General features: G+C 68.0%; 44 protein-coding genes (1 of these 44 running past the window's edge). 27 read left to right on the forward strand and 17 right to left on the reverse strand.

The window, feature by feature from the left end; genetic code table 11:
- Nucleotides 1–29: the end of a hypothetical protein gene (locus tag AC1RAD_RS28320; RefSeq protein WP_095744474.1), read on the forward strand. The gene continues 502 nt to the left of window position 1, outside the view; only the last 29 of its 531 coding nucleotides appear in the window; its start codon lies off the left edge, out of view; the stop codon is at nucleotides 27–29.
- Between the two features lie 27 nt (nucleotides 30–56).
- On the opposite strand, the gene ntrC is transcribed toward AC1RAD_RS28320, so the two are convergent.
- From ntrC to AC1RAD_RS28380, 12 genes are all read right to left on the reverse strand, one after another.
- Complete coding sequence (gene ntrC / locus AC1RAD_RS28325; protein WP_354347834.1) at nucleotides 57–1,577, reverse strand: nitrogen regulation protein NR(I); 1,521 nt, start codon at nucleotides 1,575–1,577, stop codon at nucleotides 57–59.
- A 26-nt stretch (nucleotides 1,578–1,603) separates the two neighbouring features.
- Nucleotides 1,604–2,683: a nitrogen regulation protein NR(II) gene (glnL, locus tag AC1RAD_RS28330; RefSeq protein ID WP_062470910.1), complete on the reverse strand. Its 1,080-nt coding sequence runs from the start codon at nucleotides 2,681–2,683 to the stop codon at nucleotides 1,604–1,606.
- A 14-nt stretch (nucleotides 2,684–2,697) separates the two neighbouring features.
- Nucleotides 2,698–3,222: a hypothetical protein gene (locus AC1RAD_RS28335; protein ID WP_159275120.1), complete on the reverse strand. Its 525-nt coding sequence runs from the start codon at nucleotides 3,220–3,222 to the stop codon at nucleotides 2,698–2,700.
- 146 nt (nucleotides 3,223–3,368) lie between these two features.
- Nucleotides 3,369–4,784, reverse strand: a complete 1,416-nt coding sequence (glnA, locus tag AC1RAD_RS28340; RefSeq protein WP_062470904.1) for a type I glutamate--ammonia ligase — start codon at nucleotides 4,782–4,784, stop codon at nucleotides 3,369–3,371.
- A gap of 147 nt (nucleotides 4,785–4,931) precedes the next feature.
- A complete protein-coding gene (locus AC1RAD_RS28345; protein ID WP_167394999.1) occupies nucleotides 4,932–5,732 on the reverse strand; it encodes a competence/damage-inducible protein A in 801 nt (266 codons plus the stop codon).
- Nucleotides 5,729–6,631, reverse strand: coding sequence for an EI24 domain-containing protein (locus tag AC1RAD_RS28350; protein ID WP_492738413.1), 903 nt, complete (start codon nucleotides 6,629–6,631; stop codon nucleotides 5,729–5,731). The genes AC1RAD_RS28345 and AC1RAD_RS28350 overlap by 4 nt, the downstream gene beginning before the upstream one ends.
- A gap of 56 nt (nucleotides 6,632–6,687) precedes the next feature.
- Entirely contained in the window at nucleotides 6,688–7,662 is a 975-nt protein-coding gene (locus AC1RAD_RS28355) for a sterol desaturase family protein (RefSeq protein ID WP_139703607.1), read from the reverse strand.
- A gap of 16 nt (nucleotides 7,663–7,678) precedes the next feature.
- Nucleotides 7,679–8,509 carry a polysaccharide deacetylase family protein gene (locus tag AC1RAD_RS28360; protein ID WP_492738415.1) on the reverse strand — a complete coding sequence of 277 codons (831 nt, stop codon included), beginning with the start codon at nucleotides 8,507–8,509 and terminating at the stop codon, nucleotides 7,679–7,681.
- A complete protein-coding gene (locus AC1RAD_RS28365; RefSeq protein WP_062470897.1) occupies nucleotides 8,493–9,506 on the reverse strand; it encodes a YncE family protein in 1,014 nt (337 codons plus the stop codon). The genes AC1RAD_RS28360 and AC1RAD_RS28365 overlap by 17 nt, the downstream gene beginning before the upstream one ends.
- A gap of 105 nt (nucleotides 9,507–9,611) precedes the next feature.
- A complete protein-coding gene (locus tag AC1RAD_RS28370; protein ID WP_307694364.1) occupies nucleotides 9,612–10,352 on the reverse strand; it encodes a pseudouridine synthase in 741 nt (246 codons plus the stop codon).
- A gap of 61 nt (nucleotides 10,353–10,413) precedes the next feature.
- Nucleotides 10,414–12,150, reverse strand: coding sequence for a gamma-glutamyltransferase (ggt, locus tag AC1RAD_RS28375; RefSeq protein ID WP_070059809.1), 1,737 nt, complete (start codon nucleotides 12,148–12,150; stop codon nucleotides 10,414–10,416).
- Between the two features lie 59 nt (nucleotides 12,151–12,209).
- Complete coding sequence (locus tag AC1RAD_RS28380) at nucleotides 12,210–13,805, reverse strand: class I SAM-dependent methyltransferase (RefSeq protein ID WP_492738418.1); 1,596 nt, start codon at nucleotides 13,803–13,805, stop codon at nucleotides 12,210–12,212.
- Nucleotides 13,806–13,950: 145 nt separating this feature from the next.
- Between AC1RAD_RS28380 and AC1RAD_RS28385 the strand changes: the two genes are divergently transcribed.
- Nucleotides 13,951–14,157, forward strand: coding sequence for a hypothetical protein (locus tag AC1RAD_RS28385; RefSeq protein WP_062470893.1), 207 nt, complete (start codon nucleotides 13,951–13,953; stop codon nucleotides 14,155–14,157).
- Between the two features lie 150 nt (nucleotides 14,158–14,307).
- On the opposite strand, the gene AC1RAD_RS28390 is transcribed toward AC1RAD_RS28385, so the two are convergent.
- Both AC1RAD_RS28390 and AC1RAD_RS28395 read right to left on the reverse strand, forming a co-directional pair.
- Complete coding sequence (locus tag AC1RAD_RS28390) at nucleotides 14,308–14,664, reverse strand: hypothetical protein (RefSeq protein WP_492738420.1); 357 nt, start codon at nucleotides 14,662–14,664, stop codon at nucleotides 14,308–14,310.
- Nucleotides 14,665–14,804: 140 nt separating this feature from the next.
- The gene (locus AC1RAD_RS28395) at nucleotides 14,805–15,362 is read right to left on the reverse strand and encodes an ureidoglycolate lyase (protein ID WP_070059812.1); all 558 of its coding nucleotides are present in this window, start codon (nucleotides 15,360–15,362) and stop codon (nucleotides 14,805–14,807) included.
- A gap of 185 nt (nucleotides 15,363–15,547) precedes the next feature.
- On the opposite strand from AC1RAD_RS28395, the gene AC1RAD_RS28400 reads away from it, so the two are divergent.
- Nucleotides 15,548–16,873 (forward strand): MFS transporter, encoded by a 1,326-nt coding sequence (locus AC1RAD_RS28400; protein ID WP_492738422.1) that lies wholly within the window; start codon nucleotides 15,548–15,550, stop codon nucleotides 16,871–16,873.
- A gap of 74 nt (nucleotides 16,874–16,947) precedes the next feature.
- Nucleotides 16,948–17,667: a FadR/GntR family transcriptional regulator gene (locus tag AC1RAD_RS28405; RefSeq protein WP_492738424.1), complete on the forward strand. Its 720-nt coding sequence runs from the start codon at nucleotides 16,948–16,950 to the stop codon at nucleotides 17,665–17,667.
- 4 nt (nucleotides 17,668–17,671) lie between these two features.
- Here AC1RAD_RS28405 and AC1RAD_RS28410 read toward each other — a convergent pair whose 3' ends face one another.
- Both AC1RAD_RS28410 and AC1RAD_RS28415 read right to left on the reverse strand, forming a co-directional pair.
- Nucleotides 17,672–17,989 (reverse strand): hypothetical protein, encoded by a 318-nt coding sequence (locus AC1RAD_RS28410; protein ID WP_492738426.1) that lies wholly within the window; start codon nucleotides 17,987–17,989, stop codon nucleotides 17,672–17,674.
- Nucleotides 17,986–18,939, reverse strand: a complete 954-nt coding sequence (locus AC1RAD_RS28415) for an alpha/beta fold hydrolase (protein WP_492738427.1) — start codon at nucleotides 18,937–18,939, stop codon at nucleotides 17,986–17,988. Before AC1RAD_RS28415 ends, AC1RAD_RS28410 begins: the two co-directional genes overlap by 4 nt.
- 354 nt (nucleotides 18,940–19,293) lie before the next feature.
- On the opposite strand from AC1RAD_RS28415, the gene AC1RAD_RS28420 reads away from it, so the two are divergent.
- From AC1RAD_RS28420 to AC1RAD_RS28495, 16 genes are all read left to right on the forward strand, one after another.
- The gene (locus AC1RAD_RS28420) at nucleotides 19,294–20,127 is read left to right on the forward strand and encodes a DUF6502 family protein (RefSeq protein WP_095950009.1); all 834 of its coding nucleotides are present in this window, start codon (nucleotides 19,294–19,296) and stop codon (nucleotides 20,125–20,127) included.
- Complete coding sequence (locus tag AC1RAD_RS28425) at nucleotides 20,124–21,470, forward strand: DUF5666 domain-containing protein (RefSeq protein WP_492738428.1); 1,347 nt, start codon at nucleotides 20,124–20,126, stop codon at nucleotides 21,468–21,470. The genes AC1RAD_RS28420 and AC1RAD_RS28425 overlap by 4 nt, the downstream gene beginning before the upstream one ends.
- Before the next feature lie 378 nt (nucleotides 21,471–21,848).
- Entirely contained in the window at nucleotides 21,849–22,319 is a 471-nt protein-coding gene (locus AC1RAD_RS28430) for a hypothetical protein (RefSeq protein WP_492738430.1), read from the forward strand.
- A gap of 377 nt (nucleotides 22,320–22,696) precedes the next feature.
- Nucleotides 22,697–24,379, forward strand: coding sequence for a sensor histidine kinase (locus tag AC1RAD_RS28435; protein WP_159275112.1), 1,683 nt, complete (start codon nucleotides 22,697–22,699; stop codon nucleotides 24,377–24,379).
- A 37-nt stretch (nucleotides 24,380–24,416) separates the two neighbouring features.
- Entirely contained in the window at nucleotides 24,417–25,103 is a 687-nt protein-coding gene (locus AC1RAD_RS28440) for a response regulator (protein ID WP_095950012.1), read from the forward strand.
- Between the two features lie 858 nt (nucleotides 25,104–25,961).
- The gene (locus AC1RAD_RS28445; protein WP_095744458.1) at nucleotides 25,962–26,735 is read left to right on the forward strand and encodes a LuxR C-terminal-related transcriptional regulator; all 774 of its coding nucleotides are present in this window, start codon (nucleotides 25,962–25,964) and stop codon (nucleotides 26,733–26,735) included.
- A 14-nt stretch (nucleotides 26,736–26,749) separates the two neighbouring features.
- Nucleotides 26,750–27,202: a hypothetical protein gene (locus AC1RAD_RS28450; RefSeq protein ID WP_492738431.1), complete on the forward strand. Its 453-nt coding sequence runs from the start codon at nucleotides 26,750–26,752 to the stop codon at nucleotides 27,200–27,202.
- A gap of 496 nt (nucleotides 27,203–27,698) precedes the next feature.
- On the forward strand, nucleotides 27,699–38,693 hold the full coding sequence (locus tag AC1RAD_RS28455; RefSeq protein WP_492738432.1) for a peroxidase family protein: 10,995 nt from the start codon (nucleotides 27,699–27,701) through the stop codon (nucleotides 38,691–38,693).
- A gap of 41 nt (nucleotides 38,694–38,734) precedes the next feature.
- Nucleotides 38,735–39,004, forward strand: coding sequence for a hypothetical protein (locus AC1RAD_RS28460; protein ID WP_143599160.1), 270 nt, complete (start codon nucleotides 38,735–38,737; stop codon nucleotides 39,002–39,004).
- Between the two features lie 31 nt (nucleotides 39,005–39,035).
- A complete protein-coding gene (locus tag AC1RAD_RS28465; RefSeq protein ID WP_095950015.1) occupies nucleotides 39,036–40,718 on the forward strand; it encodes a type I secretion system permease/ATPase in 1,683 nt (560 codons plus the stop codon).
- Between the two features lie 36 nt (nucleotides 40,719–40,754).
- Nucleotides 40,755–42,092, forward strand: a complete 1,338-nt coding sequence (locus AC1RAD_RS28470) for an HlyD family type I secretion periplasmic adaptor subunit (protein WP_070059823.1) — start codon at nucleotides 40,755–40,757, stop codon at nucleotides 42,090–42,092.
- 34 nt (nucleotides 42,093–42,126) lie between these two features.
- Nucleotides 42,127–43,911: a multicopper oxidase domain-containing protein gene (locus AC1RAD_RS28475; RefSeq protein WP_492738434.1), complete on the forward strand. Its 1,785-nt coding sequence runs from the start codon at nucleotides 42,127–42,129 to the stop codon at nucleotides 43,909–43,911.
- Between the two features lie 29 nt (nucleotides 43,912–43,940).
- Nucleotides 43,941–44,594 (forward strand): SCO family protein, encoded by a 654-nt coding sequence (locus AC1RAD_RS28480; RefSeq protein ID WP_492738436.1) that lies wholly within the window; start codon nucleotides 43,941–43,943, stop codon nucleotides 44,592–44,594.
- A gap of 86 nt (nucleotides 44,595–44,680) precedes the next feature.
- Entirely contained in the window at nucleotides 44,681–46,042 is a 1,362-nt protein-coding gene (locus AC1RAD_RS28485; RefSeq protein WP_095950017.1) for a TolC family outer membrane protein, read from the forward strand.
- 78 nt (nucleotides 46,043–46,120) lie between these two features.
- Nucleotides 46,121–46,777: a winged helix-turn-helix domain-containing protein gene (locus AC1RAD_RS28490; RefSeq protein ID WP_369632028.1), complete on the forward strand. Its 657-nt coding sequence runs from the start codon at nucleotides 46,121–46,123 to the stop codon at nucleotides 46,775–46,777.
- Nucleotides 46,778–46,954: 177 nt separating this feature from the next.
- Nucleotides 46,955–49,705 (forward strand): FAD-dependent oxidoreductase, encoded by a 2,751-nt coding sequence (locus AC1RAD_RS28495; protein WP_492738438.1) that lies wholly within the window; start codon nucleotides 46,955–46,957, stop codon nucleotides 49,703–49,705.
- A 103-nt stretch (nucleotides 49,706–49,808) separates the two neighbouring features.
- Here the strand turns inward: AC1RAD_RS28495 and AC1RAD_RS28500 are convergent, their stop codons facing one another.
- Nucleotides 49,809–50,819, reverse strand: coding sequence for an AraC family transcriptional regulator (locus tag AC1RAD_RS28500; RefSeq protein WP_492738440.1), 1,011 nt, complete (start codon nucleotides 50,817–50,819; stop codon nucleotides 49,809–49,811).
- A gap of 224 nt (nucleotides 50,820–51,043) precedes the next feature.
- Between AC1RAD_RS28500 and AC1RAD_RS28505 the strand changes: the two genes are divergently transcribed.
- From AC1RAD_RS28505 to AC1RAD_RS28535, 7 genes are read left to right on the forward strand one after another with little or no spacing between them, the layout of a single operon-like run.
- On the forward strand, nucleotides 51,044–52,615 hold the full coding sequence (locus AC1RAD_RS28505; RefSeq protein ID WP_492738442.1) for a long-chain-fatty-acid--CoA ligase: 1,572 nt from the start codon (nucleotides 51,044–51,046) through the stop codon (nucleotides 52,613–52,615).
- Between the two features lie 43 nt (nucleotides 52,616–52,658).
- On the forward strand, nucleotides 52,659–53,843 hold the full coding sequence (locus AC1RAD_RS28510) for a lipid-transfer protein (RefSeq protein ID WP_492738444.1): 1,185 nt from the start codon (nucleotides 52,659–52,661) through the stop codon (nucleotides 53,841–53,843).
- 29 nt (nucleotides 53,844–53,872) lie between these two features.
- Nucleotides 53,873–54,313, forward strand: a complete 441-nt coding sequence (locus AC1RAD_RS28515; protein ID WP_095744448.1) for a MaoC family dehydratase N-terminal domain-containing protein — start codon at nucleotides 53,873–53,875, stop codon at nucleotides 54,311–54,313.
- Nucleotides 54,314–54,324: 11 nt separating this feature from the next.
- Nucleotides 54,325–54,744, forward strand: a complete 420-nt coding sequence (locus AC1RAD_RS28520) for a MaoC family dehydratase (protein ID WP_492738446.1) — start codon at nucleotides 54,325–54,327, stop codon at nucleotides 54,742–54,744.
- Between the two features lie 26 nt (nucleotides 54,745–54,770).
- Nucleotides 54,771–55,601 (forward strand): SDR family NAD(P)-dependent oxidoreductase, encoded by an 831-nt coding sequence (locus AC1RAD_RS28525; protein ID WP_492694887.1) that lies wholly within the window; start codon nucleotides 54,771–54,773, stop codon nucleotides 55,599–55,601.
- 3 nt (nucleotides 55,602–55,604) lie between these two features.
- Complete coding sequence (locus tag AC1RAD_RS28530) at nucleotides 55,605–56,408, forward strand: enoyl-CoA hydratase-related protein (protein WP_492738448.1); 804 nt, start codon at nucleotides 55,605–55,607, stop codon at nucleotides 56,406–56,408.
- A gap of 22 nt (nucleotides 56,409–56,430) precedes the next feature.
- The gene (locus AC1RAD_RS28535) at nucleotides 56,431–57,582 is read left to right on the forward strand and encodes an acyl-CoA dehydrogenase family protein (RefSeq protein WP_492738450.1); all 1,152 of its coding nucleotides are present in this window, start codon (nucleotides 56,431–56,433) and stop codon (nucleotides 57,580–57,582) included.
- The last annotated feature ends 89 nt before the right edge of the window (nucleotides 57,583–57,671 follow it).

Consider the following 57,671-nt stretch of genomic DNA (forward strand, 5'->3'; position numbering starts at 1 on the left):
CCCTCACGCTCGGCCAGCGCAGCCGGTAATAAAAAAAAGGCCCTGGGAGGGCCTTTTCATTCGATACCGAGTTCCTGGATTTTCCGGGTGATGGTGTTGCGCCCGATGCCCAGCTTCTGGGCCGCCTCGATGCGCCGGCCGCGCGTGTTGGCCAGGGCGGTGAGGATGAGCCGCGATTCGAAGCGGCGCGTGAGCACGTCCCACACGTCGGTGCGGCCTGCGGCCAGCAGCGCCTGAGCCTCGGCTTCGAGGCCGCTTTCCCAGGCGCTGGGGCCGGCGGGGGCGCCTGGCACCGCCTCGGGGGCCGCGACCACCGGTGCGGACGCATCGCGCTCGACGGCCAACGGCGCTGCAGCCTGCACGGGCGCCGCCACCTCGGCCACCGCCACATGCACGTCCGCCCCGCTGCCCGCCATCACTTCGGGCGGCAGGTCTTTCGACTCGATCAGCTGCGCGGGCGCCATCACCGTGAGCCAGTGGCAGATGTTCTCGAGCTGGCGCACGTTGCCCGGGAAGTTGAAGGCCGCGAGCCTGGCCAGCGCCGCGTCGGAGATGCGCTTGGGCTCGACGCCCAGCTGGCGCGCGCTCTGCTGCAGGAAGTGGCGCGTGAGCGCGGGCACGTCTTCGCCGCGTTCGCGCAGCGCCGGCAGGCGCAGGCGGATCACGTTGAGGCGGTGGAACAGGTCTTCGCGGAAGCCGCCGAGCTTCACGCGCTGCTCGAGGTCCTGGTGGGTCGCGGCGATGACGCGCACATTAGCCTTGACCGAGTTGTGGCCGCCCACGCGGTAGAAGTGGCCGTCGCTGAGCACGCGCAAGAGGCGCGTCTGCAGGTCGAAGGGCATGTCGCCGATTTCGTCGAGGAACAGCGTGCCGCCCTCGGCCTGCTCGAAGCGGCCGCGGCGCATGGTCTGCGCGCCGGTGAAGGCGCCGCGCTCGTGGCCGAAGAGTTCGCTCTCGAGCAGGTCTTTCGGAATGGCGGCGGTGTTGATCGCCACGAAGGGGCCGTTGGCGCGCGGCGAGTGCTTGTGCAGCGCGCGCGCCACCAGCTCCTTGCCCGAGCCCGATTCGCCGGTGATGAGCACCGTGACGTTGCTTTGCGACAGCCGGCCGATGGCACGGAACACGTCCTGCATCGCGGGCGCCTGGCCGAGCATCTCGGGGGCGGCGACCATGCGCTCTTCGGACACTTCTTCGCGCTGGCTTTCGTCGACGGCGCGGCGGATGAGTTCGACGGCGCGCGGCAGGTCGAAGGGCTTGGGCAGGTACTCGAAGGCGCCGCCCTGGAAGGCCGAGACCGCGCTGTCCAGGTCGGAGAAGGCGGTCATGATGATGACCGGCAGGCCGGGGTGCTTGGCCTTGATCTTGTCGAGCAGGTCGAGCCCCGAGCCGCCCGGCATGCGGATGTCGCTCACCAGGACCTGCGGGCCCTGCTGCTCGTCGCCTTCGGCCTGTTCGAGCGCGGCCAGCACTTCGCGTGTGTTCGTGAAGCTGCGCGTGGGCAGGTCTTCGCGCAGCAGCGCCTTCTCGAGCACGAAGCGTATCGATTGGTCGTCATCAACTATCCAGATCGGCTTCATGCATCTCCTCTGTTGCCGGGGCTGCGCTAGGGCAGCGGAATCAATATCTTGAAATCGGTTCGGCCCGGGACGCTGTCGCACTCGATCACGCCGTGATGCTGTTGCACAAAAGTTTGCGCAAGCGTCAGTCCCAGCCCGGTCCCACCTTCCCTGCCCGAAACGAGCGGATAGAAGATGCGGTCCTTGATCGTGTCCGGCACACCCGGTCCATTGTCGATGACATGCAATTCCAGTGCCAATCGATACCACTGCTTGTTGAAGATCACCTGGCGGGCCACGCGGGTCTTGAAAGTGATCTGCGCGTCGCCCGCCGCGCGGCGCTCGGCCAGGGCCTGCGCCGCGTTGTGCGCGATGTTGAGCGTGGCCTGGATGAGCTGCTCGCGGTCGCCGCGGAACTCGGGAATGGAGACGTCGAAGTCGCGTTCGATGTGCAGGTCGCGCGGAAACTCCGCCAAGATCACCGAGCGCACGCGCTCGCAGACCTCGTGGATGTTCACGTCGCCCACCACGTGCGGGCGCCGGTGCGGCGCCAGCAGCCGGTCGACCAGCGTCTGCAGCCGGTCGGCCTCGTGGATGATGACCTGGGTGTATTCGATGAGGTCGCGCGACTCGACCTCCATCTGCAGCAGTTGCGCCGCGCCGCGGATGCCGCCCAGCGGGTTCTTGATCTCGTGCGCGAGGTTGCGGATGAGCTCCTTGTTGGCCTGCGCCTGGTCGATCAGGCGCTCCTCGCGGTCCTGGCGCACCTGCTGCTCCAGCGGCGACATCTCGATGATGAGCTCGCCCTTCTTGTCGCCGTGCGCGAGCGTGACCTGCACCGGCATCAGTTCGTGGTTCACGCGCCGCAGGAAGGCCTCGTAGCGCAGCGTGGCGAAGTCGTTGCTGCTGGCGCCGTCGAGCGCGGTGCGCAGCACCTGCGGCTCATGGAAACAGGCGCCGAACTGCGAGCCCTCGAGCGTGCGCCGCGAGGTACCCAGCGCGTCTTCGAGGCCTGCGTTGGCGAACAGCACCGAGCCGTCGCTGTTGACCACCGCGATCAGCGTGGACAAGAGGTCGAAGGCGCGAAAGCGCGGATTGGCGCCAGTCGCCTTCTTGCCGAACACCATGGACTGCGCGCCGCTTACTGCGCTTGCGGCTTGCCGGGCAGGCGGCCGATTTCGCGGCGGATGCCGGCGATGTCGCTCTCGTTGCGCGCGAGTTCGGCCTTCATCTCGGCCACGCGGTCCAGGTACTTCTGGTAGTTGCGGCCTTCGCTGCCCTGCTTCTCGGGCTCGCCGTTGTTGTATTCCTTCTTGAGCTCGGTCTGGCGGGCCTCGGCCTTGCGCAGCTCGGCCTCGAGCACCGAGCGTGCCTCGCCGTCGCGGGCGCGCTGGTCGACGCCTTCGACGCGCGGGCTGCCCGCCGGGGCGCGCGCGGCGGATGAACCGCCCGACGACGCCGCGCTGCCACCACCGCCGCCCGAAGGCTTCGTGCCCTGCACGACGGTGACGTTGCCGCCTTCCATGATCTTGCAGCCCTTTTGCTGGGCCACGGTCGCGTTGTTGGTGTACTCGTTGCCGCAGCGCCAGACGCGCTCTTGCGCGAGCGCCGCCGTGGCGGTGGCGAACGAGGCGGCGGCCAGGAAAATCAGGGAGGCAGTCTTCATTTGGATCCGGAGAGGGCGCGACAAACGCGCATTTTGATGCAATTCGGGCCCGCTCACGACAGGGTGTTCCGCACCAAGGAAAAAGGACGGCCGGGGCCGTCCTTTTGTCTTACTTGCCCGCCGGGGCGGGCTCGTTGTGGCGCTTTTTACAGCGAGTAGTACATGTCGAACTCGACGGGGTGCGTCGCCATGCGGAAGCGCGTGACTTCCTGCATCTTGAGGTCGATGTACGCGTCGATGTACGAGTCGGTGAACACGCCGCCCTTGGTCAGGAACGCACGGTCCTTGTCCAGGTGCTCCAGAGCCTGGTCCAGGCTGTGGCAGACGGTCGGGATCAGCGCGTCTTCTTCCGGCGGCAGGTGGTACAGGTCCTTGCTGGCGGCTTCGCCCGGATGGATCTTGTTTTCCACGCCGTCCAGGCCGGCCATCAGCAGCGCGGCAAAGCCCAGGTACGGGTTCATCAGCGGATCGGGGAAGCGCGCTTCGACGCGGCGGCCCTTCGGGTTGGCCACGAACGGGATGCGGATCGAGGCCGAACGGTTCTTGGCCGAGTAGGCCAGCTTCACCGGGGCTTCGAAGCCGGGCACCAGGCGCTTGTAGCTGTTGGTGCCGGGGTTCGTGATGGCGTTCAGGGCACGGGCGTGCTTGATGATGCCGCCGATGTAGTGCAGCGCGAAGTCCGACAGACCTGCGTAGCCGTCGCCGGCGAACAGGTTCTTGCCGTCCTTCCAGACCGACTGGTGCACGTGCATGCCCGAGCCGTTGTCGCCGACGATGGGCTTGGGCATGAAGGTGGCGGTCTTGCCGTAGGCGTGGGCCACGTTGTGGATCACGTACTTCTGCAGCTGGACCCAGTCGGCGCGCTGCACCAGCGTGCTGAAGCGGGTGCCGATTTCGAGCTGGCCGGCGTTGGCCACTTCATGGTGATGCACTTCGACCGGGATGCCCAGCGATTCGAGCACCAGGCTCATTTCCGAGCGCATGTCCTGGAAGCTGTCGACCGGAGGCACCGGGAAGTAGCCGCCCTTGACTGCGGGACGGTGGCCGCTGTTGCCGTGCTCGAACTCCTTGTCGGTGTTCCACGAGGCTTCTTCGGACTCGATCTTCACGAAGCAGCCCGACATGTCGTTCTTCCAGCGCACGCCGTCGAACACGAAGAATTCGGGTTCCGGTCCGAAGTAGGCGGTGTCGCCCAGGCCGGAAGCCTTCATGTACGCCTCGGCGCGCTTGGCGAGCGAGCGCGGGTCGCGCTCGTAGGCCTTGCCGTCGGCCGGGTCGATCACGTCGCAGGTCAGGATCAGCGTCGTTTCTTCGAAGAACGGGTCGATGTTGGCGGTGTTCGGGTCGGGCATGAGCTGCATGTCCGAGGCTTCGATGCCCTTCCAACCGGCGATGGACGAACCGTCGAACGCGTGGCCCGAGGTGAATTTGTCTTCATCGAAGTGCGACACGGGCACGGTCACGTGCTGCTCTTTGCCGCGGGTGTCGGTGAAGCGCAAGTCGACGAACTTGACCTCGTTTTCCTTGACGAGCTTGAGTACATCGGCGACGGTCTTTGCCATCAGTTTCTCCTGAGTTGGATGGTGGTTAGGAATACAGGGACGGGAGGATGCAGTTTCTGTGCCATTGTCACCCCGCCGGATGAGGCCCGGGTGACGGCCCAGGGGCTGCCGGAAAAGGAAAAAATCACCAAATTGGTGCAATGCAAATTAACGCACCAATTCGGGGCCAAGCTTCGCATCGAAAGTGTGCAGGCCTTCGATGAGCTGGCCATAGGCGGCATCGAGCTTCGCGGGGTCGCCCTTGACGCCCAGCTCGATGTGGCGCCCGTACTGCGGGTGATCCACGCTGGGCAGGCTGAACACCTTGATGCCGGCGTGGGCCTGCTCGATGGCCTGCATCAGCGGCGTGAGGGTGGCTTCCATCGCACCGAAAACGATCACGGACTTCTCGGCGATGGCGTTGCGGGTGAACAGATCGGCATAGCGGCTGTCGAGCACCGACTCGATCATCGGCCAGGCCATGACCGGAAAGCCCGGCACGAAATGCACGTGCTCGACGCTGAACCCCGGGATCTTGTTGTACGGGTTGCGGATGATCGACGCGCCCTGCGGAAACACGCCCATGTTCAGGCGGTGGATGTTGTCGGGCCGGTCGGGTTCGTAGGGCACGCCCTGCTCCAGGGCCGTGTCCTGCATGCGCTCGCGGATCAGCGCCTCGGCCTCGGGGTGCAGCGCCAGCGGCACGCGCAGGGCCTGGGCGGCGCACTGGCGGGTGTGGTCGTCGGGCGTGGCGCCGATGCCGCCGGTCGAGAACACGATGTCGCCCGAGGCGAAGGCGCGCATGAGGGCCGCGGTGATCCGCGTGGGCTCGTCGCCCACGTACTCGGCCCAGCCCAGCTGCAGGCCGCGCGCGGCCAGCAGCTCGATGACCTTGGCCATGTGCTTGTCGGCCCGCTTGCCGGAAAGGATCTCGTCGCCGACGACGATGAGACCGAATGCGCGTGTCATGGAGAACTCCATTGAGAAAGAGCGGCCTTGTTGGCCTCGGTGGCTTGCGCCGCCTCGAGCGTCTGCTGTGCGTCGCCGCTGCCGGCCGCGGGCTGCTGCGCCGCGCGTTGGGCGCGCAGCTGGGTCAGGGCGTCGAGGCAGTAGTGCGCGAACCAGAGCGCGGAGAAAGCAAAGACCAGCGTGTAGATCCAGATGGCGATCGGCACCAGCACGAAGAAGGCGGCGGCGAACAGCAGGCCAGAGGCCCACACGATGCTCGGCGCGGCGCCCAGGTAGCCGCACAGCACGCCGATGCACAGCAGCGGCAGCCGGTGGGCGCGCAGCAGCGCGGCGCGTTCCTCGGGGCTGGCGTGCTCGGCCAGCGCGTCGAAGCTCATCACCCGGTAGGTGAGCCAGCCCCAGATCAGCGGCGGCAGGATCAGCACCAGCGGCGGAATGAGCCACAGCGGCATCGACACCACCAGGGCGATCAACGCCAGCACGGTGGCGCCGAGCGAGCGCAGCACGCTGCCGAAGAAGGAGGCGCCCTTCTTCTGTTCGAGCGTGGGAAAGCGCCGTTCGGCCACGAGCTTGGTGAGCGCCGGCGCCATGAAGCCGGCCACGATCAGCAGCGACAGCACCACGATGAGCGGCGTGACGCCGAACACCACCACCAGTGGCGCCAGCGCGGCCGTGACGTCGCTCGAGAAGAGGCGCCCGATCCAGGCCCAGAAGCTGGACAGCAGCGGCCAGGCGTCGAGGGCCTCGCGCGTCCAAGCGACGGCCGCGTCCCAGTAGAAGTAACCGAGCCCCGCGGCCAGCAGCACCATGAGCGCCAATGGCAGGAGCGACAGCACGATCACGCGCGGGAGCATGCAATAGGCCACCGCGCGCCAGAAGGAGTCGAGGAGCAGGCGCATGAGGTTCGAGGATAGCGCAAGGCCCCGGCCCGCCAGCCGCCGGGCCTGCGGGCGGATCAGGCGCGGCCGAACAGCCGCTTCAGCCCCAGCCACTGCTGCGACCAGAAGCCCTGGCCGTAGTCGCGCGGGCGGCCGTCGGCGCCGGGCTCGACCTGGTCGCGGATGCCGGTCGGGTCGTAGCGATTCTCGAAGTTGGCGGTGCGAAAGAGCATGTCCCACCAGGGCAGCAGCACGCCGAAGTTGTGGCCGCCCAGCGTGCTCCGACCGTGCGACTCATGCCCCAGCCCAATGCTGTGGTGCAGCCGGTGAAAGCGCGGGCTGACCCACAGCCGCTCGCCGATGGCCCCGAAACTCAGCCGCAGGTTGGCGTGCTGCAGGCTCTCGCTGAGCTGGGTGAAGGCCACGACGGCGATGAACTGGCCCGGCGCCACGCCGATCAGCTGCGCCACGATGACGATGAGCGTGTCGTGGATGACGTCGTCCAGCAGGTGGTTGCGGTCGTCGCTCCACATCGTCATCTGGCGCTGCGAGTGGTGCAGCGAATGCAGGCTCCACCACCAGTTGAACTGGTGCTGGCCGCGGTGGATCCAGTAACCCACGAAGTCGAGCACCACGAGGTAGATGGCAAAGGCCACCCACGGCACGTCGGTCACGCCGGGCCAGGCCTCGTCCAGGTGGAAGGTGCCCCACCCCGCCATGCGCAGGCTGCCGAGCAGGTCGTCGAACAGGGGCTGCAGCGTGAAGAACAGCGCCAGCCGGAACAGGCCCAGCCGGTGGATCAGCGTGTAGAGCACGTCGATGCGGATGGCACGGCGATCGGTCACGGCCTCGACCGCGCGCCAGCGCTGCAACGGGCCGATGACGGCCAGCAGCACGAGGATCTGGATCACCCCGACCAGCAGCCAGCCGGTGGCGTCGAAGGCGTCCTCGGCCCAGCCGCCCAGGCCGATGGCGTACACCAGCGGCTGCACGGCGGTCTCGAAGAGCCAGCCCTGCATGGCGGAAAAAACGTCGGTCAACCAGTCGATCACGGCGAAAACTCAGGATTCAAGGGTGGGAGGCGATCCAGGCGCGGTAGTCCGGGTGCTGGCGCAGCGTGCGAAAGCAGAAGCCCTTGGCCTTCAGCCCGACGATCAGCGGCTCCAGGTTGGCGGGCGCCCACGGGTCCTTGCGCGACCAGATGCCCAGGTGCGCCAGCAGGATGTCGCCGGGGCGGATGCCCGCGAGCGCCTGGGCCAGCAGTTTCTGGTTGCTGAACGCCTCGCTGGGCAGCTCGTCGCCCAGGAAGCCGGCGGGCGACCAGCCCACGTGCGCATAACCGCAGTCCCTGGCGGCCGCCAATAAAGCGGGCGAGGTCTTGCCGCCCGGCGCGCGGTACAGCGGCAGCGGCTTCTTGCCGGTGATGGCGGCCAGCCGGTCGGACGACTTGCGGATGTCGGCGCAGTACTGGGCCGCGCTCCAGACCGACTCCTTGCCGGTCTGCGGGCCGGCCGACGGCTTGATGCGAAAGCTCGGCGGCGTGCCTTTGACGTCGCCGCGCCAGTAGGCGTGGTCGTAGGTGTGCGAGCCGAACTCGTGGCCTTCGGCCGCCCTCGCCTTCCACCACGGCGCCCAGTGGTCGTCCAGGCTGTCGCCGTCGGTCTGGGTGCGCTCGGCGGCGGCGAAGAAGGTGACGCGCACGTCCTGGCGCTTGAGCACGTCGGCCACCAGCGGGGCGATGCCCATGTGGCCCGTGTCCAGCGTCAGGTAGACCGGCTTGTCGCAGGCGGCGGCTTCCTGGGCACCGGCCGCCGGCACGGTGGCGCAGGCCAGCGCCGCGACGGCGAAGGCCACGCCGGCGGTGCGAAAACTGCGCACGCGCTCAGATGCGCTTGGCATGGTCGAGGGTCCAGACGCCGTGCGGCGAGCGGCCGACGTTGATCTGCCGCACGACCTTCTGGCTCGCGAGATCGACCACCGTGAGCTTCTTGGCCCAGCGCGAGGTCACGTACAGCGTCTTGCCATCGGCCGACACGTCCATGCAGTCGGGGCCGCCGGGCACGTTGTAGGTGGCGACGACCTTCAGCGTGGTCAGGTCGATGCGGCTGATGGTGTTGGCGACCCGGTTGCTCACGAACACGGTCTTGCCGTCGCCGGCCGAGCGGAAGGCGTGGGCGCCCTTGCCGGTGGGGATCTTGCCGACCAGCTTGGGCTGGGCGCCGGCCACGTCGAACACCTGCACGCCGTCACTGCCGGTGAGTCCCACGAGCAGCGTCTTGTCGTTGTGGGCGCCGAAGATGTCGGCCGGCATGGCGCCGGTGGCCATGCGCCAGCGGATGGTCTGGGTCGGCAGGTCGACCGCGATCAGCTCGTCGCTGTCCTGCATGGTGACGTAGGCCACGGTGCTGGTGTTGTCGATCCAGATGTGGCTGGGCGTCTTGCCGGTGGCGATGCGCTTGACCAGCTTCAGGTCCTTGCCGTCCCAGCGGTACACGTCGACGTGGTTCAGGCGGTTGGCCGCCGTGACGAACCACTTCATGTCGCGCGAGAACTGCAGCTGGTACGGATCGATGATGCCGTACACCACGCGCTGCACCTCGGCCGTGCGCGGGTCCAGGAAGGTGAGCGAATCGCCCGCCGAATTGGCCACGATGACCGACTTTTCGTCGGGCGTCATGTAGATGTGATGCGGCTCCTTGCCGGTCGGGATGCGCTGCTTCTCGGTCCAGTCGACCGGGTTGATCACGCTCACGCTGGCGTCCAGCGAATTGAGCACAAAAACCGGTGGAGGGGCCGGCGGCGCCGCCGCGGCGGGGAGGGTCACCAGGGCTGTCAGGCACAGGCAGGACAGCAGGAAGGCCGCGATGCGGCCGTTCGGGCGGGCAGGGAGTCGCAAGGGAAGGTTCCGGGAGAGGGTTAACAATCTTAACGGTCGAACCCGACAAACAGCTGACCGCCGGCGCCCCCTCACCCGCTGTTGCGCGCGGCGCCTTGACCTATGTCAAGCGGCCCGGGGCACCGGCGCGCGCAGCTGGGCCACCTGTTCGGCCGTGAGCCAGCGCCATTGCCCCGGCGCCAGGTCGTCCGGCAGCGCCAGGCCGCCGATGCGCGAGCGGTGCAGCCCCTCGACCCGGTTGCCGACCGCGGCCAGCATGCGCTTGACCTGGTGGTACTTGCCTTCGGTGAGCGTGAGCCGCAGGTGCAGCGGGCTGTCCGATTCGCAGGCGGCCGCGCGCACGGGCTTCGGGTCGTCGTCGAGCACCACGCCGGCCAGCAGCTTGGCGATCTGCGCCTCGTCGATCGGGTGCTTGGCCGTCACCTCGTAGACCTTGGGCACGTGGTGCTTGGGCGAACCCATCTTGTGGATGAACTGGCCGTCGTCGGTCAGCAGCAGCAGGCCGGTCGTGTCCTGGTCGAGCCGGCCGATGGCCTGCACGCCCTGCACCGCGCCCTTGTTGGGCCGCAGCCGCAGCGGCGACGGCAGCAGCGTGTAGATGCTCGGGTAGGTCGAGGGCTTCTGCGAGCACTCGGTGCCGGCCGGCTTGTGCAGCATCAGGTAGGCCTTCTCGTGGCAGGCCCACTCGGTGCCCTGCACGGTGAACAGCAGGCCTTCGGGGTCGAGGTCGGCGAAGGGGTCGGTCACGGCCGCGCCGGCGATGCTCACGTGGCCTTGCTGGACCAGGCCCGCGCACACGCGGCGGGTGCCGAAGCCCTGGGTATAGAGGATGTCTTGCAGGTGCATGAAAAATGAAAAAAGCGGCCGTGCCGACAGGGGCACGACCGCCTTCAAGTGTGCCGCAGGTTCAGTAGCCTGCCGCCAGGCCCGTGTTGCGGCGCGGGTCGTTGGCGCCGTAGAAGCGGTTCGCGCCCACCGGCTTGCCGCCCAGCGAGGGCGCGCCGACGATGATCGCCGCCAGGTGGTTGGCCGGCTGCGGCACACCCAGGTTGTGGCCCATGTCGGTCAGGATCTTGCGGGTGTCGGGGCTGATCGCGAAGGTCTCGACGTTGGTCACATCGGGCAGCCACTGCTGGTGGAAGCGCGGCGCATCGACGGCTTCCTGCACGTTCATGCCGTAGTCGACCACGTTCAGGATGGTGTGCAGCACGGCCGTGATGATGCGGCTGCCGCCCGGCGTGCCGACCACGAACACCGGCTTGCCGTCTTTCGACACGATGGTCGGGCTCATCGAGCTCAGCGGGCGCTTGCCCGGGGCGATCGCGTTGGCCTCGCCCTGCACCAGGCCGTACATGTTGGGCACGCCGATCTTGGAGGTGAAGTCGTCCATCTCGTTGTTCAGCAGCACGCCCGTCTTGTCGGCCGTGACCTTGGCGCCGAACCAGTCGTTCAGCGTGTAGGTGACCGAAACGGCATTGCCCCACTTGTCGGTGATCGAGTAGTGGGTGGTGTTGCTGCCTTCATGCGGCGCGACGCCGGGCTTGATGTCCTTGGACACGCCGGCCTTCTTGGGGTCGATGGCGGCGCGGATCTTGGCGGCGTAGCCCTTGTCGAGCAGGCGGTCGAGCGGGTTCTTCACGAAGTCGGGGTCGCCCAGGTAGCTGTTGCGGTCCACGTAGGCGTGGCGCATGGCTTCGATCTGGTAGTGCACCGACTCCGCCGAACGGAAGCCCAGGTCCTTCAGCGGATAGCCCTCCAGGATGTTGAGCATCTCGCAGATGATCACGCCACCCGAACTCGGAGGCGGCGCCGACACCACGCGGTAGCCGCGGTAGTCGCACTCGACCGGCGCGAGTTCGCGCGTCTTGTACTGGTCGAGGTCGGCCTGCGTGATGATGCCCTTGCCGGCCTGGCTCGACGCCACGATGGCCTTGCCGACCCAGCCCTTGTAGAAGCCGTCGGTGCCCTTGGCGCTGATTTCCTTCAGCGTCTTGGCCAGGTCTTTCTGCACCAGCTTCTGGCCGACCGCGAAGGGCTCGCCCTTGTTCAGGAAGATGGCGCCGGAGACCGGGTCTTTCTTGAAGTCGTTGGTGGCGGTGAGCAGCATGTCGATGTCGCCCTGCTCCAGCGCAAAGCCCTTGTCGGCCAGCTGGACCGAGGGGGCGATGAGGTCGGCGCGCTTCATGGTGCCGTACTTCTCGCGCGCGTACTCCATGCCCGAGACCGAGCCCGGCACGCCCACGGCGAGGTGGCCGTGGGTGCTCAGGCCCTTGACGACGTTGCCGTCCTTGTCGAGGTACATGTTGGCCGTGGCGGCCAGCGGTGCCTTCTCGCGGAAGTCCAGGAAGGTCTTGCGGCCGTCGGCCAGCTGCACGGTCATGAAGCCGCCGCCGCCGAGGTTGCCGGCGGCCGGGTACACCACCGCCAGCGCATAGCCCACGGCCACGGCCGCATCGACCGCGTTGCCGCCGCGCTTGAGCACATCGACGCCAACCTTGCTGGCCAGGTGCTGCGCGCTCACGACCATGCCGTGTTCGGCCGCCACCGGCGCCTGCGACGCGGCCTGCGCGCCGCCGGCCGCCGCCAGAGTGAGCGCGGCCGCGACGGCGGCGCGCAGGGTGGGGGTCCACTTGAAGTGCTGCATGGAAAAGTCTCCTCTGTGCGTTGGATGAAGAATGAGGGAGGGGTGAATGGTGTGGGCCTTCAGGCCGTGAGCAGCGCCTTGCGCCGCAGGCTTTGCAGCGCCTGCGCGACCTGCTCCTGCGCGAAGGCGTGCAGCGCCGACGGGTCGGTCAGCGGCTGGTCGTCCTTGAGGAAGCGCAGGCGTTCGGCGCGCACCTCGTCGAGCAGGAAGGCGGCCAGCGCCTCGTGCGTGTGCGCGCCGTCGAGCAGCGGCAGCAGGCTGCGTTCGAGCACCGTGAGCGACACCGGTTCGTGCCACTGGTTGCAGAGCACGGCCGCCGCCTGCGACGCGGGCATGCCGGCCAGCGCGCGGCGCACCGGGGCCAGCACCTGCGGCAGCTCGGAGACGGCAGAAGCCGCCGGCACCGGCGTGCGGCGGATGCGCAGCGCGCCCAGAATCAGCAGCTCCTCGAGCATGGCCAGCACGATGGGCTCGACGGCCGCGCGCGGCTCGCCAGTGAGCGTCACCACCGCGGCCAGCAGGGCCTCGGTCGACATCGAACACGGATAGCTCGCGTCGAGCGCCTGCGCCACCGCCTTGTGCGCCGGCAGCCGCAACGTGACCTTCAGCTCGCGCAGCGCGGTGCAGGGCTGCTCGCGGGCGTCGATGGTGAGCGCCTCGCCGCCATCAACGCGGAAGACGCCGGCGAACTCCAGCGCGCGCAGGCGGGGCACCTCGAGGCGGTAGCGGATGTTTGCGGCGTTGCCTTGCTTCACCAGCAGCGTCTGGCGGAAGGTGCGGTTGACGAGGAAGTCGAGGTACTGCTCCATCATCACCTGGCTGCCGCCGCACTCGCGCAGCAGCGGGTCGCGCACCTTCTCGCCGTAGTTCTGCACGAACATGGTCGAGGGCTCGGCGTCGCACAGGTAGGCCAGCCCGCGCGCTTCGGCACGCGCGACGAACTCCTTGAAATAGCAGGGTTCGTTGCAGGGCTCGAGGAACTCGTGCAGCAGGTAGTAGTTGCCGGAGTTGCGCACGATCGGCATCGTCTCTTCGAGCGTCTTGCGCAGCACGCTGTCGGGTCGGGCCGACTGCTCGAGGAACTCGAGCATGCCGCGCGCGTAGGAGAGCTTTTCTTCGGGCGTGTCGCGCGGGCCGCCGCGCAGGATCATCGCGTCGCGCACGATCTCGCGCGCCTTCCAGCCCGGGTACACGTTGTAGCTCACGTACACCACGCCGCCCGGCGCCAGGTTCTCGGCGCACACGCGCAGGATCGCGTCCTGCACCGGCCCCGGCACCCAGCTGTACACGCCGTGGCAGACGATGTAGTCGAACAGGCCGAACGAGGCGTCGATGTCGGCGATGTTGAAGGCCTTGAGCTCGATGTTCGACAGCCCCGCCTGATCGAGCGCCGCGGCGCCCTGCGCCACCTGCACGCGCGACAGGTCGACCCCTACCGCTTGGGCTTGCGGGTGACGCGCCGCGAACGGAATCAGGTTGCCGCCGGCGGCGCAGCCCAGCTCGAGCACGCGCGCCTTGTGCGGCGGCGGCGCCTCGAGCCCGAACAGGAAGGCCAGGGCTTCCAGGTGCTCCACGGCGGACTGGGGAAACGGGTGCGAGTCGTAGGGCACCGCATCGTAGTAACTGGTGAGCGTGGAAGTCAGAGAGTCCGGCACGAACGTCCTTTGGGGATCGGAAGGGGCTGCAGCAGTGCTCGCAGACTATAGCCCCGTGCCCTCGCAAAAAGAAGCCGGCGCGGGCCGACCCGCCCTGCCCTGGCCGCGGGCTCATGCGCTTGCACGACCTCTTTAGAATGGCCCGATGAACTGGCGCATCACACTGTTTCCCCTGGCTTTGGTCATTGCCGGCTGCTCGACGCCGCCCAACCAGATCGTTCCCTTCCGCGACGGTGTGCTGCGTGCCATGACCTACACCCAGGCTTCGGACTACTGCAGCGCCAAGAGCCAGGAGCCGAAGTGGCTCGGCAAGGCGCCCGCCGAATCCGGCGTGCTGTTCCAGTGCCAGTAAGCCACCTCATCACGCGGGGCTGACGCCCGGCCGCACCGCTCAGGCGTCGATGTCGATGAGCGCCAACCCGCTCTCGCGGTCGCAGGTCTTGCGCAGGTAGCCCGGCGACTCGACCATTTCATGGCGAGACGTGTTCTTCCGTTCAAGGCGTCATCGGGGGGAGTTCTGCCTGCAGTCCTCGGCGGTGCCCCGGCAGTCGTCCTGGCGCGAGGGCGCACCGGGGTCGTCCACGCGGGGCTTGTCCTCGCCGGCCCGCTTCGCGTCCGCCGGTGGCTTTTTCACCATGCCGGGGTCGCGGTCGGGCGGTGCGGGCTTCACCAGCCGCGGATGGCCATGGGGCGGCGGCTTCACGAGGAGTTCGGGATCGGGCCCGGGTTGCGCTTGCGGCTTGACCGGCGGTGGCTTGTCGGCCGGCTGCGCGGCAGCCGGCCCGGCGAGGAGCGCCGCAACGCCCAAGACCCCGACAGCGAGGCTTCCGGCAAACATCGATTTCGTTGGATTGCGCATGGCGTTCACCCATGGCCCGAAGGTTTCACCGGGGCGCTCCCGGCGGTGTAGGCCTCTTTCGCCAATGGCCGCAAGTCGGCGTCGCGGTGCCTGCGACGCTGGCGCAGCCGCCGGGCGATGGCCGCAGGGATGGCGCGCGCTCAGCCCGCCAGGCTGACGCGCACCACGCACGCCGGCGGCACCAGAATCTCGTCGCAGTTCGGCCCGGCCCCGCCGCGGTCGATCACCACGAAGCTGGCCGGCTGCTGCGTGACCACCAGCGGGTGGTGCCAGACGCCGCGCGCGTAGTTCACGCCCTGCCGCCCGTCGGTGACGAAGGCGCGGATGTCTTCCACGCGCACCGTGTCGCCCGCCGGCGCCACCACCACGAGAAAGCGGCTGCCGTCCATCGGCACGAAGGCCTGGCTGCCCAGCGGGTGGCGCTCCAGCATGCCCACCTGCAGCGGCATCGCATAAGGCTGCGTCTCGAAGATGTTCACCAGCACGCGGCTGTCGCCGGGGCCCGGGTCCACGCGCGCCAGGTCGTGAAAGCGCGTGGTCATGCCCGCGTTGATCGGCATCGACCGGGCGTGCGCGCTCTCGATGACGTCGCCGAACGCGGCGAATGCCTCGCGTGTCAGCGGCTGCGCAACGAGCGCGAGCGCCGCGGGCGTGCCCGGCGCCGGGGGCAGGAAAGTGGGGCTGGCAATCGTCAACAGAAACTCCTCGGCTTTTTGGTCCAACTGGTATTACCAGTATCCTTGCGATACATCCACTCAGTCAATCTCCCGGCGTCAGGGAAATCGCTAGTGTCCAATGGCGCATGAGGCCTTAAGGTCTCGGTCGCGTTAAATCATACCGGTAATACCAGTTAATCCACCCATCGACGCCTTCGAGGACCGCCATGTCAACCACCACCCTTCATGCGCCGCTGCAGCCGGCCACCACCTCTGCTGCAGCGGAGAACGCGCTCTACAAGAAAGTGGCATGGCGACTCATGCCGTTCCTGATGCTCTGCTACGTGGCCGCCTACCTGGACCGCGTCAACGTCGGCTTCGCCAAGCTGAACATGCTCAGCGACCTGCAGTTCAGCGAGGCGATGTACGGGCTGGGCGCGGGCCTGTTCTTCATCGGCTACTTCTTCTTCGAGGTGCCGAGCAACCTGCTGATGCACCGCATCGGCGCCAAGGCCACCATCTCGCGCATCATGATCACGTGGAGCCTGATCTCGGCCGCGATGATGTTCGTGACCACGCCCACGCAGTTCTACGTGCTGCGCTTCCTGCTCGGAGCGGCCGAGGCCGGCTTCTACCCGGGAATGATCCTGTACCTCACCTACTGGTTTCCCTCGCACCGCCGCGCCAAGATGGTGGCGGTGTTCATGTGCGCGATTCCGGTGTCGGGCGTGCTGGGCGGACCGCTGTCGGGCCTGATCATGGAGGCCATGCACGGCATGGGCGGCCTGCGCGGCTGGCAGTGGCTGTTCCTCATCGAGGCGCTGCCTTCGCTGGTGATCGGCCTGCTGGTCATCGTGTACCTCGACAACAGCATCCAGGCCGCACGCTGGCTCACCGCCGAAGAAAAGGCCGTGCTCGCACGCAACATCGCCGCCGAGAACGCCACCAAGGGCGGCACCAGCCACATGACGCTGCGCGCGCTGTTTGCCGACCGCCGCATCGTGAAGATGGCGCTGATCTGCTTTTGCACGGTGATGGGCCAGTACGGCCTGACCTTCTGGCTGCCCACGCTGGTGCGCCAGTCGGGCGTGTCGGGCGCGCTGAACATCGGGCTGCTCACGGCCATTCCCTTCGCCGTGGCCATCGTCTCGATGCTGCTGGTGAGCCGCAGCTCCGATCGCATGCGCGAGCGCCGCTGGCACCTGATCGTGCCCTTCTGCTGCGGCGCGCTGGGCCTCACGCTGAGCGCGATCTTCAGCAACAACGTGTACCTCTCCCTGGCCGCATTGGCCCTGGCCGCGGGCGGCAGCCTGGCGACGTCGCCGCTGTTCTGGAGCCTGCCGACGGCCATCCTGTCGAGCGCGGGCGCGGCGGCGGGCATTGCGCTCATCAACTCCTTCGCCAACCTGGCGGGCTTCGTGAGCCCCTACATGATCGGCCTGATCAAGGACGCCACGAAGAGCACCGACATCGCGTTGTTCGTGCTGGCCGGCGTGCTGCTGTTCGGCGCCTTCCTCACCTGGACGGTGCCGGCCAAGCTGGTCAACAAGTAGGGAAGGCCCCAGGGTGCGGCCACAGTAAGATTTCCAGCTCCCGCCACTGCCGCACTTCGCACCGAAAACCGCCCATGCTCGCCTCCCCCGCCGTCGCCGCCACCGCCGCCCGCCTGATCCAGCAGCGGATCGCGGACGGCACCTACGCGGCCGGCGGGCTGCTGCCTTCGCAGCGCGACCTGGCCGAGCAGCTCGGCATCAGCCGCACCTCGCTGCGCGAGGCGCTGTCGACGCTGCAGGGCACGGGCCTCGTCATTCCGCGCCCCGGCAAGGGCATGTACGTGGCCGAAGACGGCGGACAACAGGCGCCGGCCGCCTCCCCGGCCTGGAAGTTCGCCACCTCGCATTCGCTGCAGGACGTGTACCAGCTGCGCTTCGCGGTCGAGAACTTCACCGCGCGGCTGGCCTGCCTGGTCATCGAGGCGGACGACCTGGCCGCGCTGCGCGCCAATGCACAGGCCATGCGCGCATGCATCGACGCCGGCGACTTCACGCAGGCCACGCAGCTCGACTTCGATTTCCACATGCAGATCATCGGCATCGCCGGCAACCAGGCCATCGCCGAGATCCTGCGCAACAGCGCCGAGGTGATGCAGGAGAGCCAGCGCCTGCCCTTCTACAAGCGCGGCGCGCGCCATGCCACCTACGACGAGCACATGGCGATCATCGAGGCGCTCGCGCAAGGCAAGCCGGCGCTGGCGCAGCAGGCGATGACGCAGCACATCGTGCAGGCCGCGCAGCGCGCGGGCGTGCACTTTCCGACGGGGCTCGAGGCGGCTTCGGCAGCGACCTGAACCTTCAGGTCCACGTGTCGACGACGATGCGCAGCACCTCGACACGCTCGGGCAGTTCGATCAGGAACTCCGCATCGCGCGGCAGGTGGTGCACTCCATTCGGGTCGCCACCGGTGAACGCGCTCATCGCGGCCACGTCGGGCCAGTAGGAGGTCGTGACGAACTCGGTCTCGGTGGCGCGGTCTTCCCGGAACAGCTGCACCGCGAGCGCCGTCTTGCGCAACGGCGGAATGCCTTCAGCCAGCAGGTAGCGTTCGTAGGCCTCCGCGCGGCCCCGCGTGACGCGGCCGCGCCAGATGCGTGCAATGGTGGCGACGCTCATACCGGCACGCCTTCGATCGTCCGGGTGGATGCAGACGCCGGCACCGGCAGGTGCCGCCCCAGGAAATCGCGCAGCGGCGGCAGCACCTCCGCCAGGTGCGTCTCGAGCAGCCAGTGGCCCCCGTCGTCGAACGCGTGGAACTGGGCGTCGGGCAGGTCCCGCAGGTAGGCACGGCCGGCCTCGATCGGCATGTAGCTGTCCTGCGGTCCCCACAGGATCAGCGTGGGCGGGCGGTACGTGCGCAGGTAGTCCTGGTAGCGCGGGAACCACCGCAGGTTCTCCTTCAACCCCTTCATGAGACCGAGCGCAATGCCGCGCCGCGCGGGCGTGTCCATCAACGGCCAGTGAAGGCGCCAGAGATCGGGCGCGAGCCGCGGGGCCACGCGCGACGACACGTCGCCGATGAACTCGTCGCGAAAGCCTTCTTCGCTCACGGCGCGCTCCAGCACCGCGAGATGGGCCTCGCTCGGGTCGTTCCAGTACGCCCGGATCGCCGCGTACTTCGGCCCCAGCGTGTCTTCGTAGATGTCGCCGTTCTGGACGATCAGCGCCGTCACCCGCCCCGCCCGCCGCATCGCATGGCGCAGGCCGATCTGCGAACCGTAGTCGTGCAGGTACAGCGCGTAGCGGCGCAGCGCGAGCGCGGCGGTGAAGCGGTCGAGGAAGTGCGCGTAGCCATCGAAATCGAACACGAAGTTCTCCTCGGGCGTGCCGCTGTAGCCGAAGCCCGGGAAATCGGGCGCCACCACGCGCCAGCGGTCCGCCAGCGCCGGCATCAGCGCGCGGTACTGGAACGAAGAACACGGATAGCCGTGCAGCAACAACAGCACCGGGGCCCCCACCGGACCGGCCGCGCGATAGAAGACCTCGACGCCATCGATCTGCACCGTGCGGTGCGTGACGGCGGTCGTGCCGGCCGCGTCGTTCTTTCGGGGGTTCGCATTGGCCATCTCGGCTCCTTGAGACATGCAAAGAAACAGAGGTGTCTTTGTCGCCTCCGGCGCGGGGCCCGCATGTGGGAAAGGGCCGACCCTGGGTGTCGTCCAGGCCGCGCGCGTCCTACGGCGGGCACGCTGCAGGGCGACATAGGCAACCTAGCCATCCCGTCGGCCGATCGGCCTTGGCAGCACCGGCCGGACGGTCGCCCCGCGCCTGAACATGAAACTTTGGCTCACTGGCCGTCAAACCGCAGTCCAAAGCTTTCACTGCAGCGCGGTGCGCAGGACAATGGGGCGTTGATGGTGGTCGGGGCGCCGCCTCCGATCCTGTCGGCATCGCACTTTCAGGACTACACACGTCGCGTCATGGAACAACGGCTGGAATGGGCCCTCGCGGCCTGCTCACGCATCCTTCGACCCGTGGTGAAGCTCGCCCTCGCGATGGGGGTCAAGCACCCCCACCTGGAGGAGTTGCTGCGTGACCTGCTGATCGAGGAGGCGCAGCACTCCTGGCGCAGCCAGGGCGTTCCCAAGCCCAACCTGAGCCAGCTGTCCGTCACCACCGGCCTGAACCGCAAGGCCGTGACCGCCAAGGTCCGCTCCACAGTCGACCCCTTGCCCCACACCGAACTCTCGGCCGCGGCCAAGACGTTCACGCTGTGGCTGCAGATGCTGACCGAAGATGCTTCGTTCCGGCGCCTGCCCGTCACCTCGGGCCACACGGCGCCCTCGTTCGAGGCGGTCGCCCGCCTGAGCAGCCGCGGCAACGTGCACCACCGCACCATCCTCGACGAGCTGATCCGGCTGAACATGGTGACCGAGAACGAGGGCATGGCCGAACTCACCGCCGACGGTTTCGTGCCCGTGCAGGACCTGCAATCGATGCTGGCCTTCCTGGGCGACAACGGCCGGGACCACCTGCTGGCGGCCGTCGCCAACACGCTGGGCGAACAGCCCCGCATGCTCGAACGCGCGGTGTACGCGCGCGGGCTGTCGCTGAACGATTGCGAACAGATCCACCGCCTGGTGCGCGACCGCTGGTCCGCCCTGCACCACGAGCTCGCGCAGGAAATGGCACAGGCGGTCAGCCGCGCGCCGGCCCGCGCCGAAGGACGAATCCGTGTCGGCATCTACACGTACTACGAGGACGAAGGCACGCCGCCCCCGCCCGCGTCCTCTGAAAGCGAGCGCCCCTCATGAGCACGATCCAAACACCCCGCCGCCTCCTGCTGGGCCTGTTCTGCGCCGGCCTCATGGCCCTGTTGATGTCCTGCGGAGGCGGCGGTGGTGCCTCGACCGGGAACCTGGGCCTGGGCACCGGCACCGCGATCGGCGGTGACAGCCCGGGCGGCGCGGGCACGGGCACCGGCGGGGATGGGACCGGGTCCGGCTCGGGCAACGCCGGCACGGGCGGCTCCGGCGACACCGCCAGCAACGGCAACACCGACGGCTCCGGTGTCGGCTCGGGCGGCACCGGCGTGACTGCGGACGCCGCCGGCATCGGCGCCGCGGACGGCCTGGGCAGCATCATCCTGAACGGCCTGCGCTACACCACGGACACGGCCACCATCACCGTCGAGGACGCCACCGAACTCCAGATCGGCATGAGCGCGCGGGTCGCCGGCAAGGTCGACCCCGACTTCACCCGCGGCATCGCGACGCAGGTCGTGTCGGGGGCCGAACTGCGCGGCGCCGTCTCGCGCATCGATGTGGGCGCCGGCAGCTTCGTCGTCATGGGCATCAACGTGACCATCGATGCGGCCACGGTCTGGGCCGACGCGAACGGGCTTGCCAACGTGGCCGATGGCAGCCTCGTCCAGGTGTGGGGCCTGCCCGGCGCGCCGGGCACGCTGCGCGCCACCCGCGTGCAGACCGCGCCCACGCTGACCGCCCCGCTGGTGACGGGCGCCATCCAGGGCCTCAACACGACGAACCAGACCTTCACGCTCGGCCAGCTGACGGTCAGCTATGGCGGCGCCGCCTTCGCGGGCATCGACGCCTCGTCGCTGGCCAACGGCGTCATCGTGCGCGCCCGCGGCACGACCGCGCCGGTCGGCAACGCGTTCACGGCGACCCAGGTGGAGGGCTGGTACGCGATACCGACGAGCAACGGCATCGCACTGCAACTGGCGGGGGACATCACCGACTTCGTCTCGCGCGGCGCCTTCAAGGTGCTGGGCACGCCGGTGGACGCCACCAATGCGCAGATCACGGGTGGCCCCGTCGGTTCGCTCGGCAACGGCGTGAAGGTCGAGGTCGACGGCTTCATGTCCGGCGGGGTGCTGGTCGTCAAGAAGCTGCGCATCCGCCATGTGCCGGGCACGGGCGGGCCGGCCTCGTTCACGCTCATCGGCGCCATCGGCGGCTACCAGTCCCCTGCCAATTTCAGGGTGCAGGGCCAGCCGGTGGACGCCAGCGGACCGGGTACCACCTTCGAGAACGGTACCGCCGCGAACCTGGCCAACGGCCAGCGCGTGACCGTCGTGGGAGACCGGGTCGTCGACGGCGTTCTCATCGCCCAGCGGGTGACATTCAACCCCTGACCTGAAGCGGCGGCGCAGCGCCCCGCCGTCCGGTCGCATCGCCCGCCCCTTCTGGCGGCAGGCGAAGCCGGGCTTTCGCACACATCCAGCTCGATATCGCCGCATCGCGGCGGGCCTGCGCGCACGCGGGCCGGATAGCACCTTCGGCCATCTATCTCCAAACCCGTGGCGAAAGTACGAAAAAGGGACTAAAGTGAAAAAATCACATTTCTTACATTGGTGGCTTCCGTGTCTGTTCCCGCGAGTTCAGTGCGACCGTTGCTCCCCGTTGGCATCGCAGGCCCACGCCTGACGGATGCCTCCCTGTGCGGGGCTGCGCATCGGGTGCCTGTTCGTCGCCGGGCCAGCCGGCACCGCTGACATTGCGAGGAGTACCGCATGCCGCTCGTCCTTCTTCTTCGGCTCATGAACAAGCGTTTTCCGGTCATGCTCACGGCGGACGCGGACATCCGGCATGCCTCGGTGCTGGTCGCCACCGGACTCATCGAAGCCGAGTTCCATGTCGACAACTTCGGCTACCAGCGGTACGAAAGCGCCCAGGTCTTCGCCATCACGGACGAGGGGCACGCGGAGATCGCCACGCTCTGCGGCAACGGCACTTCGGTGCATGAAGAACGCCCCCAATGGAGCGTCATGCCGCTCGATTACCTGCGCAGGATCGGCAACTCGACCTTTCCCCTGCACACCGAGGACCCGTCGGAGATCAACTCCGTGGCGGTCCTCGAAGCCGCCGGCATGGTGGAGGCCACCCTCCCCCCGATCTGCCGCGCACGGCAGAAGCTGCGCCAGGCCACCGTCCTGCGGGTCACGCCGCTGGGACGGACGGCGCTGGTGCCACGGCGGGGCTGAATCCGGGTTCGGGTCGAACGCCCGGCGTGCCAGCCCTGGCGCGCCGGGATGGGTGCGTCCGGCACGCACGAACACCGCCCCTCGCGTTCCCCTTGCCCCACACCTCCATGAATCGGGTACCCGTTTGCCCTGCGGCAGCCCCCGGCCGAGGGGAAGCGCCTCGTACGGCGATGAAAAAAGCCTGCCCACGACACAATTGAAACCAAGCGCAACAGACGTCACAGATCGCCCACAAGGTTCCTTTCGAGTACCAAAGAAGTAATGTGAAACCTTCACATACACCGCGTTATTGGCACGAAGAAATGAACGCCAGGCTGTTACCACCGAACGTCGGCCCCTGCCGTGCATGAAACAGTTCATGCGAAGGATGTCTTGCCATGCGCGCCCCCGTCTCCGCCCCGAGCCTCGACAGCAGCCTGTCGACGGACGCGCTCATGGCCGCCCGCATGCGGCTGGTGCTGTCGATCTCGGCGGTGCTGGCCATGGCGGTCGATGCGGGGCCCGCCCGGCAACCGGTGGCCAGCGCGGTCTGGCTGGCCTTTTGCGGATACCTCCTGCACAGTGTGCTGGTGCACGCCTGCACGCAGGGCGGCTGGCGCCATGTCCAGGGCAAGGCGGTCCACTGGTCCGACGTGATGTGGTTCACGCTGATCGTCTTCGTGACGGGCGGCGTGCACAGCCTGTTCTTCCTGTTCTATTTCTTCGCCATCCTGACCTCCTCGTTCCGCTGGGGCTTCGAGGAAGGCGCCCGCGTGACGATCGTCTCGGTCGCGTCGTTCGCCGCCTGCGGGCTCGGCACGAGCACGGGCGACGACGCGCCGCAGCTGCTGATGCGCACGACCTTCCTGCTGGCGCTGGGGCACATGATCGTGCACTGGGGCGGCTCCAAGCTCATCCTGCAGCGGCGCCTGGCCCTGCTGGGTGACATCAGCCAGCTGTCGAACCCGCGCTTCGGCGCGGGCCGCACCATCGCCCGCACGATGGAAAAGACGCTGGCCTTCTTCAAGGCCAGCCACTGCATCCTCATGACGCGGGACACCGCCACCGGCAACTGGACCCTGCGCACGCTGCGCAAGGACGACACCTGCGAGCACGTCGGTGTCGAGACGCTCGGGGGCATCGCCGAGTCGCCGCTGATGGCGCTGGAGCATCCGCACACCGTGCTGAGCAACCGCCTGCCCTGGCCCCTGAACCACTTCTTTGCGCGCAGCCACATGCACGGCCCCGGCGCGATCGGCTGGCGCCCCGAGGGCCGCGACGGCGCCAAGCGCAGTGCCGCCGTGGCCGCCATGCTCGAGGCCCGCGCGTTCATCAGCGCCGCGCTGCCGCTGCGCCTGGGCGAGGGGCGCGTGTTCATCTCGTCGCGCAACGGCCACTTCAGCAAGTCCGATGCGCTGTTCCTCGCGCACCTCATGGAACAGATCTTCCCGGTCATCGAGACCATCGAAGTGCTCGACCGCATGGCCTCCGAAGCGGCCGCGACCGAGCGCCTGAAGATCTCGCTGGACCTGCACGACACGGCCGTGCAGCCCTACATCGGGTTGCGCATGGGCCTGTGCGCCCTGCGCAAGAAGGCCGCCGCGGACAACCCGCTGCTCGAGGACCTGGACAAGCTTGCCGAGGTGGCGAGCGGCGTGATCGCCGACCTGCGGCGCTTCGCGGGCGCGGTCAAGGCCGGCCCGGAAAGTTCGTGCGGCCTCGTGCTGCACCAGCTGTACAGCCAGGCCGCCCGCATCCAGGGGCTCTACGGCATCGAGATTTCGGTGAACGTCGAAGGCCACGTGCGTCTTGACGACCGCATGACCGCGGAGGTTCTGCAGATGGTGGGCGAAGGCCTGAACAACATCTGCAAGCACACGCAGGCCCGCCGCGGCAGCGTGCGCATCGGCTGCCGCAATGGCTGCCTGCACCTGCGCATCGAGAACGAAGGCGACGAAGAGAACTTCGCGCCCTTCCGGCCACGCTCCCTCAGCGACCGCGCAGCGGCGCTCGGAGGCCGCGCGCAGGTCAGCCGGTGCCGGGGCGGCGGCACCGAGGTGCTGATCGAAATCCCCATCTGAGCCCCCAAAAGCACGACAACAGTCCGAGGAGCCCCTCATGCAAACCGAAGCCCATCCCATCGGCGTCCTGCTGGTGGACGATCACCAGACCATGCTGTGGGGCCTGTCCCGGCTGATCGACGGCGAACAGCCGCGCATGAAGGTCGTCGCCACCGCCAGCTGCTGCGAAGAAGCCGTGGCGCACACGCAGAGCCTGGCTCCCGACGTCATCGTGCTCGACCTCGACCTGGACGGCCATTGCGCCCTGGACATCCTGCCGCAGCTGCTGTCGAACGAGGTCTCGCGCGTGGTCGTGCTGACCGGCGAACGCGAGCAGCGCACCCTGGACCTCGCGGTGCTGCGCGGCGCGCGCGGCGTGATGCGCAAGGACGCGTCGGCCGAGCAGGTGCTCGATGCGATCGAGCGCGTGCACCACGGCGAACTCTGCGTCGACGCCCCGACCATGGGCCGCGTGCTCTCGGAACTCACCTCGGTGAAGAAGCCGCCGAAAGCCGACCCCGAGTCCGTCAGGCAGGCCAGCCTGACCCAGAAGGAGCGCGACATCGTCCGCACCGTGGTGCACGGCAGCGGCGCCTCCAACAAGACCCTGGCCGGGCAGGCCTTCGTCACCGAACACACGCTGCGCAACCATCTCACGTCGATCTACCAGAAGCTCGGCGTGACGAACCGGCTCGAGCTGTACATCTACGCCGTCAAGCACCACCTCGACGCCATGGCGCACTGACAGCGCCCTGCCCGCCCCGTCCTTCGGGGCGCCCACTGCGGGCCGCTCAGCGTCGGCATGCCCCTCCGGGACCCGCCATTTCCCCGCTTTTCCGATCCCCGCCTGCTGCGATCAGCTGACGTGCGGGGGCGCACCGCACTGGCAGAGGAGGAAAAGATTCGGCACCGTATTTCGTGCCACCTCAAAAAAATTGAATTTCAATTGAATTGAAAAATCATGATCAAGCGAGAGAATAGGCTCCCAAAATAAAAATCGGATAGCAGACAATTTTGTTAATAGAAGATTTCATTTAATTCAAATATCGCCGGAATTTCAATAATCAAATTATTTCCTCGGTTTCAATTGGTTTTTTGAATATTTTATTTCACCAAACACCAAATACCCAATCAGAAATGAATTTCATATTTGATTAATTTCATTATTTTCAAAATTTCCTCGCATAAATAAACCCATTCCACCTTTCAACCGGCATTGCTCACTTGGCGAACAATGCGTCGTTTTTCACGATCCGCCTAAAAAACAGAGAAATTAGGTATATCGAACGTCATGGTTCAGGTAGTTCCATTTTGAAACACTCATGTCTTTCCACAAACAGGAGCAAAAGACCCGCGCAACCGTCCCGTCAAGTTCATAGGATTGCACAAGCCTCGGGCTGAATTGAATTTCGATTAAAACTCACAGAAAAAATCCAATTCGGCACTTGCTTTCCATTTTTCTCTTGAAAATGTATGAAACCCCAAACTGCTTTGCCGCCGATGGGGAAAGTGGCCCCGGAGCGCTCGACGGACGACCTTTGCGTCTCCTCGCCCACGCTCGCAACGACCGGCCTGCGTCGCTCACGCCAACCGGGGCAGGCACATGCTTGATCACCGGCTCATCAGCTCTGGCGAGAAGGCCTCCGTCGGCGTCTGCGCGCCCGCCGCGAGGCTGTGGCCGGACTTCCTGATCGGCCAGGAAAAATCGCCGGTGCGCGTGCTGCTCGTCGACGACGACGAGTACATGCGCCGGGTGATCGCCCAGGAGCTGCTGTCGGACCTGCGCATCCAGCTCGAAGGCCAGGCCGACAGCGTTCGCGAGGGACGCCGGCTGCTGACCACGCACACCTTCGACGTGCTGATGCTCGAGCTGCAGCTGGGCGACGAGATGGGCTTCGAGCTGATCACCGAGGCACGCCGCCTGCACCGCAGCAGCGAGGTCATCGTGATCTCCTCGCTCGAGGACGATGCCCACGTGCTGCGCGCCTTCGAACTGGGTGCCATGGGGTACCTCCTGAAGAACGCCTGGTTGCAAAGCTTCGCCGATGCCGTGCTGCACGTGGTGAACGGCGGGGCCGCGATCACGCCCCGACTCACGCGGCGCCTGCTGCACCGCCTGGACTACCACCCCCGCGAGCCGGTCGCCGACAAGGCGCCGTCGCCGCCGAGGCCGCCGTCGCGCGACATGACACTGACGCCGCGAGAGAGCGAGGTCCTGCGTTGCGTGGCCTCGGGTTACGTCTCGGCGGAGATCGGCGCCAAGCTCGGCATCACGGGCCAGACAGTCAATGTGCACATCAAGAGCATCTACAAGAAGCTGCATGTGCATTCGCGCGCCCAGGCGGTGAACTTCGCCGTTCACACGGGCCTGATCTGAAGGGCAGCGACCCCATGACCCCGATCGATTGCCCCTTCGCCGCCGGATCGCGCCCTCGCCGCGCGCTCGACAGGCGGCCCTTCGTCCAGGCCATGCTTGTCGCGGCCTGGGCCACGCAGGTCATGTGCGCCGACCTGGCGATCGCGACGGAAGCGACGTCGGCCGCCGTTGCGGCGCACGAGAACCCGGATGGCGGCGTTGCGGACGGCGAAGCCGCAAGCGACGCGGCCGTGGTGACGGCCTCTCCCGACGATCCGGCGGCCACCACAGGAAGCGGTGACCCGGATCGCCCCGGCTCCGCCGTCTACAGCCCCTTCGCGAGCCCGCCACACGGCAATGAACGCCCTCCCGCTTTCGCTGCGGCGTCCCAAAAAAGCAATGGCGGCCATGCGGAAATGGCGCTGATCGCCCTGATTTCGGCCGGTGTCGCCGCGGTCGCTGTTTTTTTTTGGCTCTGGCGCGCGTAGTCAGGTTCTCGTCAGTTAATTTGTATGTGAGAAAGTTGCATTCCTGAAGATGGCCTCTCATAATTAGCACCTTCGTTTTCGAAGACAACCAATCGACCACCGGTTGCCGTCCGCTTACAAGCGGCAACGACTTTCGGCGCGCCGACCTAGATTCTTTTTGACAGGATCCATGGTGGGGGTATCGCATGAACAAGTGTCGAATCAAGGTCCGCATGAAATGCGGGCTTCATCTCCATGCCGGCATCGCGCCTGACCGGCATCGCGCAATGGATATTCGCTGCACCGCCCCGCTGCGGTGCCTGAGCGGCCGACGACGACCCTAGTCGCTCCCCAGGCGTGACCGCCACCGGGTCACGCGCTGCATCACTTCCTCGAAAAACCCGCGGCTGGCAATTCCAGGCGCGCGGTCACTCCTGAGCCACGCTACATGAGCCTTTTCGCCATGTAGGCGGGACCGGGGCTGCATTGAAAGTCGTTCGTCTTGAGGAGAATAGAAATGGCCACGCTGATCAGGTCCGATCTCGAATTCATTCTTCAACAAATTCTCATTGCGGAAGCACAAGCAGCGGGAGCGGACCCCGCCAGCCTGGTCCCGAACGCCTTTGCGCCCTTCGGCCTCAGGACGGTCGACGGGTCGTACAACAACCTGATGCCGGGCCAGAGCGAGTTCGGTGCCGCAGACAACCCGTTTCCGCAGCTGGTGCCGCAGACCTACAGCAACGAGCAGGACGACGCCTTCGCAGGGATCACCAACACGGACTACGGCAGCGCCGGGAACGTGGTCGATGCCGACCCGCGGCTGATCAGCAACCTGGTCGCCGACATGACCAGCAACAACCCCGCGGCGGTGAGCGCCTTCGTGGCCGCGGGCCTCGGAACGATCGACGCAGCCGGCGTCCTGTACGACCTCCAGGGCGTCGTCATTCCCCCCGGCACGCTGCTGGAGATTCCGAACGCCACGCCCGACGAAGGCCTCTCGGCGCCCTTCAATTCATGGTTCACCTTCTTCGGCCAGTTCTTCGACCACGGACTCGACCTGGTCAACAAGAGCAGCACCGAGATGATCTTCATGCCGCTGCAGCCGGACGACCCCTTGTTCGACACGACCCCCGGCGCCCCCAATTTCATGATCCTGTCGCGCGCCACGCGCGATGCGAACGGCGACCAGACCAACCAGACCACGCCCTTCGTCGATCAGAACCAGACCTACACCTCGCATCCCTCGCACCAGGTGTTCCTGCGCGAGTACGTGCTCGACACCAACGGCCGTCCGGTGGCCACGGGCAGCCTGCTCGATGGCGCCGACGGCGGCCTTGCCAACTGGGCCCAGGTCAAGGCGCAGGCGCTGATGCTCGGCATCCAGCTCGACGACGCCGACGTGCTGGACCTGCCCCTGCTGGCGACGGACCAGTTCGGCAAGTTCATCCCCGATCCCGTGACCGGCTTCGCGCAGATCGTGCTGCGAGCCGCCGACGTCGGCGGGCCGCTGGACCCGGACGGCAACGGGCTCGCCTCGGGCACGCCCGGCGCGCCCCTCGACGCCAGCGTGGGCGTTCGCACCGGCCATGCTTTCCTGAACGACATCGCGCATGCCGCGGCGCCCGTGTTCGTGGGCGGCGTGCTGGCGCCCGACAGCGACTCGGCCGTCGGCCTCTCGGAACCCGGCACCTATGACAACGAGCTGCTGGACCGCCACTTCATCACCGGCGACGGCCGCGGCAACGAGAACATCGCCCTGACCTCCGTCCACCACGTCTTCCACTCCGAGCACAACCGGCAGGCCGAAGAGATCAAGGCGACGGTCCTGGCAACCGGCGACGCCGCGTTCATTGCCTCATGGCAGTTGCCCGACGGTTCATGGAACGGCGAGCGCATCTTCCAGGCCGCGCGCTTCGCGACGGAGATGCAGTACCAGCACCTGGTGTTCGAAGAGTTCGCGCGCAAGATGCAGCCGGCCGTCGACGAGTTCCTGGCCGAAACCAACTACCAGACGACGATCAACCCGGCGATCGTCGCCGAGTTCGCACACGCGGTCTTCCGCGTCGGCCACACGATGCTGACCGAGACCGTTGACCGGCTGGACCCCAACTTCCTGTCGAGCGATCTCGCGCTGGTCGATGCCTTCCTCAACCCGATCGGGTTCAACAACGACGGCGCACTGACGCCGGAGCAGGCGGCCGGCGCCATCGTGCGCGGCATGACCCGGCAGGTGGGCAACGAGATCGACGAGTTCGTCACCGACGCGGTGCGCAACCAGCTCCTGGGCCTGCCGCTGGACCTCGCCGCCATCAACATCGCACGCGGCCGGGACACCGGCATTCCCACGCTCAACGAAGCGCGCCGGGAGTTCTACACCTCGACCGCGGACCCGCAGCTCAAGCCCTATACGAGCTGGGTCGACCTCACGCAGCACCTCAAGCATGAAGCCTCCGTCATCAACTTCATTGCGGCGTACGGCACGCATGGCGCGCTGACCGCCGCGGACGTCGACACGATGGCCGAGAAGCGGGCCGTGGCGGCCGCACTCGTCTTCGGCGGCACCGTGGTTCTCAACGCCGGCACGGCCGCGGAGCGCAGCTTCGTTGCAGACGAAGCAGACAGGCTCGCCTTCCTGAACAGCACGGGCATCTACGCGATGGTCGGCGGTGTCACCACCACGGGCGTTGACGACATCGACCTGTGGATCGGCGGCCTGGCCGAAGAGCAGATGCCCTTCGGCGGCCTGCTGGGCTCGACCTTCAACTTCGTCTTCGAGTCGCAGATGGAGGCGCTGCAGAACGGCGACCGCTTCTATTACCTCTCGCGTCTGGCCGGCCTCAACTTCCTCACCGAACTGGAGAACAACACCTTCGCCAAGCTGGTGATGCTCAACACCGACGCCACGCACCTGCCGGCCGACATCTTCTCGACCCCAGGCCTGATCCTCGAGGTCGACCCGCTGCGCCAGTTCACCGGCATCGGCGTGGACGGCCACGGCGACCCGACCGAGGGCGGCACCGAACTCACCCCGCTCGTGATCCGTGACGATCCCACGACCGCGGCCGTGGAGACCACCTACCTGCGCTACACGGGCGACGAACACGTCGTGCTCGGCGGCACCGCCGGCAACGACACCCTGATCGCCAGCATCGGCGACGACACCATCTACGGCGACGGCGGCAACGACCGCATCGAGTCCGGCGACGGCAACGACCAGGTCGAGGGCGGCGCGGGCGACGACATCATCACGGACCGCGGCGGCGACGACGTGCTCAAGGGCAACGAGGGCAACGACGTCATCCACGGCGGCAACGGCGCGAACCTCATCATCGGCGGGGACGGCAGCGACTTCATCATCACCGGCGAGGACGTCTCGGAAGTCTTTGCCGGCCAGGGCAACGACTTCGTCCTGGGCAGCAAGGGCAACCTGCCGACATTCGGCAACGAGGGCCACGACTGGATCGAGCTGGGAACCCAGGACGGCACCACGGGCGACAGCTTCGACCCGCTCGTGCAAGACAGCGTCATCGGCAACGACGTCCTGATCTCCGGCGGCGGTTTCGACGAGCTGATCGGCGAAGGCGGTGACGACATCTTCACCGGCTCCGACGGCGAAGACCACTTCGACGGCGGCTCCGGCTTCGACTGGGCCAGCTACAAGTTCGACAAGTACGGCGTGACCGCCGACATGATCGTCAACGACTTCGTGGTGCCCCCGGTGGTCAACTCGAACGCCGCGATGATGGACCGCTTCGCCTTCACCGAAGGCTTGTCGGGATCGGCTTTCGCCGACTTCCTGCGCGGCGACGACGCCGACGCCGTCGAGATCCTGCAGGCCGGCTGGACCGGCAGCGTGCTCACCAACATCGCGCTGATCGACGGCCTGCAAGGCCTCTTGCCCGCGGGCATGACCTCGTTCGGCGAGGGCAACATCATCCTGGGCGGCGACGGCAGCGACCTCATCGAGGGCCGCGGCGGCAACGACATCATCGACGGCGACGCCTGGCTCAACGTGCGCATCGCCGTCTCGGGCGTGCCCGGCCTCACCAGCGTCGACAGCCTGAAGGAGCTGGTGCCGCGCATGCTCTCGGGCGAGATCAACCCGGGCCAGCTCAGCATCGTGCGCGAGATCCTGATGTCCGACAGCGCCGACTACGACACCGCGATGTTCTCCGGGCTGCGCGCCAACTACACCGTCACCACCGGCGCCGACGGCCGCACCACCGTCACCGACAACGTCGGCACCGACGGCACCGACATCCTGCGCAACATCGAGCGGCTGCAGTTCTCCGACACCGTCCAGCTGCTGTCCGGCAGCAACAACGCACCGGGCGGCTCGGTCACGATCAGCGACGACACGCCGCAGATCAACCAGCTCCTGAGCGTGTCGGCCGCCCTCACCGATGCGGACAACCCTGGCGGCACGGTCACCGGGCCGATCAGCTACACATGGCAGTACGAGGCCGACCCGACGCGCGCGCCGGGCGTGTTCCGCGACATCATCGACCTGGGCGGCGGCCAGCCCGCCACGGTGAACGGCACGACCTTCCGGGTCACCGCGCCCTTCGACGGCCTGGCCATCCGGGTGCGGGCCGTCTACCGCGATGCCGACGGCGTGCTGGAAACCGTCTACTCCGCCCCCACCGCGGCGGTCACCGGCGTGGCGGCCGTCGTGCCGCCGGCGCCGGCGCCTTCCTCCGCGCTGGTCGACAGCGCGGGCGTGCGCTTCCTGCAGTCCGACCTGCAGTTCATCCTGGAGCAGATCAAGATCTCGGAGCGGCATGCGAGCGGCGAGGCGCTGACCGACATCCTGGACAACGCGCGCGCGCCGCTCGGCCTGCGCACGGTGGACGGCTCCTACAACAACCTGGTGCAGGGCCAGTCCGGCTTTGGCGCCGCGGACCAGGTGTTTCCGCGCCTGGTCGATCCGGTGTTCCGCAACGACCAGGACGGTGACACCATCAACCTCGGCCCGGGAGGCACGCTCACCAACACCGACTACGGCCCCAGCGGCAATGTGGTGGACGCCGACCCGCGCATCATCAGCAACCTGATCGTCGACATGACGAGCAACAACCCGGCGGCGGTGAGCGCGTTCGTCGACGCGGGCCTGGGCACGCTGGTGGACGGTGTCCTGTACGACCTGGACGGCGTGGCGATTCCCGTCGGCACCCTGCTGGTCATTCCGAACACCGCGCCGGACGAGGGCCTGTCGGCACCGTTCAACGCCTTCATGACCTTCTTCGGCCAGTTCTTCGACCACGGCCTGGACCTCGTGGCCAAGGGCGGCAACGGCACCATCTTCGTCCCGCTGCAGCCCGACGATCCACTCTATGTGTCGGGCAGCAACAGCAACTTCCTGGTGCTGACGCGCGCCACCCAGGTTGCCGGCCCCGGCGCCGACGGCGTCATGGGCACCGCGGACGACACCACGCACGAGGCCACGAACCTCACGACGCCGTTCATCGACCAGAACCAGACCTACACGTCGCACCCCTCGCACCAGGTCTTCCTGCGCGCCTATGAGCTCAACGCCGACGGCAAGCCGGTCGCCACCGGGCGGCTGATCACCAACCGCGACCTCGGTGCCGACGGCCTCTTCGGCACGGCCGACGACATCGAGCTGGGCGGCATGGCCACCTGGGCGGTGGTCAAGGCGCAAGCGCGCGACCTGCTGGGCATCGCGCTGGACAATGCCGACGCGCTCAACCTGCCGCTGCTGGCGGCCGACGAGTACGGCAACTTCATTCCCGACCCGGTGACCGGCTTCGCGCAGATCGTGCTGCAGGCCGGCGGCACGCTGGCCTCGGGATTGCCGGGCGCGCCGATCGATGCAAGCCTGGCCGTGCGCACGGGCCACGTGTTCCTGGCCGACATCGCCCACACCGCCAACCCGGTGAACAGCCAGGGCGTCGCGCTGACAGCCGATGCCGACGACCAGATCGGCGGCACGCCGGCCGCGGGCTTCTACGACGACGAACTGCTCGACGCGCACTACATCGCCGGCGACGGTCGGGTCAACGAGAACATCGCGCTGACCAGCATTCACCATGTGTTCCACGCCGAGCACAACCGGCTGGTCGAACACACCAAGGCGGTGATCATGGCGTCGGGCGACGCGGCCTTCATTGCCGAATGGCACCTGCCCGATGGCTCGTGGGACGGCGAGCGCCTGTTCCAGGCGGCCCGCTTCGGCACCGAGATGCAGTACCAGCACCTGGTGTTCGAGGAGTTCGCGCGCAAGGTGCAGCCGCAGATCGACATCTTCTTTGCCGCCACCCAGGTCTACGACACCGAGATCGATCCATCGATCGTCGCCGAGTTCGCCCACACGGTGTACCGCTTCGGCCACTCGATGCTGACGGAGACGGTGGACCGCTTCGACGTCGACTTCAACGTGATCGGCGGCACGGCCGACCCCACCCAGCAGCTCGGGCTGATCGAGGCCTTCCTCAATCCGCTCGCGTTCGCAGCCAGCGGCATCACGGCCGATGAAGCGGCCGGCGCGCTCGCGCGCGGCCTCACGCGGCAACAGGGCAACGAGATCGATGAGTTCGTGACCGAGGCCCTGCGCAACAACCTGCTCGGCCTGCCGCTCGACCTGGCGACGATCAACATCGTGCGCGGGCGCGACACCGGCGTGCCGACACTCAACGCCGCGCGGCGCGACTTCTACAGCGTGACCGGTGACAGCCAGCTCAAGCCCTACGCGAACTGGGTCGACTTCATGCAGCACATCAAGCATGAGGCCTCGGTGGTCAACTTCATTGCGGCCTACGGCGTGCACGCCAGCCTGGCCGCCGCCGACACCCTGATCGAGAAGCGCGCGGCGGCGGTGGCACTGGTCTACGGCGGCATCGGTGCGCCGGAGGACCGGCTCGACTTCCTGTACGGACGCAATGCCTACGCCGACGAGGCCGGCATCACGACCACCGGCGTCGACGACATCGACCTGTGGATCGGCGGCCTGGCCGAAAAGCAGATGCCGTTCGGTGGCCTGCTGGGTTCGACCTTCAATTTCGTCTTCGAGGAGCAGATGGAGAAGCTGCAGGACGGCGACCGCTTCTACTACCTGGAGCGCACGCAGGGCCTGAACTTCCTCACCGAGCTGGAGAACAACTCCTTCGCCCGGCTGGTGATGGCCAACACCGACGTCGAGCACCTGCCCGGCGACATCTTCACGACGCCGGGGTTCACGCTGGAGGTGGACCCGTCCCGGCAATTCACGGGCCTGGGGCTCGACGGGCGCGACGATCCGACGGCCGAAGGCAGCCTGACGCCACTGGTGCTGCGCAACAACCCCGGCACCGAAGCGGCCGATCCGAACTACCTGCAGTACAGCGGCGAGGACCACGTCGTTCTGGGCGGCACCGCAGGCAACGACACCATCATTTCCAGCATCGGCGACGACACGCTCTGGGGCGACGCCGGCAATGACCGGCTCGAAGGCGGGGACGGCAACGACTTCGTCTTCGGCGGGGCCGGCGACGACATCATGACGGACCTGGGTGGCGACGACAACATGCAGGGCGGCGACGGCAACGACGCCATCCACGGCGGCAACGGCATCAACCTGATCCTGGGTGGCCACGGCAACGACTTCATCGTCACCGGTGAAGACCCGTCCGAGGCGTTCGGCGGCACGGGCAACGACTTCATCCTCGGCGCCCGCGGCAACGAGTTCGTGTTCGGCAACGAAGGCGACGACTGGATCGAGAAAGGCATGGCCGACGGCAGCGCCGGCGAGAACTTCGACGCCTTCGCCCGCGACCAGGTGGTGGGCCACGACGTCTTCATCGGCAACTCGATCTCCGACCGGATGGACGGCGAAGGCGGCGACGACATCATGTTCGGCAACGGCGGGCAGGTGGACCGCTACGAAGGCGGCTCCGGCTTCGACTGGGCCGGGTTCAAGGACGACGCCTTCGGCGTCACGGCCGACCTGTTCCTTCGTGCCTTCGACGAGACGCCCGTGCCGATCTCGAACGCGACCGTGCTGGCGCGGTTCACCTCGGTCGAGGGCATGTCGGGCTCGGCGCACGCCGACGTCCTGCGCGGAGACGACAACGATGCGGCCGCGATGGCGCTGTCGGGCACCACGGGCAGCGTGCTGACCCACATTGAACTCATCGACGGCCTGCAGGGCCTCCTGGACCAGGTGCTCGGTGTCGGCATGGAGATGGACGGACCGGTGACTTCGTTTGCCGGCAACATCATCCTGGGCGGCGGCGGCAGCGACCTGCTGGAGGGCCGCGGCGGCAACGACATCATCGACGGCGATGCCTGGCTGAACGTACGCATCAGCGTGCGGGAGAACGCCGACGGAACGGGCGCCGAGATCGCGAGCTATGACACCATGACCGACCTCGAGCTGCAGGGGCGCGTCTTCGACGGCACCTACAACCCGGGTCAACTCACCATTGCCCGCGAGATCCTGATGTCGGATGCGCCGGACTTCGATACGGCCGTCTTCTCGGACGTCTTCGGCAACTACGAGATCACCTTCCTCGAAAACGATGTCTGGCGCATCAGCCATGTCGTGGACGGCGTGGCCGGCGCCGACGGCATCGACGTGGTGCGCAACATCGAGCGCCTGCAGTTCTCCGATGGCGCGGCGTTCATTGCGGAAGAAGGCTTCAACCTCGATCCCGAAGGCCAGCTGACCCTCAGCGACACCACGCCCACCCTGGGCGCGACCCTCACCGTGTCGGCCCTGGGCGTGACCGATCCGGACAACGTCAGCGCGACCAACCCCGACGGTGCGATCACCGGCCCCATCGCCTACTTCTGGCAGGCCGAGGTCCGCCCCGGCATCTTCGAGGACATCCTGATCGAGAACGCCGGCGGCGAAGTGGCGCGGGCCACGGGCACGAGCTTCACGCCGCGGACCTTCGAGCTCGGCCTGGCGCTGCGCGTGCGGGCGGTCTACAAGGATGCCAACGACGTGCTGGAGAACGTGTACTCCGCCACGACCGCGCCGCTGGCCCTCAACGCCGCGGCCACCGGGCAGCCGACGATCAGCGACACCACGCCGACCGAAGGCCAGCTGCTGACGGCATCGACCCTCGGCATCAGCGACGTGGACGGGCTGACGGGCGCCGTCTTCAGCTACCAGTGGGAACAGGCCGTCAACACGGGTGTCGGCGGCGGCGCCGCCGGGTTCACGCCCATCGCGGGCGCCACCCTGGCGACCTTCACGCCGGGCGCCGACCAGGTCAACCGCGAACTGCGCCTGACGGTGAGCTTCACGGACGATGCGGGCGCGCTCGAGACGGTGCGCTCCGCGGCCACCGTGGTCACGGGCGACTTCATCGCGGCCAACAACGCCGCCCAGGTCCTCACGGGCACTGAAGGCCAGGACGTGATCTTCGGCGGCGGCGGCGCGGACGCCATCAACGGCCTCGGCCAGGACGACCTCATCGACGGCGGCGCGGGCAGCGACAGCATCGCCGGCGGCGGCGGCAACGACACCATCAACTACACGATGGGCGAAGGCACGGACACCGTCGACGGCGGCGCGGGGCTGGACACCCTGAACGTCATCGGAACGGCGGCGGCCGACGCGCTGGCGGTGAGCTACAACGGCACCGCGCTCACGGTGGTGGCCGGCGGCACGGTGAGCAATGTCGAATCGGTCACGGCCGACCTGCTGGCCGGCGTGGACACGCTGACCTACACCAGCGCCGCGGCCATCTCGGTGAACCTCACGGCCGGAACGGCCTCGGGCTTCACCTCGATCGCCGGCATCGAGAACGTGACGACAGGCGATGGCGCCGACGTGCTCGTGGGCAATGCGCTGGCCAACGTGCTCAACGGCGGCGGCGGCAACGACCGCTTCGTCGCGACGGTGAACGACGGCAACGACAGCTACACCGGCGGCGGCGGCACCGATACGCTGGACCTGTCCGCGATCTCCGCGGGCGTGACCATCACCCCGACGACCGCCACGGGCGCGCAGACGGGCACCGATGCGCTCTCTGCCATCGAGAACTTCATCGGCAGCCAGGGCGCTGACAGCATCGTCGTCAACGGCGGCGCGAACGTGATCGACGGCCAGGGCGGCAACGACGTCATCGACGCCGGCGGCGGCAACGACACCGTGACGGGTGGCGAGGGCAACGACACGCTCACCGGCGGCGCCGGCAACGACACGGTCGACGGCGGCGCGGGAGACGACCTCTTCCACTACCTCGTCGGCGACGGCGCCGACACGATCAACGGCGGCGCGGGTGCCAACGACCGGCTGAACATCGCCGGCACGGCGCTGGGCCAGACGCTCGCGGTGGTGCTGACGGGAACGGCGATCGCGTCCCTGGCGGGCGGCACCGTCACCGGCATCGAGGCGGTCACGGCCGACCTCCAGGGCGGCGTCGACACCCTGAGCTACGGTGCCACGACCACGGCCGTCACCGTGAACCTGGCCACCGGCACGGCCACGGGCTTCGAATCGGTGGCGAACATCGAGAACGTGACCGGTGGCGCCGGCAACGACACGCTGACCGGCAACACCGGTGCCAACGCGCTGAACGGCGGCGGCGGCGACGACCGCTTCGTCGCGACGATCGGCGACGGCAACGACAGCTATGTCGGCGGGGCCGGCGTGGACACCTACGACCTGTCGGCCACCACGGCCGGCGCGACGGTGACGGTCAACCTCGCCACGAGCGCGCAGATCGGCAGCGACACGCTCAACACGATGGAGAACATCATCGGCAGCCAGGGCAACGACATCATCGTCGTCAATGGCGGCGCGAACTTCATCGACGGCCAGGGCGGCAACGACACCATCAGTGCCGGCGCCGGCGACGACATCGTGCTGGGTGGCTCGGGCAACGACACCATCAACGGCCAGGCGGGCGACGACAGGCTCACGGGCGGGTTGGACAGCGACACGGTGGACGGCGATGCGGGCGCAGACACCTTCATCGCCACGGTGGGCGACGGCAACGACAGCTACGCCGGCGGCATCGGCAACGACACCTACGACCTGTCCGCCACCTCGGCCGGTGCGACGGTCACGCCGACCTCCGCCACCAGCGCAGAGACCGGCACCGACACGCTGAGCTCGGTGGAGAACGTGATCGGCAGCCAGGGCAACGACAACATCAGCTTCGCGCCCGTGGCGCTCCTGAATGCCGCGAACGTGGTGGATGGCGGTGGCGGCAACGACACCCTCAGCACCGGGGCGGGCGCGGACCGGCTGACCGGCGGCACGGGCAACGACACCATGGACGGCGGAACGGGAGACGACGTCTTCGTGTTCGCGCCGGGGTTCGGCAACGACACGATCCTCGGCTTCGATGCCAGCGGGAACCTGCTCAACGGGCAGGACCGGCTGAACATCTCCGCGATGGGGATCAACGCCGGCAACTTTGCCGCCAACGTGTCCATCACCGACCTGGGCGCCGACACGCTGGTCGAGTTCGACGGCCTGGAAAGCATCCTGCTGATGGGCGTGAACGGGGTGGGAACGAACACCATCACGCAGGCCGATTTCGTGCTGTCGACATGAGCACCGCCAACGTTTCAACGACCTTGACCACGGAGAACGACATGGACGAGAAAAACAACGCAAGCCCGCAGCAGGCCCCTCGTTCCATCTCCGACCCGCGCGAGGTGGCGACGTTGATCATGTCGCGCATCGGCATGGTCAACGCGAAGAAGGACGAGCTGAGCGTCGCCATCCAGGGCCTGTGCGACGCGACCCAACAACTGTCGCGCGCCTACTCGGCGCAGATGGTGACCATCGACCGGCTGGTGCGGCGGGTGAAGTCGCTGGAAGCCGCGGCGCAGGCCGCGGCCCAAGACCCGCAGGTCAACTGAGCAACGCCCCACAGAACCACAGGAGACGCACATGAAAACCCTGTGGATGGAACTGCGACCGCTGCTGCTGTACATCGCGGCGTTCTCCTTCTTCATCAACCTGCTGTTCCTGGTGCCCGCGTTCTTCACCCTGCAGGTGTTCGACCGGGTCATCTCGACCAGCAGCCATGAAACGCTGCTGGTGCTGCTCGCCGGGACCGGCGTGGCGCTGTTCATCCTGCTGTTGCTGGACTACCTGCGAACCCGGCTGCAGAACGTGGTGGGCATCATGGTGGACGAGCGACTCTCCCCACCGGTGGTGAACGCCATCGTGGAGCGCGCCGCACGCGCCCCGAGCGGCGTGAGGACAGAAGGAATCCGCGACGTGGCCGCGCTTCGCGCCGTGTTTTCCGCCAATGGCCTGATCGCGGTGTTCGATGCGCCCTGGGTGTTCGTGTACGTGTTCGTGATCTGGATGTTCCACCCCGCGCTCGGCGTGGGCGCTGCGTTCTCCGCGCTCCTCATGCTCGGCCTGGCCTGGCTCAACGACCGCATCAGCCGCCGGTCGCTCGAAACCCTGCAGAACGAAGGGCGACGCGCCGCGCAATACGTCGAGAGTTCCTTGCGCAACGCCGAAGTGCTGCAGGCCCTGGGAATGACACAGCGCCTGCTGGTGCGCTGGCGGGCGCTGCAGGACCAGATCGCGACCATGCAGACCAGCGCCAGCCGCAGCACCGTGGCGTTCACCGCCGGGACCAAGGCCGCGCGCCAGGCCATCCAGATTCTCATGCTGGCCCTGGGCGCGTACCTGGTGCTGAGCCAGCAGGCCTCCGCCGGCGTGATGATCGCCACCAGCATCCTGCTGGGCCGCGCGGTGCAGCCGGTGGAGCAGCTCGTGGGCAGCTGGCGCACGCTGATCGAGGCACGGGCGGCCTACGGGCGCCTGCAGGAACTGTCGAAGGACTTCGAGCGCACCGAGCCGCATGTCGCCATGCCGCGCCCCGAAGGACGCCTGAGCGCGGAGAACATCTCGTACCGCGCGGCCGGCTCGGAGACCCTGGTGCTCTCGAACATCGTCTTCGCCCTGGCGCCGGGCGAGGCCCTGGCCATCGTCGGCCCGAGCGCGGCCGGCAAGTCGACCCTCGCGCGCGTGCTCACGGGCGTGTGGCGCCCCAGCAGCGGCAAGGTCCGCCTGGACGGTGCCGACGTGTCGTACTGGCCGCGCGAAGAGCTGGGCCCCTACATCGGCTACGTGCCCCAGGACGTCGAGCTCTTCGACGGCAGCGTGGCGGACAACATCGCGCGCCTGGACAAGGTGGACTCCGAAGCGGTGGTTGCCGCCGCCGTGCGCGCCAATGCGCACGACATGATCCTGACCCTCCCGAAGGGCTACGACACGCCGGTGGGCGAACACGGCTCGCGGTTGTCTCCGGGCCAGCGCCAGCGCATCGCGCTCGCCCGTGCGCTGTACGGCAACCCGCAGCTGGTGATCCTGGACGAGCCGAACTCCAACCTGGACGGCGCCGGAGAAGTCGCACTCGCCCAGGCGATGAGCGGCCTGCGCCAGGCGGGCGTGACCTCGGTCGTCGTCACCCACCGCCCGTCGCTGATCGCCCACGTCGACAAGATCCTGGTGCTCGCCGCGGGCCGCATCCAGCAGTTCGGCCCGGCGAGCGAGGTGATGCGCGACATGCAGCGCCAGGCCCAGGCGATCGTGGACCAGAAGGCCGCCTGAGCGCCGCGCCGCCGTTGCGAACAAGGACCCCGCACCATGAGCACCGCCACACTCCCGATGCCTCCCGTTGCCGCCCCACGCAGCAGCCGGGAGCACGCACGACGCCTCGCGCGAAGCGGATGCTGGGTCATCCTCGGCGCGATCCTGCCCCTGGGCCTGTGGATGGGCCTCGCCCCGCTCTCGATGGCGGTGGTGGCCCCCGCGTTCGTCAAGGTGGACCTCAATCGCCGTCCGGTGCAGCACCTGGAAGGCGGCACCGTGCGCGAAGTCATGGTGCGCGACGGCCAGCATGTGAACGCCGGCGATCCGATCCTGGTCCTGGGCGACGTGCGCGTGGACGCCGACCGCAACCGCCTGAGCTACCGCGTCCATCTGGAGCGAGCCATGCTGGTGCGCCTGGAGGCCGAGCAGTCCGTCGCCAAGACGCTCGCCTTCCCAGAAGACCTGCTGCGCGCGGCCCGGCAGGACGATCGCATCGGCCAGGCCCTGCTCAAGGAGACGGCGCTGTTCCAGGCCCAGCGCCATTCGCTGGACAGCGCGGCCTCGCTCATGAGAACGCAGCGCGATCGCGTGCAGCAGGAAATCGTTGCCGTGCACGCGCAGATCGCGCAGGCGCAGAACTCGCTCGTCCTGCAGCGGCAGGACCTGGAGGCCAACCGCGGCCTGATCCAGGAAGGCTTCATTTCGTCGAGCCGGATCTCCCAGCTCGAATCGGTGGTGATGGAGTACGCGGCCAAGCTCGAAGAGCGGCGCACGGAACTGGCGCGCGCCGCCCAGCGCCTGGTGGAGATCGACCTGAAGATCCAGTCGATCCGCAACGACTACGTGAAGGCCGCCAGCGACCAGCTCAAGGCCACCACCCAGCGCCTGGGCGAGATCGAGCAGGAGCAGCGCAAGTCGAACGACGCGGCGCAGCGGCAGGTCGTCGTGGCCCCGGCCAGCGGCGAAGTGATCGACCTGAAGTTCACCTCGCCCGGCGCGGTGGTCGGGCCCGGAGAAGCGATCGCGGACATCGTGCCCAGCGACGCCCAGTTGATGATCGAGGCGCGCATCCGTCCGGAAGACATCAGCAACGTGCACCTCAACCAGCGCGCGCGGGTGAAGTTCACCGCCTTCAAGTACCGCAACACCTCGATGGTCACGGGCAAGGTGACCTATGTCGCCGGCGACCGGCTGATCGAGCGCCAGACCAACCTGCCCTACTACAGCGTGATGATCCTGGCCGACGCCGAGTCGCTCAGGGCCATCGGCGACTTCAAGCTCCAGGCGGGCATGCCCGCCGAGGTCTACATCGCGGGCGTCTCGCAGACCGCGCTGCAGTACGTCATCGAGCCCATCACCTCCACCATCCGCCGATCGGGACGGCAGATGTAGCGGGGCTGTTCTCTGTCAACGAGGGGAATACATCATGCGCAAGGATTCCAACCACCACGACCCCGTGACGCCTGTCGCCCACAGCAAGAGACGCACGTTCCTGAAGGCCTCGCTGGCAGCCACGGCCGCCCCCCTGGTCCTGACACCGGGCAAGACCCGCGCACAACCCACGCCCCTGCCGCCCAGCCCGCCGACGACACCGTGGGTCGAGGACCTGCCCAACCAGGTCACGCCGCTCACACCGCTGGCCACGCTGACCCCGGCCCCGACCCTCAACGCGAACATCGCAGGCGGCGAGTGCGGTCGTGCACCGCACCAGCGCTACGCGGAACTGACCGTGCCCGGCAAGGCCGGCACGCCGCTGCTGTACCAGCTGACGGCCAAGGAGAACCCGGCCTGGCTGTTCAACGGCAACAACCCCTACTACCCCCCGCAGCCCATCTGGGGCTACGAAGGCAACACGCCGGGGGTGACCACGCCGGGCCCCACGATCCACGCGCGCTACGGGCAGTCGGTCATCTGCCGCATCCGCAACCAGCTGCCGCAGAACCACACGGGATTCGGCTCGCCCGAGATCAGCACGCACCTGCACAACATGCACACGCCGTCGGAGAGCGACGGCTTCGCGAGCGACTTCTACAGCGCCGTCCAGGGCGGCGTGACGCTGACCGCGCCGGGGACCTTCAACGACCACTTCTACCCCAACCTCTACGCCGGCTTCGACGAGTTCGGCGGCCTCGGCGATTCGCGCGAAGCCCTGGGCTCGCTCTTCTATCACGACCACACGGAAGGCGTGACGGCGCCCAACGTGCTCAAGGGCATGTTCGGGCGCTACATGGTCTTCGACACGCTCGACACCGGCGACGAGACCACGGGGCTGCGGCTGCCCAGCGGCGCGTACGACTACCCCCTGAGCTTCTCGGACAAGCGATTCGACTCGGGCGGCCGGCTGACCTTCGACGAGCTCAACCCCGAGGGCGTGCTGGGCGACAAGATCGTGGTCAACGGCAAGATCGAGCCGGTGCTGCGCGTGGCACGCCGCAAGTACCGGCTGCGGCTGCTGAACGTCGGGCCGTCGCGCTTCTACGAGTTCGTGCTGCAGAACACGGGCGGCACCATCGTGTACCCGTACACCCAGATCGCCAGCGACGGCAACCTGCTGCCGGCACCGATCCTGAACCAGCTGAGGGTGCGGATCGCCCCGGCCGAGCGCGCGGACATCGTGGTGGACTTCTCGCGATTCCCGCTGAACACCACGCTCTACCTCGTCAACCAGCTCACGCAGGTCGATACCCGCCGGCCCGGCCCGGTGCAGTCGCCGGGCACGCGCGTGCTCAAGTTCATCGTCGATCGCCAGCCCCCGACACCTGACCTGAGCGTGGTGCCGAGCGTGCTGCGCCCGCTGCGCGACCTGCCCAGTGCCAGCGAACTCGCGGCCCTGCCGGTTCGCACCTGGGTGTTCCAGCGCAACAGCGGCATGTGGAACGTCAACGGGCTGTTCTTCGATTCGCTCACGGCCAGAGCCAGGGTCACCAGGGGCACCGCCGAGATCTGGGAGTTCATCAATCCCGACAACGGCTGGCAGCACCCGATCCACGTGCACTTCGAAGAAGGACGGATTCTCAGCAAGAGCGTCAACGGCGTGAGCCTGCCCATTCCCGTGAACGAGCGCGGACGCAAGGACGTCTTCGTCGTCGGCGAACTCATGACCGTGAGGGTGCTCGTGCGCTTTCGCGATTTCTCGGGCAAGTACCTGATGCACTGCCACAACCTCACCCACGAGGACCACGCAATGATGGTTCGCTTCGACATCGTGTGAAGAACGCCGATGACTTTCAGGAGATTCTCATGAACCACCGCAGACACTTGATCGCCGGACTGGGCGTCGCGTCCTTGTACGCGTTCGGCCTGCCCGCCTCCGCCGAGGCACCGGCAACGGCTGCACGCCCGGGGCGTCGCATGCCGAACGTCGAACTGAAGACCCACACCGGGGCGAAGGTGAACTTCTACGACGACCTGGTCCGGGGAAAGATCGTCGCCATCAACATGATGTACGCGGACTGCGAAGGCATCTGTCCGCTCATGACCAACAACCTCCTGCGCGTGCAGGAGCGCCTGGCCTCTCGGGTGGGCCGGGACATCTTCATGTACTCGATCACCATCCGCCCGGAGATCGACACCGTCGAGCACCTGGCCGACTACGCCGAGATGCACAGCGTGAACCCGGGCTGGCTTTTCCTGACCGGGAGCCGGAGCAACATCGACCTCGTGCGCTTTGCCCTGGGCTTCTACGACCCGGACCCGAAGGTCGACAAGGAGATCAATCGCCACACCGGCATGGTGCGCATCGGCAACGACGTCTACGACCGCTGGTCGATGGCGCCGGCGCTGGCGGCGCCCGAGCAGATCGTGGCCGCCATCCTGCATGTCGATCGCAGCCCGGCCGCGGTTCGCCGCGCGGGTGGCGCCATCTTGCAGGCCGCCCCTCGGAGCACGGTCTGAACCAGCGACTGCGCCGACCCCCACCCGGTGGACAGGGCTCACGGGCCCCCGCCACCGGGAAGCGTCTCGTCCCGGCGTGGGGCGCCGTGCTCGCAGCGAGCTTCGCGTGGCCCGTCCATGGCCAGAGCCTGGTCGAGATCTACACGTCGGCGCGCGGCTACGACGCCACCTACCAGGGCGCGCGAGCCCAGTACGAGGCCACGCTGGCGCGGGCGGCGCAGTCCAGAGCCGGCATCCTGCCCACCGTCGGCCTGTCGGCCGGCGCCTCGCACACCCGGCAGGACCTCTCGACGGAAGGCAGCGCGACGACGCGCGGGTTCAACACCCAGAGCGTCGGCATCAACGCCACGCAGCCGCTGTACCGCCCCGCCAACTGGGCCGCCTACGAGCAGGGCCAGCGGCAGGCCGAGGTGGCGCAGATGGTGCTCACCATCGCCGAGCAGGACCTCATCGTGCGCGTGAGCCAGGCCTACTTCGACGTGCTCGCCAGCCAGGACAGCCTGGCCCTGGTGCGCGCGCAGAAGGTGGCCGTGGCCGAGCAGCTCGCATCGGCCAAGCGCAACTTCGAAGTCGGCACCACCACCATCACCGACGCGCGCGAAGCGCAGGCCCGCTACGACCTGGTGATCGCGCAGGAGATCGCTGCCGAGAACGACCTGCAGGTGAAGAAGATCGTGCTCGACCAGCTCGTCGGCAGCACCGGCAGCGTGCCCGTGCCGCTGGCGGCGCCCGTGGTGCTGCCTCCGCTCGCGCCCGCCGACATCGAGGTCTGGACCTCGCACGCGGATGCCGGGCACCCTGCGATCCAGCAGGCCCGGCTGGGCCTGGACGTGGCCGGGCTCGAGGTGCAGAAGGCGCAGGCCGGCCACCTGCCCACGCTCGATGCGACCCTGGGCTACAACGTCACGAACAACCCCCAGGGCACCAACACCACGCCGGGCCGCTCGCGGGTCAAGGCCCTCACCGTGGGCGTCTCCCTCAACCTGCCCTTGTTTGCCGGCTACGCGATCGAGAACCGCGTCAGGGAAACGCTGGCGCTCGAAGACCAGTCGCGCTCGCTGCTCGAGGCCACGCGCCGCGGCGTCGCGCAGGCCACCCGCGCCACCTACCTGGGGCTGGTGTCGGCTGCCGGCCAGGTGAAAGCGCTCGAAGCCGCCGAGGTCTCCAGCCAGATCGCGCTGGAGGCCAATCGCATGGGCTACCAGGTGGGCGTGCGCATCAACATCGACGTGCTCAACGCGCAGAGCCAGCTGTTCCAGACCAAGCGCGACCTGGCGGTGGCGCGCTATTCGGTGCTGCTCGGCAATCTCAAGCTGCGGCAGGCCAACGGCACGCTGGTGCCCGAGGACCTGAACGCCATCGATGCCGCGCTTGCAACCCACGGCCGCACCCCGGTCGACAGCGCGGCGCCCGTCTCCGTGTCCAGGAGAACGCCGGCTCGCCAATGACGAGGCATGCCATGGCACGTACCGACAGCACCAGCGACTGCTCGCGGCCATGACGGCGCTGAACATGCAGGTGACGCCATGCGACTGCTTCTGCTTCAGGATCGCGCGCGGGTCGACGACGGCCTGTTCACGCACTTGCGCAAGAACGGGTTCCTGATCGACAGCGTCGAGCGGCTCGGCGACATCGATGTGCTGGAGAACGAGTCCTACGACGTGCTGCTCGTCAGCTCGCAGTTGCCCGACGGATCGGGACTCGACTGGGTCCGGTTGTTGCGGGTGCAGCACATCACCACGCCGGTCCTGATGCTGATGGTGGGAGCGCCCGGCCCGACCGCGCAGGCCGAGGTCCTCGACGCGGGCGCGGACGACTTCGTGGTGATGCCGTGCCGCCCCGAGCTGGTGGCCGAGCGGGTGCGGGCACTGCGTTGCCGGGCCGCGGGCCTGGCAACGCCGCGCGTGCGGTGCGGCGACGTCGAGTTCGACCTGGGCAGCCGGACGACGGTCCGCTGCGGCATGCCTGTCGCGCTGACCGAGCGGGAATGGAACCTGGTGGAGGCGCTCGCGCTGCGCTTCGATCACACGGTCCCCAAGGCCCAGGTGGAATTGCTGGTGCAGGGGATTCACGGCGCACCGACGAGCAACGCCCTGGAAGTGCATCTGTCCAACGTGCGGCGCAAGCTCGGGCGGCAGATCATCCGCACGATTCGCGGGGTCGGCTACCGCCTGAACACCTGAGCCCGCCGTCTTCAGACTCGTAAGCGTGCCGCACACAAGATAGCAACCTTAAGACGTGCGACTGGCCAGAATCGCACCACTCGCAGAGCCCCATCACTCACCGATGGCGCCACCACTGTCGCAGCGTCCCCCCGGGGCATGAATGGCGACACCTTCTCACGCAGGTACCACCGAACCATGTTCAAGCCCTCTCCCGCTCTCGTTTTCGCCAATTTCATGCAGCTGCCGACCATCGTGCCGAAAGCGGTGTGGCGCGCGCTGCGCGTGGTGAGCATCGCCTCGGCCCTGGCCCTGGCCGTCATGCTGGCGCTGCGGCCCGCCATCGCGATGCCGTTGTTCTGGGGGCTGATCGTGCCGTCGCTCCCGCTCGTGTTCATGCTGGCACCCGGGCTGTGGCGCAACGTCTGCCCGCTGGCCGCCATCAACCAGATCCCCCGCAGGCTCGGCATCACGCGCGCCCTCACGAGCCGCCGCCTGTCGCAGGGCGCGGCATTTCCGATTGGCATCGGCCTGCTGATCTGCGCGGTCGTCGCGCGCAAGCTGCTGTTCAACGGCAACGGCATGGCCACCGCCGGCCTGCTGGCGGCAGCCATGGGGGCGGCGCTCATCGGCGGCCTGCTGTTCAAGGGCAAGAGCGGCTGGTGCAGCAGCATCTGCCCCCTGCTGCCGGTGCAGCGGCTGTACGGCCAGACGCCGTTCATCCGCATCGCCAACACGCACTGCGAACCGTGCGTGGGCTGCGCCAAGAACTGCTACGACCTCAACCCCGGCGCCGCGTACCTGGCCGACCAGTACGACCCGAACCCGGCCTACCGCAACTTCCGCAGCTTCTTCGCGGGCGTCTTTCCGGGCCTGATCCTCGGCTACTACCTCGTGCCTTCGCCCGCCGAGATCGGCCCGGTCTCCACGGTCATGCAGATGCTGGTCTACATGGCCGCCAGCCTGACGCTCTTCAACCTGATCGAACTGCTGGGCAGCAAGACGCGCAACCTGTCGCCGGTGCTCTTCGCGGCGGCCGCGTTCTCGCTGTACTACTGGTTCACCGCCCCGCTGGTCGTCAGCACCTTGAGCAGCCTGAGCGGCATGGCCATCGCCCCCGAAGTCGTCGCCACGCTGCGCGGCCTGACGATCATCGCGAGCCTGACGTGGATCGCGCGGTCGCTGCATGTCGAGCGCCTGTTCCTTCGCCGTGAATTGCGCAAGGGTGTCCGGGACGGTTCCCGGCTGGCGCCGATCGTCATCGAGACGATGCGGCTGCACCGCGGCCCGAACGACGCCGCGCGCAAGGCGCCGGTTGCAACCCCGCCGGAGAACGAGGCCGCTGCGGCCGCGCCGGCGGATGCGTCCACGCAGCCTGCCGAACTCTGCATCGACCCCACCGGCATGAAGACCCCCATCCGCAAGGGCCAGACCCTGCTCGAGGCGCTCGAGGACTGCGGCGCCCCCATCAACGCCGGCTGCCGTTCCGGCGTGTGCGGCGCCGACCCGATCGCCGTCGTGGCGGGCGGCGAGCGGCTCGCCCCCATCGGCAGCGACGAGCGGGCGACGCTGGCCCGGCTCGGCTGCGCCGACGGCACGCGCCTGGCCTGCATGGCGCGCATCCGCAATGCCGGGCCCATCCGCATCGACCTGAAGCGGGAGGCGACCCCGGCGGCGCGCGAAACACGCAAGCCCGAGGTCGTGCCCTTCGATGCGTCAATCCGCCGCGTCGTGATCGTGGGCAACGGCGTGGCCGGCCTGACCGCGGCCGACCATGTGCGGCGTCGCCACCCCGACTGCGAGATCCATCTCATCGGCCGCGAGAACCACAACGCCTACAACCGGATGGCCATTGCCAAGCTGATCAGCATGCCGACGGGTGTCCAGGGCCTGCACCTGCTCCCCGAGCAGTGGTATGCCGAACACCGTGTCACCGCGTGGCTCAACACGCATGTGTCGGGCGTCGACACGCAGCGTCGCGAGCTCACGCTGGCGACCCGCGAGACGCTGGGCTACGACAGGCTCATCCTGTGCTCGGGCAGTTCGGCGTGGGTCCCGCCGCTCGACGGCTACGGCATCGAGGGCAGCTTTGTGCTGCGCGATGCCGACGACGCGATGGCGATCCGCGACTACATGCAGCGCTTCCACGGCACCTGCGCGGTCGTGCTGGGCGCCGGCTTGCTCGGCCTGGAAGCGGCGCAGGCGCTGGCGCAGCTCGGGGCGCAGGTCCAGGTGCTGTCGAACAGCGGCCAGATCCTGGACCGGCAGATCGACACCCCGGCCAGTGCCTTGCTGGAAGCGCACCTGGCAACCCAGGGCATCCATGTCATGACCGGTGCCGACGCCGCGCGGCTGGAGCCGGGCAGCGAGGGCCGCGTGGCGCGGCTCGTGCTGAAGGACGGACGCCAGCTCCCCGCCGACGTGGTCGTGGTGTGCACCGGCGTGCGCGCCAACGTCGACATCGCGCAGTCGGCCGGCCTGGCGCTCGGCCGCGGCATCATCGTCGACGCACAGATGCGCACCAGTGCCGCCCATGTCTATGCCGCGGGCGATGTGGCCGAGTTCGAGGGCCACTCGATCCCCCTGTGGGCCGTGGCGGCCGAGCAGGGAGAAATTGCGGCCGTCAATGCGCTGGGCGGCAAGCGCGTCTATCGCGGCCATGTGCCGGTGACCGCGTTGAAGGTCTCGGGCATCGACGTCCGCTCCGCGGGCTCCGTGCACGCCGCGCGGCCCGGCGAATTCGAGTTGACGCAGTCCGAGCCTGCGCAAGGCATCTATCGCAAGCTGGTGGTCGCCGAGGGCCGGCTTGTCGGCGCGGTGCTGGTCGGATCGCCGGACGAGGCGGACGAGGTCATTCCCGCCGTGCGCGAGCACGCGCCGGTCTCCGCGATGACCGCCTTGCTGGAGCGTGGGGACTGGCAGCAGCATTCGGTGGCATTGGCGGCCTAGCCTGTGCGGCGGGTCGCCCGTCCCGGCGGCCGGCTTCATCTCCCAGCCTGGACGGCGGCCGTCGTCGGTGTCGGTGTCGGATGGCGGACATCCGCGACGTCGATCACAAGCCGCCGCTTCGGCGGTAGCTCCCGGGCGCGCTGCCCGTCCAGCACTTGAACGCGCGCTGGAAGGCCGAGCTGTTGGCAAACCCGAGTTCGTCGGCCAGCTCCGCCAGCGGCACGGTGCTCGTGCTCAGCCGCTGGATGGCCGTGTCGCGGCGCAGTTCGTCCTTCAGCGCCTGGAACGAGGTGCCCTCCAGCGCCAGCCGCCGCTGCAGCGTGGAGACCGTCACGTGCAGCGCGGCGGCCGTCGCCACGAGGTCCGGCCATGCGGGCTGCGCGTGCTGCAGGTGGCTGCGCACGCGCGCGCCGATTCCCTCGTCGGTGCGCCTGGGCACGATCATGTGGGCCTGCGCGTCGGCCAGGAAGACATGCAGCGCGGCTTCGTCGCGGCGCACCACGTCCTTCAGGCGTGCCGCGTCGAACCAGAATGCCGACAGCTCGCAGTCGAACTGCTGCGGCGCCGGAAAAATCTTGCCGTAGCCGCCGGCATGCGCGGGTGGCCCGAATGCGAAGTCGAAGCGCACCACGGGCAGCTGGCCGCCCACGATCCACGCCATCAGGCGCCATGCGGTGCGCAGCAGCACCTCCTGCAGGAAGACCGTCGGCGCGGCAGCAGGTTCGGTGAAGCGCACCACCACGCCGGCGAGGTCGGCCCGGCACACCAGCTCCAGCACCACATCGTCCTGCAGCAGGCGAAAGGTGCGCGCCGCGCGGCGAAGCGCCACCTGCAGCGTGGGCGCGCCGAGGGCCGAACGCGCGATCAGCGCGAAGCTCCCGCGCCGAAGCGGGCGGCTCAGCAGCCCGATGAAGTCGTCGTCCAGTCGCTCGGTCAGCACGCGGAACAGCCTCGCGTACTGCTGCGTCGTCACGCGCGCGTCCGACTGCCCGAGCAGGCCAGGTGCGATGCCGGCCTCGACCAGGAAAGGCTCGAGCGGCTGGCCGCGCGCATGCACCCCGGACAGGATGCCGTGCACGAAGCCGATGGAAACCGTTTGGGGAGGATGAAGCATCGAAGGCGGGCCGCGTCGCGTGGATGTTGCCGGGCCGACTGTGCACCGGCGCATGCCTGTCATGCAAGCGCCGCGTGGCCCGATTGCGTGCTGCGCAGATTGCGATGTTCTGCCATCCGAACAACGCAAAACGGCATCGTGCGAATGGCGATCGGTTCCTAACATGGGCCACGCAGGCAAGGGTCTGCGAAACCCAGACCAAGAACCAACGAGAGACAAACGCCATGTACATGACCCAGTCGCTGCACCGCGCCCTGCAGCAGAGTCCCGACAAGGTGGCCGTGCGTTTTGCCGGCCGCACCCGCACCTTCCGCGCGTTCGTGGAGCGCGTCGCCCGCCTCGCGGGCGCCCTGCAGCAGCTGGGCATGAAGCCGGGCGACCGCGTGGCGATGCTGGCGCTCAACTCCGACCGCTACCTCGAATACCAGATGGCCGTGCCCTGGGGCGGCGGCGTGCTCAACCCCTGCAACATCCGCTGGTCGGCCGCCGAGATTCTCTATTCGCTCGAAGACTCGGGCTCGACCCTGCTGCTGGTCGACGAGGCCTTCCGCCCGATGGTCGAGAAGATGCGCAGCGAATCCAGGAGCCTGCGCGAAGTGATCTATTGCAGCAGCGGCGAGCACGACGGCGAGCTGCCGCCCGGCATGCACGGCTACGAGGCGCTCCTGGCCTCGGCCTCGCCCGTTCCCGATGCGGTTCGCCGCGACGAAGACCTGGCGGGCATCTTCTACACCGGCGGCACCACGGGCTTTCCCAAGGGCGTGATGCTCAGCCACGCCAACCTGTGCAGCTCGGCCATGGCGATGCAAGCCGAGGGCCTGGCACCGAGCGGCGGCAACTACCTGCATGCCGCACCGATGTTCCACCTGGGCGACATGGGCCTGGCCATGCCGCACTGGCCCGCCGGCAACACGCACACGATCATCCCGATGTTCACGCCGCAGGGCGTGCTCGATGCGATCGAGCGCGACCGCGTGACCAACACGCTGCTGGTGCCCACCATGATCCAGATGCTGGTCGACCACCCCGCGATGAAAGAGCCGCGCGACCTCGCCAGCCTGCAGTGCATCTTCTACGGCGCCTCGCCGATGCAGGAGGCCGTGCTGGAACGTGCGATGGCCGCCCTGCCCCATGTGGACTTCGTGCAGGGCTACGGCATGACCGAGCTGGCGCCGCTGGCCACGATCAACCCGCCCAGCTCGTACACGGCCGAGGGCCACCGCCTGGGGCGGCACCGCTCCGCGGGGCGCGCGAGCATCTGCATGGAAGTGCGTATCGTCGACCCCGCCGGCCTCGAGGTGCCGCGCGGCACGGTGGGCGAAGTCACGGTGCGCGGCCCCAACGTGATGCAGGGCTACTGGGGCAAGCCGGAGCAGACGGCGGCCGCCGTGCGCGACGGCTGGATGCACACCGGCGACGGCGCCTGGATGGACGACGGCGGCTACATCTTCGTGGTCGACCGCATCAAGGACATGATCATCAGCGGCGGCGAGAACGTCTACTCGGCCGAGGTCGAGAACGCCGTCACGCAGCACCCCGCCGTTGCGGCCTGCGCGGTGATCGGCATCCCCAGCGACGAATGGGGCGAGAGCGTGCATGCGGTGCTGGTCCTCAAGCCGGGACAGAGCGCCGAAGCCTCGGACATCGTCGCCCACTGCAAGACGCTGATCGCCGGCTACAAGTGCCCGCGCAGCGTGGCCTTCGTCGACACGCTGCCGATGTCGGGCGCGGGCAAGGTGCTCAAGACGCAGCTGCGCGAGCCCTTCTGGCAGGGCCGCCAGCGCAACGTCGCATGAGTGCGTCGCCTTCCCCTTTTTTCTCAACCCTCAGGAAATTCCCATGAGCCGCGATGTCTTCGTCACCGGGGTAGGCATGATCCCCTTCACCAAACCGGGCGCCAGCGCGCCCTACCAGGCCATGGCCGCCGACGCCACGCGCCGTGCGCTGGCCGATGCCGGCATCGGCTACGAGCTGGTGCAGCAGGCCTACGTGGGCTATGTGTACGCCGACTCGACCGCCGGCCAGAGCGCGCTTTACGAAGTCGGCATGACCGGCATTCCGGTCGTCAACGTCAACAACAACTGCTCCACCGGCTCGACCGCGCTGTTCCTTGCGCGCCAGGCCGTGGCCAGTGGCGCGGCCGACTGCGTGCTGGCGCTGGGCTTCGAACAGATGAGCCCCGGCGCGCTGGGCTCGGCGTTCAGCGACAAGCCCAGCCCCTTCGCGCGCTTCGACAAGGCCACCGATAAACTTGTCAGCGGAATCGACATTCCTCTGGCGCTGCGCTACTTCGGTGGAGCCGGCCTGGCGCACATGCAGCAGTACGGCACGCAGCTGTCGACCTTCGCGAAGATCCGCGCCAAGGCCAGCCGCCATGCCGCCAACAACCCGGTCGCGCTGTTCCGCAACGTCGTCACCGAAGACGAGGTGATGGCCGCGCCCGTGATGTGGCCCGGTGTGATGACGCGGCTCATGGCCTGCCCGCCGACCTGCGGCGCGGCCGCGGCCATCGTCTGCTCGCCGCGCTTCGCCGAGCGCCACGGGCTGGACCGCAGCGTGCGCATCAAGGCCCAGGCCATGACCACCGACCGCGCCATCACCTTCGAGGCACGCGACATGCGCGAGGTCGTCGGCTTCAGCATGGCGCAGGAAGCAGCGCAGAAGGTCTACGACGCGGCCGGTGTCGGCCCGCAGGACATCGACGTGGTCGAGCTGCACGACTGCTTCGCGCACAACGAACTCATCAGCTACGAAGCGCTGGGCCTGTGCCCGGTCGGCGGCGCGGAGAAGTTCGTGGTCGATGGCGACAACACCTACGGTGGCAAGGTCGTCACCAACCCCTCGGGCGGCCTGCTGTCGAAGGGCCATCCGCTGGGCGCCACGGGTCTTGCGCAATGCACGGAGCTGGTCCAGCAGCTGCGCGGCACGGCCGAGAAGCGCCAGGTCGAAGGCGCGCGGCTCGCGCTACAGCACAACCTGGGCCTCGGCGGCGCCTGCGTGGTCACGCTGTACGAGCGCATCTGAACCCCACGACAACCCAAGGAGACCCTCTCATGATCGACAAGAAATGGATCGGCCACGCGCTGCCCACGTCGGTGCTGCCCATCGAGCGCAGCCGGCTGCAGTTCTTCGCCAAGGCCATCGGCGAGACCGACCCGGTCTACACCGATGCCGCCGCCGCGCGCGATGCCGGCTACCCCGACCTGCCGGCACCGCCCACCTTCCTGTTCGCTGCTGAACTGGACTCGGGTGCTTCGGACCAGCTGCTCACCGACCTGCAGATTCCGCTGGCCAAGCTGCTGCACGGCGAGCAGAGCTTCAGCTACCACCGCCCCGCCTGCGTGGGTGACACGGTGACGGTGCGCTCCACCGTCAGCGACATCTACGACAAGAAGAACGGCGCGCTCGAATTCGTCGTGAAGACCTCGCGCGCCACCAACCAGCGCGACGAACTCGTGGCCGAGCTGCGCACGGTCATCGTCTGCCGCCACTGAAGGAACACCCCATGACCTCCCCCACCTTCGACTCCGTGCAGGTCGGCGACGAACTTCCGGCCGTGCAGTTGCCAGCCGTGAACCGCACCGCGCTCGCGCTCTTTGCCGGCGCCTCGGGCGACCACAACCCGATCCACATCGACACCGACATGGCGCGCCGCTCGGGCATGCCCGACGTGTTCGCGCAAGGCATGCTGGGCATGGCCTGGCTGGGCCGCGTGCTCACGCAGTGGGCGCCGCAAAGCCGGCTGCGCCACTTCGAGGCGCGCTTCCAGGGCATCACGCACCTGGGCAACGCCATGCGCTGCAGCGGCCGCATCGTCGAGAAGACCGAGCGCAACGGCGAACGCGGCGTTCGCATCGAACTGCAAAGCACCAACCAGTTCGGCCAGACCAAGATCGTCGGCGAAGCCTTCGTCGCCCTGCCCTGACCACCCAACATCCCGGAAAGAACACCATGACAAACAAACTCGAAGGCAAGGTCGCCCTCATCACCGGTTCGGGCCGCGGCATCGGCCGCTCGATCGCGCTCAAGCTCGCCAGCGAAGGCGCCCGCATCGTCGTCAACGACCTCGACGCCGAACCCGCGCAGGAGGCTGTACAGGCCATCCGCGAGGCCGGCGGCCAGGCCGTGGCCTGCGTCGGCAACGTCAACGCGACCGACTTCGCCGAGCGCTTCGTCGGCACGGCCGTGAGCGAATTCAAAGGCCTGGACATCGTCGTCAACAACGCCGGCTACACCTGGGACAACGTGATCCAGAAGATGACCGACGAGCAGTGGTACGCGATGCTCGACTGCCACCTGACGGCGCCGTTTCGCATCCTGCGCGCGGCGCAGCCGGTGATCCGCGCGCTCGGCAAGGCGGAAACCGAAGCCGGGCAGCGCGTGGTGCGCAAGGTCGTCAACATCTCGTCGATGGCGGGCCTGTTCGGCAACCCGGGCCAGACCAACTACGCGGCGGCCAAGGCCGGCATCACCGGCATGACGCAGACGCTGGCCAAGGAATGGGGCCGCATGAACGTCACCGTCAACTGCGTGGCCTACGGCCTCATCAAGACCCGCCTGACCGGCAACGCCGCCGACGGCGGCACCGCCAACATCGACGGACGCGACATCAAGGTGGGCGTGAACCCCGACCTCATGGCCGCGATGGAACGCGGCATTCCGCTGGGCCGTGGCGGCACGCCCGAAGAAGCGGCGGGCGCCGTGTACCTGCTGTGCATTCCCGAGTCCGACTACGTGAGCGGCCAGACGCTGGTGTGCAGCGGCGGCCTCACGGGGTTCTGAGCGATGACCGCCGCTGTCCGGCGCGAGGTGCACGAGGGCATCGCGACGCTCACGCTCGACCGGCCCGACGCCCTCAACGCCCTGGCACCGCCGCTGCTCGAAGCCCTGCTGGCGGCGCTGCGCGACAGCGCGGCCGACGCGCGCGTGCGCGCCATCGTGCTGACGGGCGCGGGCCGCGCCTTTTCCGGCGGGGGCGACATCGGCTACTTCGGCGACGTGCTCGCCGGCGGGCCGGCCCATGCGCAGGAAGAAATCGGGCGCGGCATGCAGGAGGTGGGCAACCCCATCACGCAGGCCATCGCCGACTGCGCGGTGCCGGTGGTGGCCGCCGTCAACGGCCCCTGCGTGGGCGCGGGCGTGGGCATTGCGCTGGCGGCCGACGTCGTGCTCGCGGCGCGCTCGGCCTACTTCCTGGTGCCCCAGGTGCCGCAGCTGGGGGCCGTGCCCGACCTGGGCGCCACCTGGTCGCTGCCCCGTCTGCTCGGGCGCAGCCGCGCGCTCGGCATGGCGCTGCTCGGCGAACGCATCGACGCGGCGAAGGCCGAGCAATGGGGCCTCGTCTGGCGCTGCGTCGACGATGCCGTGCTGCTCGAAGAAGCCCACGCGATCGCCCGGCGACTGGGCGCTGCATCGGCCGCCGCCCTGCGCGATACGCGGCAGCTGATCGACGCGGCGAGCGACAACACGCTCGCGCAGCAACTGAGCGACGAATGCACGGCCCAGCGCCGGCACGTGGCCGGTGAATTTTTCAACGACGCCTGCGCGCGCTTCCTGGCCCGCGCCAAGACCGATCGATCGACCCACTGACTGATTGACCTCGAAGAACACCATGCTTCCACAGCTGTATCGCCATCGCTGGATGGACGAAGACACCGACGCGTTCCGCGAACAGGTGCGCCGCTACATCGCGAGTGAGCTCTCGCCGCACCTGGACGGCTGGCGCCGCCAGGGCTTCATTCCGCGCGAGGCCTGGCGCCCGTTCGGACAGATGGGCTTCCTGCTGCCAGAACTCGACGAAGCCTACGGCGGTGCCGGCGCCTCGCTGGCCTGCCAGATGGTGGTGCAGGACGAGCTGGCCAAGGCCGAGTTCCCCGCCAACACCGGCGTGCACAACCTGGCCGCGCACTACATCCTCGACTACGGCACCGAGGCGCAAAAGAAGCGCTGGCTCCCGAAGCTCGCCAGCGGCGAGCTGCTGGCCGGCATCGCGCTCACCGAGCCCGGCTGCGGCTCGGACCTGAAGGCGCTGCGCACGCGCGCGCGGCGCGACGGCGACCACTACGTGATCGACGGCGCCAAGACCTTCATCACCAACGGCTTCACGGGCAACCTGCTGGTGGTGGCGGTGCGCACCGGCGAGGCGGGCAGCCGCGGCGTGTCGCTGGTCGTCCTGGAAACCGACGGCCTGCCGGGCTTTCGCGTGGGACGCCGGCTCGAGAAGCTGGGCCAGCATGCGTCGGACACGGCCGAGCTTTTCTTCGACGGCGTGCGCGTGCCGGCCGACCACCTGCTGGGCGGCAAGGAAGGCGACGGCTTCGTGCAGCTCATGAGCCAGCTTTCCTATGAGCGCCTGTTCCTGTGCGTGCCGGCCGCCGCGGTGATCGAACGCGCGGTGGAACTCACGCTCGAATACACGCAGCAGCGCAAGGCCTTCGGGCAGGCCGTGTTCGACTTCCAGAACACGCGCTTCAAGCTCGCGGAGTGCGCGACCATCGCGCACGTCGTGCGCACCTTCGTCAACGACTGCATCCAGCGGATGGTCGACGGCACGCTCGACCAGGAGGCCGCCTACATGGCCAAGCTGTGGTGCACCGAGCAACAGGGCAAGGTCCTGGACGAATGCCTGCAGCTGTTCGGCGGCTACGGCTACATGGTCGAGTACCCGATCGCACGCATGTATGCCGACGCGCGCGTGCAGCGCATCTACGGCGGCACCAGCGAGATCATGAAGGACCTGATCGCGCGCAAGCTGGGCGCATGAAAGCCCCCCGTCGAGGGTGCGCGCGACCACGGAGCGACAACGCGCCCTCGCCGGTCGACATACGGCCCGCCTACGGCTGAGCCAGAGGG

This window comes from Variovorax sp. GW823-FHT04B03 (genome assembly GCF_058796495.1).

What these genes read in the sequence shown, in the direction of transcription:
- ntrC (WP_354347834.1), bottom strand. Translation starts at nt 1,577, where the DNA reads ATGAAGCCGATCTGGATAGTTGATGACGACCAATCGATACGCTTCGTG.
- glnL (WP_062470910.1), bottom strand. Translation starts at nt 2,683, where the DNA reads ATGGTGTTCGGCAAGAAGGCGACTGGCGCCAATCCGCGCTTTCGCGCC.
- AC1RAD_RS28335 (WP_159275120.1), bottom strand. Translation starts at nt 3,222, where the DNA reads ATGAAGACTGCCTCCCTGATTTTCCTGGCCGCCGCCTCGTTCGCCACC.
- glnA (WP_062470904.1), bottom strand. Translation starts at nt 4,784, where the DNA reads ATGGCAAAGACCGTCGCCGATGTACTCAAGCTCGTCAAGGAAAACGAG.
- AC1RAD_RS28345 (WP_167394999.1), bottom strand. Translation starts at nt 5,732, where the DNA reads ATGACACGCGCATTCGGTCTCATCGTCGTCGGCGACGAGATCCTTTCC.
- AC1RAD_RS28350 (WP_492738413.1), bottom strand. Translation starts at nt 6,631, where the DNA reads ATGCGCCTGCTCCTCGACTCCTTCTGGCGCGCGGTGGCCTATTGCATG.
- AC1RAD_RS28360 (WP_492738415.1), bottom strand. Translation starts at nt 8,509, where the DNA reads ATGCCAAGCGCATCTGAGCGCGTGCGCAGTTTTCGCACCGCCGGCGTG.
- AC1RAD_RS28370 (WP_307694364.1), bottom strand. Translation starts at nt 10,352, where the DNA reads ATGCACCTGCAAGACATCCTCTATACCCAGGGCTTCGGCACCCGCCGC.
- ggt (WP_070059809.1), bottom strand. Translation starts at nt 12,150, where the DNA reads ATGCAGCACTTCAAGTGGACCCCCACCCTGCGCGCCGCCGTCGCGGCC.
- AC1RAD_RS28385 (WP_062470893.1), top strand. Translation starts at nt 13,951, where the DNA reads ATGAACTGGCGCATCACACTGTTTCCCCTGGCTTTGGTCATTGCCGGC.
- AC1RAD_RS28390 (WP_492738420.1), bottom strand. Translation starts at nt 14,664, where the DNA reads ATGCGCAATCCAACGAAATCGATGTTTGCCGGAAGCCTCGCTGTCGGG.
- AC1RAD_RS28400 (WP_492738422.1), top strand. Translation starts at nt 15,548, where the DNA reads ATGTCAACCACCACCCTTCATGCGCCGCTGCAGCCGGCCACCACCTCT.
- AC1RAD_RS28405 (WP_492738424.1), top strand. Translation starts at nt 16,948, where the DNA reads ATGCTCGCCTCCCCCGCCGTCGCCGCCACCGCCGCCCGCCTGATCCAG.
- AC1RAD_RS28410 (WP_492738426.1), bottom strand. Translation starts at nt 17,989, where the DNA reads ATGAGCGTCGCCACCATTGCACGCATCTGGCGCGGCCGCGTCACGCGG.
- AC1RAD_RS28415 (WP_492738427.1), bottom strand. Translation starts at nt 18,939, where the DNA reads ATGGCCAATGCGAACCCCCGAAAGAACGACGCGGCCGGCACGACCGCC.
- AC1RAD_RS28420 (WP_095950009.1), top strand. Translation starts at nt 19,294, where the DNA reads ATGGAACAACGGCTGGAATGGGCCCTCGCGGCCTGCTCACGCATCCTT.
- AC1RAD_RS28425 (WP_492738428.1), top strand. Translation starts at nt 20,124, where the DNA reads ATGAGCACGATCCAAACACCCCGCCGCCTCCTGCTGGGCCTGTTCTGC.
- AC1RAD_RS28430 (WP_492738430.1), top strand. Translation starts at nt 21,849, where the DNA reads ATGCCGCTCGTCCTTCTTCTTCGGCTCATGAACAAGCGTTTTCCGGTC.
- AC1RAD_RS28435 (WP_159275112.1), top strand. Translation starts at nt 22,697, where the DNA reads ATGCGCGCCCCCGTCTCCGCCCCGAGCCTCGACAGCAGCCTGTCGACG.
- AC1RAD_RS28440 (WP_095950012.1), top strand. Translation starts at nt 24,417, where the DNA reads ATGCAAACCGAAGCCCATCCCATCGGCGTCCTGCTGGTGGACGATCAC.
- AC1RAD_RS28445 (WP_095744458.1), top strand. Translation starts at nt 25,962, where the DNA reads ATGCTTGATCACCGGCTCATCAGCTCTGGCGAGAAGGCCTCCGTCGGC.
- AC1RAD_RS28450 (WP_492738431.1), top strand. Translation starts at nt 26,750, where the DNA reads ATGACCCCGATCGATTGCCCCTTCGCCGCCGGATCGCGCCCTCGCCGC.
- AC1RAD_RS28455 (WP_492738432.1), top strand. Translation starts at nt 27,699, where the DNA reads ATGGCCACGCTGATCAGGTCCGATCTCGAATTCATTCTTCAACAAATT.
- AC1RAD_RS28460 (WP_143599160.1), top strand. Translation starts at nt 38,735, where the DNA reads ATGGACGAGAAAAACAACGCAAGCCCGCAGCAGGCCCCTCGTTCCATC.
- AC1RAD_RS28465 (WP_095950015.1), top strand. Translation starts at nt 39,036, where the DNA reads ATGAAAACCCTGTGGATGGAACTGCGACCGCTGCTGCTGTACATCGCG.
- AC1RAD_RS28470 (WP_070059823.1), top strand. Translation starts at nt 40,755, where the DNA reads ATGAGCACCGCCACACTCCCGATGCCTCCCGTTGCCGCCCCACGCAGC.
- AC1RAD_RS28475 (WP_492738434.1), top strand. Translation starts at nt 42,127, where the DNA reads ATGCGCAAGGATTCCAACCACCACGACCCCGTGACGCCTGTCGCCCAC.
- AC1RAD_RS28480 (WP_492738436.1), top strand. Translation starts at nt 43,941, where the DNA reads ATGAACCACCGCAGACACTTGATCGCCGGACTGGGCGTCGCGTCCTTG.
- AC1RAD_RS28490 (WP_369632028.1), top strand. Translation starts at nt 46,121, where the DNA reads ATGCGACTGCTTCTGCTTCAGGATCGCGCGCGGGTCGACGACGGCCTG.
- AC1RAD_RS28495 (WP_492738438.1), top strand. Translation starts at nt 46,955, where the DNA reads ATGTTCAAGCCCTCTCCCGCTCTCGTTTTCGCCAATTTCATGCAGCTG.
- AC1RAD_RS28500 (WP_492738440.1), bottom strand. Translation starts at nt 50,819, where the DNA reads ATGCTTCATCCTCCCCAAACGGTTTCCATCGGCTTCGTGCACGGCATC.
- AC1RAD_RS28505 (WP_492738442.1), top strand. Translation starts at nt 51,044, where the DNA reads ATGTACATGACCCAGTCGCTGCACCGCGCCCTGCAGCAGAGTCCCGAC.
- AC1RAD_RS28510 (WP_492738444.1), top strand. Translation starts at nt 52,659, where the DNA reads ATGAGCCGCGATGTCTTCGTCACCGGGGTAGGCATGATCCCCTTCACC.
- AC1RAD_RS28515 (WP_095744448.1), top strand. Translation starts at nt 53,873, where the DNA reads ATGATCGACAAGAAATGGATCGGCCACGCGCTGCCCACGTCGGTGCTG.
- AC1RAD_RS28520 (WP_492738446.1), top strand. Translation starts at nt 54,325, where the DNA reads ATGACCTCCCCCACCTTCGACTCCGTGCAGGTCGGCGACGAACTTCCG.
- AC1RAD_RS28525 (WP_492694887.1), top strand. Translation starts at nt 54,771, where the DNA reads ATGACAAACAAACTCGAAGGCAAGGTCGCCCTCATCACCGGTTCGGGC.
- AC1RAD_RS28530 (WP_492738448.1), top strand. Translation starts at nt 55,605, where the DNA reads ATGACCGCCGCTGTCCGGCGCGAGGTGCACGAGGGCATCGCGACGCTC.
- AC1RAD_RS28535 (WP_492738450.1), top strand. Translation starts at nt 56,431, where the DNA reads ATGCTTCCACAGCTGTATCGCCATCGCTGGATGGACGAAGACACCGAC.